This is a genomic window from Bacillus sp. AFS098217 (genome assembly GCF_002551815.1).
Classification (GTDB): domain Bacteria; phylum Bacillota; class Bacilli; order Bacillales; family Bacillaceae_G; genus Bacillus_A.
On record NZ_NVPR01000078.1, the window covers coordinates 1 to 43,523 of the forward strand.

Below are 43,523 nucleotides of genomic sequence, written 5' to 3' on the forward strand. Positions count from 1 at the left end.
TTAATGAGGGAGTTTGATCAAAACATATTTAGAATTCTTTAATCGAAAAGGGCCAAAACGGTGCAACTTTTTTATAAACGATTAGATTTTTTTACAAACAGTCAAACTTGTTTCAAAACGGTTAACATTCAGATCTTCTGAAGGAATCTTTTCTATATCTATGGGACATCGATGCTAAATATATTTACTTTTCACACACTTTGATAGCGGCATGTAACCGAGAGATTCCGTCCTCTATTTGATTGATATCCACTTTTCCATACGATAAACGAATATACCCATCTTTTGCTCCAAAAATGCTGCCAGGCATAAAGGCTATTTGTTGTTTTAAACTTTGCATAATCAGTTGTTTTTCATTAATCGGCTGCTTTAATTTCCCCCATATATAAATACCGCCAGCAGGATTTGAAAAAGAGATTTTATCTTGAAGGTAACAATTTAGGGCGTCGACAATGACATCTCTTTTTTGTGCTAACTGCCTTCGTAATTGTGTGATATGCGTATCAAATGGAACAGTTTCAAAAAATTGCTGCATAAGCCACTGAGGAAATATACTCATTCCCAATTCCATTTGATGCCGTGCATCTGATAATCGTTCTACTACTGATTGCGGCGCAACAAGCCAACCAATCCGAAGACCGGGTGCAATCATTTTTGATAAGGAATGAACATAAATAACGGTTCCATTCTCATCAATGGACTTTAAAGTAGGACAAGGCTGTTTCTTTTCTAATGTTAGTAAGCTAGACGGATCATCCTCAACAATTGGAATTCGTAAGTCTGCACAGAGTGATAAAAGCTTCTTTCTACGGTTCGGATGAAGCATCGTACCCGTTGGATTTTGGAAATTTGGATTTAAAAAAATCATTTTAATTCGGTGTTTTCGATATAACTCATGAACATCTTCTGGATCAATCCCATGCTCATCAACAGGTAATGGGAAAATACGAATACCCGCAGATTGGAATAAGGGCAACGAATAACAATGTGACGGACTTTCAAAAGCAACTGCATCACCTGGATTTAATAAACATTGAACAATAAGATGAAGAGCTTGCTGAGCACCGGAAGTAATCATAATAGATTGCTCTGTTGCATCAATTTTTAGATGATCCCTCATATATTTTGCTACGGCGTGTCTTAACGGAAGGTAGCCTTGTGGATGATCGTAGCTAAGCGATTGCGTTAAAGGCTGTTCTCGTAAAATAGTTTGTAACTGCTCATGAGGAAATAGATTACAACCAAGCTCTCCATTTGCGAAATCAATTATATTTTCATTTTGCTGCACTTGCTCTCTAATATGGCGAAGTAACGGTAAATTAGGTAAAAAAGTACCGCCTTCTACGAACCCTCTCCAATTTGGTGTTAATGTTGGAGAAACGCCCCACATATGTGTGCTTACACGTGTGCCTCTTCCAGTTGAGCTTTCCACAATTCCCATAGCACGTAGTTCATTATAAGCAGTTGTAACCGTACTGCGGTTTACATTGAGTTGTTGAGCTAACTTTCGTTCTGAAGGGAGAAAGCTACCAGGTGGAAGCTCTCCGTACATAATACGTCTTTCAATAAAATCAACAACTTGTTGATAAATCGGAATCTTGCTGTCAGTATCTAACTTCCACTCCATTTATAATGTCTCCTTATTTCTTATCTATTCTCATTATAGCAAATTGGCTGGGTGAAAAAACAGCCAATTGGACGGTGTGATATCCAGCCAATTTTACTATTCTAAATAGTGGAAGGGGAGATTAGAGTGAAACGATGGCAAATGGAATGGCTCCTAGTATCAGTTGCGTTAGTATGGGGAGCGAATTATACAATAGGAAAATATGGAGTGGCGTATATGTCATCCATTCAATTCAATAGTTTACGATTTTTAGTAGCATCTCCGGTATTATTATTGATTACATTTTTTATGGAACGATCGTTACGTATTGAAAGAAAAGACTGGTTAAGACTATTAGTTGTTGGAATCGTTGGAACAACGTTGTATCAAACGTTATTTATGTTATCTGTAAAATATACTTCAGCAACAAATGCTTCGTTATTAATTGCGATGTCACCTATTTTTACAGGTATTTTAGCAGTATTACACAAACAAGAGCGCTTTTCCATGAAAATTCAAATCGGTTCTTTATTATCTTTTAGTGGTGCAGCGCTTGTTTTATTAACAGGACATACGAATCAATCTGAATATGAATATGCATGGCTTGGAAATCTAATTGGATTAGTGGCTTCCATTGCGTGGGGCTGGTATCCAATTCTTGCACAGCCGCTTATTACAAAATACTCAGCAATGCGTGTAACTTCTTGGTCTACATTAATTGGCATTGTGCCGCTTGTAATCTATTGTTTATTTAATGTTAGTGCATTATCATGGCCAACCGATACATTAAGCTGGGGGTCATTAGGTTATTCAATCATCTTTGCAACAGTTTTTGGGCTTGCAATGTGGTACGTTGGTATTAGTAAAATTGGTTCAACAAAAGTAATGGTATATATGTATCTTGTTCCATTGTTTGCGGTCATTTTTGCGGCAGTAACAATTGGAGAAAGAATGAATATGATGCAATTAATTGGTGGACTTATTATATTTATCGGTTTATATGTTGTGAAAAAAGGGGCGGCAAAAAAGCCAGCTTTCAATTTGAAAAAAGTGAGTTAATGATAAAAATGACCTCTTTCTATGGAAAGGGGTCATTTTTGCTTTTGTAATAGAATAGCTTGTGTAATGGCCCACTGTTGATGAGGATGAATGAGCAGTCTTTGTGCTTGTGAGGGGGAGAGCCATTGTAAAATATGGTCTTCTTCAATTCTATTAATGTGTTCATTGACCTTGTTACAAATATAGAAATAACCATCGTTTACATAATATATACCTTCTTTTTCAGCATAAAAATATCGTTCAGCATTGCCGATATATTGTTGGATTTCTATTTTCCATCCTAATTCCTCTAACAGTTCGCGATGTAAGCATAATTCCCGCGTTTCGGTATTTTCCATACCGCCTCCTGGCAAGAAATATTTTGTACCTTTTTGGATAACAGCTACTTTTAAGCAGGATTCATCAAAGATGATCGCATAGCAACTAGGGCGTAAAACATATTGTTTATTCGATTTTTTATAGCCAAAAGATGGTTTTGTATTCATTATTGCGGCTCCTTTTTAATTTAATGTATCAAATATAGTAGTGAATTTGAAAGAGAGAATAGGAATATTAAGGGGAATACTTAGAAATTGAAAAGTATAGAAGAAGTGCAATAAAAGGTATTTGGATCTTGCATAAATAATGAAATGTTTTCGTGGTTTTTGGAACGTTAAATGCTATACAAAAGCGTTAGATTGATATGAAAAAATAGAAAGAGGATTCAATCATAAACATTTCATTTCTTTTTGAGAATTCATTTTGAACGAGGGGGAAAGCGTATCATATGAACTAATTGTCTTTCTTTGAAGACATTGATAAAAGGGGTGTATAAGCTTGGATGAAAGAGCTGAGGAATCGTAAAGCTCTATGTGTATGGATGGAAAATCAAGAAGAACAAATACAAGTAGGATGTTACCTATTTTACATAAGCTTAGCTTGATAGCGATGCAGCGAGGCTCCTAACTTAGTAATTTCCGCAGGTACGTGCCGTAACCAAATCTATTTATCTAACATATTATGTAAAAGTAACTTTAAATCTATGAAAAAGTTGCTAGGGAGGTGAATATAAAATGGCATCATTTGAAATTGGAGCGAGATGTCTTTTCAATTTTCGAAACGAACGCTTTTTCCTATTAGTTGAAGATGAAATTACAGTTCCAGATAAAGGTGTAGAAATTGATCCAGTTAATATCTATGAAATTGACGAGCAAACTTTCGATTTTATCAGAGATGAAGGAGACACACCAGTGTGTGAACCTGTTACTACACTTCCAACTGTACCACCTGGATTTAAATTAGAACGAAAATGTATTTTTACAGTCGATAATTCATACTTTGCAATCTATGATTTAGAAGATGGAACTGATAACAATGTTATATTAAGCATCAGTGCAGCTTTATTTAACTCATTAAGAAATTCTGGTGTTCGTGAATGTTTTCCTCAAAATTTCATTTGAGAAAATAAATTGATTAGATCTCAGATGGAATACTCTTTGAAAAAATCGCCCCCTCGTAGTTTTCTACGGAGGATTAAATTGTTATGTAAAAAGTTTTTTTAATTATTAGTGGTTTTTAGTTGTTCACCTTTGTTTTTGGATGTGAATGCTGGCTAGTCGTATGGAGGCTAATCCCTACGAACTTAACGTAACCGAATATAGAAGAAATCCATCGTTTTGATCAATGTTTATTCAAAACGATGGATTTTTATATGCAATAAAATCAAGATTTGAGAGTGATTTTTAATCAAACATTTATCAAGATCAACAATATTAGCTGTTTTGAAGAGTACCTCTACCGTTACCTTCAGCAGCAACTCCAGTGTGGTCATGACTTTCTAATTTACTAATACCGCCAGTATGTCCTTCTGAATATAGAAAGCTAGATGTTGCTGGACCAGGTAGTCTTCCGTGATCAGCTAGTGATGAATAGGAAGTTGTAGAAATCCCAACGATTAATACTGCGATAAAACTAATAGACCCAAGTAATAATTTTTTCATTTTAATGCGCTCCTTTTTGTAAGTGTTTGTTTAGCGTCGTACGCGATATTGAAGTATACGCTCGCTTTTTGAGGATTATCTTCAGTATAAAAATGTTTCGCAAGATATCCTGCATATTCTTCAATAAAGCCATACATTTGTTGTGCTTCAAAATATTCAATGCCTGCCGTAATAACTGATTCTAGACTAGTCTTATAATTTTCGTCATATAGAGCCTGTATTTAAAATCAAGTAGTGCATAGTAAAGTAATAAGTTTTGATCTTAATATTGTTCTACATTTTCATTTTTAAGATTCGTTATATGTGTATCAATTTCGGCCTTTAAAGCTGTTGCTTTTAGTACCTGGCGAGCTAAAACTGCTTGATAACAATCATTTAATAGCTGTGTAATCTGTTCATTTTCTTGTACTGGAACACTCATAATATCCTCCCCATCCCAATGGTATATTCTGTTATTTATTAATAAAATAGCAGAATATAGATGTGATTAAGGTAATTATGCGGAATTTTTTAATATTATACAGAAAATTCCGATAAATATTGAGAGATATTAAAAAATGAAAACATAGGGGTCATAGCCATCAAGTTAAGGTTATGTTGTAGCTTTATACAAGGTCTGATTATTAATAATAAGGTTTGATTAAAATCCTGTATAAATTTAAAACAGGATTTTTCTTTTTGAATTAAAGAAGTAGAGTAGTGGCGGAATACTTAATAATAGAAATCAAGATAGGTTTTAATATGAAAGAGGTATTTAAGTTGCAGCTATGCTTATGTGAAAAAATATAGCGCCTTTTATTTATCACATATATATTAATTCAGTTGCTAAGAAGGCTTTATTTCTATATGATCCAGATGGTCCACATACACATTTATTTACCAAACGAAAGTTATTTTCTAGATGTAGCTTTTAAATTTATCTATACCTAAAACGTAAAAAGTCATAAAAAATAAAGGGTGATACATATTAGTCATGTATAATATGTATCACCCTTGTAATTCTTGTTCAACAATTGCGCCCTTTTGTTGAAGAAATAATATTTATTTTAATATTCAATATTTTTATATATTGAGTTTTCTACCCCGGGGAGAAGTGTGTATATGCTCTTACCAATTAAAGTTTCTAATTCTTTCTTAATTGTATAGAATCCCTTCCAATGTAAAGAGGTGTGGGAGGTTGTTCCGTGACGTAAACCAACTGAAACCAATCTTTTTTCAAGAGTAGTAAAGCCTTCTGCATCAGCGAGAGCGTCACAAAGGGTAATTACTTTATTATATAAGTCGTAGTCACTATGTTCATTCAATATTTCAACCAACCGACTTTTCATATGATCAGGAACAAGACTCCAATCTGCTGCAATATCTATATGTTCATTTTTGCAAGGAAACGAATGCGTCACACAAATAATGGCGTTTCCTGCATATCCTAAATCATTCATATAAATATAACCATCATAGGAATGAATAACAGATTTGGTAAAACCTTTATATCTTCCTATATCATGCAGGAGGGCAGCATTGTATGCTATGTCAGCATCTAGATCATACCCATTTTTAATAAGTTCTACAATTATGTTTTCAGTTGCATTGGCAACATTAATTGAATGTTCGAACCAAGGACCTGGGTTTTGTTGATATGCCCACTCGAGTAATTCTCTTGCGTAGGTCCTATCTAATATATATTTCATAAAGTCATCCTTTCTCTTTTGAAAAATCATATCTTCTTACAACGATTGCATAATTCGAGTCAGTTTACAGGTAACTTTTCCGTATGTTTTTGATAGATTGAACTAGCCACTACTGTATCTAAAAAGGCAACCCCAACAGATTTAAATAAAGTAATTTCATCAGAGTTTGTCCGTCCTTGTTTATGACCCATAATAATGTCGCCAAGTTCACTGTATATATTTGAAAAATCCCATCCGTTTTTTTCGTTTGCGATCAGAAAATCTCCAGCTTCGTGCTGAACGCCTTCTAATGTATCTACAATGATTTTGTTGGAGCGCTGTAATGTTGTAAAATCGAGCTCTTGCATATGAGGTTGATAAGAGCCGATTCCATTAATATGGGTACCGTTTCTTAATTTTTTTCCATCAAATACAGGAGTAGTTGAAGTTGTACTACAAATTACAATATCAGCCATTGCAACAGCATCATCAGCTGATTCTATAATCTCAATGGTTCCGTTCCAATTTGGATACAAGGAGAGTAAATGATTTTTAAATTCAAAAGCTTTTTGTATGGTACGATTAACGAGAAGAATACGAGTGAGAGAACGAACTTCCATAACAGCTTGTATTTGTCCAAGTGCTTGAGCACCACAGCCGATGACAGCACAAATTTTAGATTCTTGACGAGCGAAATGATTTGTCGCAATACCACTCATTGCTCCTGTGCGAAGCGTCGTTAAATAGGAAGCTTCAATTGTTGCGACATGCTCACCAGTATTTGTTTCTGTTAAGACGATTAAGCTCTGCAGTGCCTTTTTTCCTTTTTGTGTATTTTTAGGGAAGATACTAACGATTTTCGTAGATGCAAATTCGATTGGAGCTACATAAGAGGGCATATAAAGAGAGTTTGCATCTTCTTGCGAGTGCTGTATATTCAGTCTTACAGGTGTCGTAATTTCATTGTTCATATAATATTGAAATGCTCTTTCTACATCTTGTAAACAGTCTTTCATTTTATAAGTGTCTTTTACCATTTCTTCTGTAATATGAATCATTTAGGTAATCCTCCTTTTTAATAGAAAATAGAACTGCCAATTAAACTAGCTATTAAAGCTTTCTTTTGAATTGAACTTTGTTGATTCATCATTTCACCTCTTTTTATTTTAAATATTCTAATTATTGAAATATTTTATAAAAAATGTTTTTATATGTCAAAATTTTAAATTTGGAGGAAGTAATATTATTAGTAGCAAATATTATAAAGTGATGCTTTTCATTAGAATAGAATGGTTTCATGTAATAGGGGGTATTTGCATTCATCTAATGGTTAGAGGTATGAATTAGGAAATAATAGAGTGAGAGGAAGAGTGAAATGAAAGTAAGGAACATTCAAGGGGAAGATTACGTAACGATTCATTCCGTTCTTAACGATTGGTGGGGCGGGAGAAATATGGCGGATATGTTGCCGAAACTTTTCTTCGTTCATTTTCAAGAGACAAGTTTTATTATTGAAGAGGATGGGGAAACACTAGGCTTTTTATGCGGATTTTTCTCACAAACATATACAGATGAAGCATATGTTCATTTTATTGGTGCAAATCCAAAGTATCGAAGAAAAGGAATTGCTTCTACGCTATATTCCCATTTTTTCGATGTAGCTCGTGCAAATAATCGTCATATAGTGAGAGCGATAACTTCGCCAGTAAATAAAAAATCGATTCAATTTCATCAGGATATTGGATTTGAAATTGAAACAGGTGATGGAGAGGTAGATGGAGTATCAGTACATACAAATTATGATGGGAATGGAGGGAGTAGGGTTTTGTTTGTGAAGAGGATTTAGCTAAAAGTGATGTTAGATTTATTTTTTTATTTCATTCCTCAGACGAGCAGTTCTTTTTCGCTTGTTTGAGGAAGTTGTGGGCTATAGCGATCAGCCCTTTTTTACTAGTAGATCTTTTTATCTGGTTCAATAAATACAGATTATTCGGAATTTTATTGATGAATAATGGTAGCTTATATATAATGACGTTATGAATACTTTACAAGTAAAGAAATATATAGATAAATAATAAAGCTATGAAAAAGAGGGCATCTTTATCATATTACTGCGACGCTTATTGAGGATAAAGGGTTAGTATGATTGATTATGATAAAAGGGATATGACAGGGAAGATGAAATATTGTAATAAAGAGAAAAAGGAAAAGCAAATATTAGATAAAGCATCCGGAAAGTTACTTGGTGTAGTTTTAAATGATAGAAAGCAAGATCAAGTACAGTAGGCATATTATTAAGGGATAAAAGAGACTGATAAATGATAACAATTTACCAGTCTCTTTCTTGTAATATCTTATATAGATTACATAATTTGATGGGAATTTTAGAGGAAATAGGGGTATATTGTAGAATTACATTGGTTGTAATAAAAATAGTAAGGGGAAATTATTAATATTAAATATAAGAATTCATGTAATAATTTTCTTATGTAAAAATTTCAAAAGGTTGGAGGGACTTATGGAAGAAACAATTCGTTTAAAAGAGTTATTTCATATGTTAAGAAAAAGCTTAGCAATGATCCTCGTAATCGCATTTGGTGCAGCTATTGTAAGTGCTATCATTAGCTTTTTCTTTATGACACCAATCTATCAATCTTCAACGCAAATTCTTGTGAATCAGAAGAAGCAAGACGGAACAGCAATCCAATTGGGTGAAATTCAATCAAATATTCAATTGACGAATACATATAAAGTTATTATTAAAAGTCCTGTAATTTTAGATAAAGTGAAAGAAAAGCTGGGCTTAAATGTAACAACTCAAGATTTAAATGAGAAAATTGAAGTTGTGAATGAAAAAGATTCACAAGTTGTAACTGTAACAGCACAAGATAAAGACCCGAAACTAGCTCGTGATATTGCCAATACGGTAACTGAGGTTTTTAAAACTGAAGTTGTGAAAATTATGAGCGTTGATAATGTCACTATATTATCTGAAGCAGAAGTTGCTAAAAACCAATCTCCAATTAAGCCACGCCCAATGTTAAATGTTGCGATCGCTTTCGTTGTTGGTTTAATGGCTTCAGTTGGTCTTGTATTCTTACTGGAATACTTAGACAACACAGTGGAAAAAGAAGAAGATGTAGAGAATTTACTTGGTTTACCAGTTCTAGGTAATGTCACGCATATGGATGAAGAGATACAAACAGGCAGATCATCACATGCTCCATCATTAAGAAAAGTGAGGGGACAAACAATTGGTTCTTAAAAGTTTATTTAAAAAGAAAAAAAATCATCGTCAACGTCGTCAACTGATTGCTCATCAGCAACCAAAGTCACCAATTTCTGAACAATATCGTAACATTCGTACAAATATTGAATTTGCGGCTGTCGATACAAACCTTCAATCATTAATCGTAACATCTGCAAACTCAGGTGAAGGGAAAACAATAACAGCGGCCAACATGGCAGTTGTTTTTGCTCAACAAGGAAAGAAAGTATTACTCATTGATGCCGATATGCGAAAACCAGCGCTGCATCAAATGTTCCAGGTCGATAACATCTTCGGATTAACGAACGTGTTAACACAGAGCAAACATCTCGAAACGTGTATACAAAAAACATCCGTTGATAACTTACACTTTTTATCATGTGGTCCAATCCCGCCAAACCCGGCAGAATTGCTAGGTTCGAAGTCGATGCAAGAATTACTTACACAAGCCTATAGTATGTACGATTTAGTGATCATTGATATGCCACCAATTTTAGCTGTAACAGATGCACAAATTATGGCAAATCAATGTGATGCATCTGTTCTTGTCGTTCGTAGTGAATCGACAGAAAAAGGAGCGGCTGTAAAAGCGAAAGGATTGCTAGAGTCTGCAAAAGGTAAACTATTAGGTGTTGTTCTAAACGATTGTGAACGTGAGCAAAGCTTATATTATTACCATGGTGCTAACTAATAAAAAAGACGAGATATGTTAGAAGCATATCTCTTTTCTGAAAGGAGGATGGAAATAGTGATCGATTTACATTGTCATATTCTGCCTAGTATTGATGATGGGGCTCAAACAGTGACGGACAGTTTAGCGATGGCACAAGTAGCAGTAGCGGAAGGAATCCATACAATTGTTGCAACGCCACACCATCAAAATGGAAAATATATAAATGAACGTACTACGATTATTCACCAAGTAAAACAATTAAATCATGAACTGCAACAACACTATATTCCACTAAAAATCTTACCAGGACAAGAAGTTAGATTATACGGAAATTTATTAGAAGATTATGAAACTGGTAAAATCGTCACTTTAAATGAAACGAATAAAAATATATTAATTGAGTTTCCATCTAATCACGTACCAAGATATGCAGAACAATTATTATATGAATTATGTGTAAAGGGAATAATTCCAATTATCGTTCATCCAGAGCGTAATGCGGAGTTAATCGAGCGGCCAGATAAGCTATATAATCTTGTGAATAAAGGTGCATTAACACAAGTAACGGCAGGAAGTCTTATTGGTAACTTTGGGAAAAAAATTAAAAAATTCTCCTTACAACTTGTTGAACATAATTTAACACATATGATCGCATCAGATGCTCATAACACAACATCAAGAGGATTTCACCTGGGAGCAGGATATGACATGATTGAAAAAGAACTTGGGACAAACATCATGAATGAATTAAAAGAAAATCTTTATTTATTGATAAGTGGCAAAACGATTTATAAAGAAGAACCAGAACAAATTCGTCGTAAGAAACTATTTGGTATTTTTTAAACGAAAAACTGTTGATGTCTCCTAACCGTTATCAATGGAGGCACTCGGTCGTGCTGTGGGTAGAAACCTACCTTAGACGCTCGTCGTTAGGAGTATGATGTGAGGGTGGGTTAGATGCCCATAATTTATTTACGATAGAAACTCTATCCATGGAGTTATAACTATGACTCTATCGATAGGTTTTTTATTATTATATCAAAATAAACAAATGGAAGGGGCTGAAATTGAAAAAAGTAAGAAAAGCAATTATTCCAGCAGCTGACGGTATTTGGTACTATTATGTTCGAGATCAAGCAAAATAAGATTTAACAAATAAATTAAGAGCACATCTTGAATTGACGAAGTAATGTTTATAAACCTAACTCCTTTTTGGAAGGAATTAGGTTTGTTTTTGCGTGGGTGTATATGAATATTATATGAGATTAATAGATGAGGTGGATCGATGAATAAGAAAGCAGTACTTGTCCTAGTTATTGTTGTACTGTTTATCGCTTCTATTGTGAGTGGGAAATTGCACTGGAATAAGAAGGTTGCAAATGCGACAAGGCAAACAAGTGAAGTGAAAGATAGTAAGGAAAAGAAAGAAGAAAAAGCAGAGAAGAAACAGGATGCAAAAACAGCTTTTAATGAAGAATATGCAAAAAAATTACCAGATGCAGTGAAAGAGAGGTTAAAGAAGGCTGTAAATCTTGTTATTGTCGGTGATCAAGCTTCCTCATCTGAAAAAGATACTTGGGCGGCTAAGTTAACAGCTAATTTAGATACTTCTTACGGTAAAGGTTTATGGAATGTAACGGTGAAAGAATATAAAGATGAAAGTACAGAGGAATTAATTACGAATAAACGTGATAAAGATATTGCAAAAGCAAATCCAGATGTCATTTTGTTTGAGCCTCCATTCATTACTGATAACAGTAAAAGTGGTAATGGAAACTCTGTAGCAAATACACAGAAGTTTGTTCAAGCGCTTTCTAATAGTGCAGAAGGTGCTACGATTATGATTCAACCACCAAATCCAGTGTATAATGCGGAAAATTATCCAAAGGCCATTGAAGCGTTAAAACAATTTGCGACGCAAAATGGTTATACTTATGTGAATCATTGGGAAGTATGGCCGGATCCAACAACAAAAGAGATTTTGCCATACTTACAAGAAGAATTTGGTTTCCCAAGCGCTAAAGGACATGAGCTTTGGGCACAATATGTAACAAATTATTTTGTAGCGAAATAAGTTTATTTGTTTGTCAATACGATTACCTAGTTTTTATCATCATCGCTTGTAAACAACAACTTGCAAATAAAATAGTTTAGTAGTTCAATCTCAAATTATATGAAGGTGGCACATAATAATGGATCTTACATTCAAATTAGAGAAAACGTGTTTTAACTACCGAGTTGGTGCAATATGCAAACAAGAAAATAAAATCCTCATGATTCAAAATGAAGGAGAAGATTTCTGGTATGTACCAGGCGGCCGAGTACAAATGCTAGAACACAGTGCAGTGGCAGTGAAAAGAGAACTTAAGGAAGAACTAGGAGTAAATGTTGATGTGAAAAGGCTCTTATGGACGGTTGAAAATTTCTTTACATATGATTCGCAGCAGTTCCATGAAATTAGTTTTTATTATGAAGTGAATTTGCTGGAGTTGCCTGCAAAAGGAGAGGATACTTTTATTCTTGAAGAAGATGGCAGAAGGTATGTATTTCAATGGGTTCCATTAGAACGAATAAGTGAATATAACTTGAAACCGGATTTTCTAAAAGATAAAGTGAAGGATTTACCTATTCATATGGAACATATTGTTAGGAGTGAATAAAAAGAGATAGGAAGACGGGAAGGGAACTTGACTTATAATTAATAGGGGGATTATGGAGGTAATACCAAGTAAAGTATGTGATTACAAATGCTGTATTAAAAACGGTATTCCTAAATATGGAATTATAGTATGATAGAAGAGAAGCACAAGAAAATGGGGGGACTGTTATGATTACATTGGAACACAAGCTGGAGCAGTATACATACATATATGCACAGTTGAAGGGAGAACTAAGGTGGAAAACTAGTGATTCTCGGACAGGGATGATGATTGCTGCTATGTATGCAGGCAGCGATAAGCCATTTGATCTTGGGCGGTTTTTAGAAATTAGTAGTTATATTAAGGATCAGGTAGGAATGTTTTCATATTTAAAGTCCTATCATCGCTTTGTGGTTGCAGCAACATTAGATATTCACTTTACACATTACAAAGAAGCATTTCAGCAGTTTCTAGATTTATATGAACGATTGGTTGCTGGTGGCTTTAGCCGGAGTATATTCACTTATCTGGCAGCAGCTGTGCTTTTACCAGAAGACAAGGGACAATATGATACACGCATTCAGCGGTCGCTGCAAGTATATAAACGCATGAAAGAGGATCACTTCTTTCTTACAAGTGCAGATGATTATCCACTCGCTGTTTTACTAGCAGGACAATCAGAGAAAGTAGAGACGCTTATGGATCGAGTGGAACGTCTCTATCAGAAGCTGGCAGCAGCTGGTATGTACAAAGGGAATAATCTTCAATTTTTAAGTCATATTCTTTCTCTAAAGAAGGATGTCAACGAAGATATTTTAGTAGCACGATATAAAAACATATGGAACATGATGCGACAAGAAAAGATAAAAGTGAAACAGATGCATTATCCAGCTATCGGGTTACTAGCGTTGCTTGAGGATGGAGAGAAAGAGGTCGCTTCTGTTCGGGCATTCATTGAAAAATTGCAGGGGGACAAGCAATTCCGCTGGCATACGGATGCAAATATTCTTATTGCTATTCAACTATTCGTAAGTCAGAAAGGTACGGAAAGTCAAACTGCCAACACAGGCTTACAAACAATGATAGAGGTCCTTATACAGGCGCAGCAGGCAGCCATGATAGCAGCAATTACCGCTTCCTCTGCAGCAACTTCTGCTAGCAGTAGTTCATAACGTGCAATTTGCTGTATGAATATAAGCGCACCGCCGCTATATTTAAGATTTTCCAAAAAGGGTTACATACATCATACCTAAATTAAAAGTCGATTGTCTGCCTGACAATCGACTTTTTCAGTCTTCAACTATCTTTTAACAGTTTAATGCTTTTTTGTATAGTCTAAAACGTTTTTTAATATAATTACTGTCCGCCGGTTTTATATTCTACATTAATAAGCACGAAGCACATGCAGTAAATAATCTTTTCGATTAAGTGGATTATAATCTACTCGTTTTCGCGTTGGGAAATTTGATTCGATTTTGCTATATCCGCAAGGTCTAGCGATAAAGACACCTTCACCTTCCGTAAAAGAGTGCAGGCCGCGTTTAAAATTCTCTGTTTTGGCCATCGGTAATGTTCCTGTTAAACAAAAGGAATCATTATGCAATACAGGTTCTGTAAAAACAGCATGTATTGCCGATAATTTATACAGTGCGTTGCTAATTGAATTTGTAGGAACTGTTAATTCAAACTCATTTACTGGTTCATATACGGTCGTTCTAGCTTGCTTTAAAGCATTCATTAAGACAAGAGGTGTTAGTTTTCTAAAATCACCAGCTGTCGTTACCGGACTTGCATAACCGGTATGCGTTAAAGTTACAACGATGTCGGTAACTTCCCATCCATATAAACCTTGTTTTAACGTTTGGAATACAGTATCTTCAATCGCTTTATGGAACGCTAAAGGCAATGAGCCAAGCTCGACCTCTAAGTTATAAGTAATGCCAGATCCAAAGATACCAGGTTCAACTTGAAAACCAATTGTTGCATAGAAAGGGTTATTTTTTTCGCCCATTATTTCTAGTGCATTTCCGGTTCCAATTGGTTTTTCTATACATACAATTTTTGTATCTGAGAAGGAAACATCTAAATTATATTTTTCCTTTAAAGTTGTTTCTATGACTTCTTTTTGAACTTCACCAAAAAGTCGAATGTAGATTTCATGATGAATATCATCTTTTAGTACTTTGATTAGTGGATCTTCTTCAGATAGTTCCATCAGTGCTTGATATAGGTCATGATTTTTTTCTTTTGGTCTCGCTTCAATTGTCGCTTCCATTTGGGGATCGGCAAAGTGAATTTCTTTTATTCTATGTGACATTGTACCAATTACATCACCTATTTTAATGTCACTTAACCCCCATACTTTACAAAACTCTCCTCCGCTAATAGTAGAGCAGTGAACAGCCTTTCCGTTATGAAATATATGAAGTTTTTTTATTTTTTCTTTGTGTGAGACGATTTCAGTACGATTCTTTTTTCGTGTTATTTCGACGTATTTCCTTACATGTAAGCATCCAGAAAATACTCGTACATAAGCAATTTTTTCTCCAGAAGGTTCTCTTTCAATTTTAAAAACAACTCCCGATAAAAGGTCGTCTGAATGATCAGTCGAAATATTTTGTGAAATCATGTTTGAGACACCTTCAAGTAATTCAGGGACTCCCATACCAGTCATAGCTGAACCGAAAAAGATTGGACATACATTTGCATGTTGAATTTGATTCAATAATTCTTCTTTTAGAGTTGTTTCGGTTAATGTTGCACTGTTTACATATGATTCGAGTAAAGATTCATTATAAAGTGCTAAAAGTTCTATGCATTCATCATATATTGTCTCATTTGTCTCGGCACGTAATTCGTTTTGAATTATACATGCATGCTTTGTTCCTTCATCCTTCACTTTATATAAAGGGAGTACTTGATTGGTAAGAGTTTCTCTTATTTGTTGGATAACTTTAGTAGTTTGAGCACCGCTACGATCAATTTTATTTACAAATAATATTGTCGGAATACGCATTTTTTGTAGAGTTCTCATTAAAATTTTGGTCTGTGCTTGAATGCCTTCAACTGCTGATATAACTAAAATGGCTCCGTCTAAAACACGAAAAGATCGCTCTACTTCAGCAATAAAATCTGCATGACCAGGTGTGTCAATTACATTTACTTTAAGATCATTTATAAAAAATGAAACGATAGATGCTCTAATGGTAATCCCGCGTTGTTTTTCTAACTCCATCGAATCTGTCTGCGTACTACCCTTATCTACTTGGCCAATTTCCTGAATTACATTGGTTTCATAAAGAATACGCTCAGTCAAACTCGTCTTTCCAGCGTCTACATGCGCTACAATCCCTATATTTATTGTTTTCATGTATGATAATCCTCATTTCGTTTTTCATAGTGAATTCCTCATTTCTTTTATTAAATTGCCGCATTAGAATCACTCTCCAGTCGTTTATAATACCTTCATTATAGGGTAATTACCATTATTTGTAACGTAATTAAGTGCGGAATTTTAAAAATTTAGTAAGGGGGATGCGAAACATGAAATAGGGAAAAACAAAATAATTGCATTTTAATTTGTTATCCGTTATATTAATTGACATATCAATAATTGATATGTCAATTAATTGTGTGATCCATTTGCAAAGGAGGGGTAAATTGACAAGTTCATGCTCGAAGGAAGCGATTATTTTATATAAATTACACTTTCTTAATAAAGAAGTAAGTTCAAAATTTGAAGGGTGTACAGGTATTAGTCAATCAAGGCTTGAGCTGTTACATCAGTTATATGAAGTAGAAGAAATCAGTCAAAAAGCACTTCAAAAAGAAGTGAATATTGATAATGCTGCGATTACAAGGCACTTAAAGCAGCTTGAAGCAAATGGAATGATTACAAGACGTAAAAATCCTGATGATAACAGAATTACTCTAGTTTCTCTTACGAAAGATGGACGAAATAAAATTCATGCCTTTCAAGAAGAGAAAGAGCGTTTTGCAGCTTCAGCGCTAAAAGGTTTAAGTGAAGAAGAGCGAGATAACCTTTTAAATATGTTAAATCACATTCAAGAAAATATTAAAGAAGTCTAAATATGAGATAAAAAGGAGATTACATCTATGAGTAACGTAACAAAAATAAATGATTTTACAGAAATTCTTATAGGACGTCGTTCAATTCGTAAATATGATCCAGCTGTGAAGATTAGTAAAGAAGAAATGACAGAAATTTTGACAGAGGCAACACTTGCACCATCATCAGTTAATATGCAACCATGGCGTTTTCTTGTTATTGATAGTGAAGAAGGAAAAGCAACACTTGCTCCGCTTGCTAAGTTTAATCAGCAGCAAGTAGAGACATCGTCAGCAATGATTGCTGTATTTGGTGATTTAAAAAACTTTGATAATGCTGAAGAGATTTATAGTACAGCAGTTGAACGTGGCTATATGCCAGCTGAAGTGAAAGAAGATCAGATGAAAAAACTTTCCGCTTATTTCTCTACAGTTGCACCAGAAGTGATGAAAGATACAGTTTTAATTGATGGTGGTCTTGTATCTATGCAACTGATGTTAGCAGCTCGTGCTCATGGGTATGATACGTGTCCAATAGGTGGTTTTGAAAAAGATAAAATCGCAGAAATTTTCGGGTTAGATAAAGAGCGTTATGTACCAGTTATGCTAATCTCAATCGGAAAAGCAGCTGACAGTGGATATAAATCAGTCCGTCTTCCAATTGACAAAATTGCCCAGTGGAAGTAATGTTATATAGTCACAGGAAAATTATGTGATTTTATAAAGACAAGTGTAATATGAGAGGGGAAGCACCATGATTATTATTCACGCAGTATTTCAAGTAGATCCAGCAAAACAACAAGCATTTTTAGAAGAAATTCAACCGTTAATTCATGGTTCAAGAGAAGAAAGTGGAAACGTATCATATGATTTATATAAAGATACTGAAAAAGAAAGTGTTTATACAATGGTAGAGATTTGGCAAGATGCAGAAGCAGTTGCTAGCCATAATGTAAGTGAACATTTTACTTCTTTCGTTAGTAAAGCAAACCAATTTTTAACGGCTCCATTAGATATTAAAGTTTTTGATGGACAACCAGTGCAAAGTAAATAAGAAATTCAACACAATAAGTGACTCCTCGCTAACTCTCTTTTAGAGTAGGCGAGGAGTCACTTTATTTTTGCTTGCATTTTTTGGAATGAAATTATAAAATATCAATACACGATGTATCGCAAGTCGATATATCATATGTCGATGTATCGGAGGTAGTTATAGTGAATAAAAAAGCGCAGAAATATATCCCATTAACAGAGGCGACATATTACATTTTGCTGTCATTAGTAAAACCTATGCATGGTTATGGGATTATGCAAATGGTAGAAGAAATGACGAATGGGGAAGTAAAGCTCGGACCTGGTACGTTATATGGGAATACGACAAAGTTATTGAAAGAAAAGTTGATTGTTGAAGTAGCATCCACAGATAGAAAAAAATGTTACGTATTAACTCCGTTTGGTAGAGAAGTGTTAGAGCTTGAATTTAAACGGTTGCAACGTTCTGTTCAAAATGGAAAAAGTATTTTAAGAGAGGAAGCATAACATGGAAATCAAGAAAACATTTAAGTTATTTACAGCGTGGAACTTAGAAAAAGAAGAAGCGTACTTAAGAAAAATGCATCGAGAGGGCTGGGCATTACAAAACTATAACTTGATGTATACATTTAAGAAAACAGAGCCTAAGGATGTTGTGTATAAGGCAGATTTTAAACTTGATTATCGAAATTCACTAGTAAATCAAAAAGAATACCTTGAAATATATGAGATGTCTGGATGGAAGTATGTAACAAGCTTTACGAAATGGCATTATTTTTGTAAAGAGGTAATTGATGATAACGAACTGCCTGATATTTATTCTGAGAAAGAAACGAAAATTGAAAGATTTAAGGATTTGCTAAAAGTTTTAGTTCTTTTCTTTGCGATTTATCTCCTTGGAATGTATCCAAGTTTCTTAGAACCTTCAGAGGTTACGGTTCCGATTTGGGCTAAAAGTATGATGGGGTTTATTGGGTGTATGTACGTTTATATATTTGTAAGACTGTTTTGGAAGATAAAAAAGTTGAAAAAAGAAATTCTTTAAAAATGTAATAAGGGGATTACTGGAATGATCATTTTGACTATATTATTTCTATATTTGGCCTTAGGTGACGGAATTATTGGTAAGTGTTTGTATACTAGGTTGCAAGAAGATATACAAATAAAACAAAATGCGCGAGTTTTGTTTTATATAAAGACAATGATTTTATTGTGGGGATTAACGATCATTATGCTAATAACATCATATCTGATTGATATTCCATTTGCGGAATATGGGCTGAAACTACCTGATATAAATTTTGTAAGTATCAATTCTTTTGAAGAAAGAACGATTTCAATATTCATAGGAGCATGTATTGGAACGATCATTTCATTCATTGCTATGAAGAAAAGTAAAAAGTTTCAAAGCCATACAGAAAAACAAATGAGCACTTTTTCAGAAATGCTTCCGACGAATTATAAAGAATCCATACTCTGGATTTTAATTTGTATTACAGCAGGTATTACAGAAGAGCTATTATTCCGTTCCTTCATGATGAATTACTTATCGAAATTGTTTCCTGAACTATCGATAATGGGTGTATTAATAATCTCTTCAGTCATTTTTGGTTTGGCACATGTTTATCAAGGCTGGAAAGGTGTAATCGGAACAATGATTATAGGTTTCCTATTGGGAAGATTATATGTGATAACAGAATCAATTTATCCATCTATACTGCTACATATGGCAATCGATTTATTTGCATCCGTTCGATTATTTGTATTGAAGGGAAAAGGAATATTACAGAGGGCTTAAAAATATATGAAGAATAAAACGAAAAAGTTGCTTGAAAAACAAGCAACTTTTTTATGAGAAAGATTGATTCTGTGCAGGTTTAATAAACTGTTCTGGATTTTCAACCAGCCCACATACGGCACATTGCACACGGTATGTAGGTCCATGATAGGCCATATGAAAAGCATTCAATGTTTCGTTTGTGTATTCTTCTTCAATTTGACCAGTTTGTGGATTGAGCTTTACTGGTTTTACTTGTTGCTCAAGAATATTAAAGCGAGTGCGGTTTGTTTTACAATTTGGACAAAGCATTGGTTCCATATGTATACACCTCCATTTGTAGCATTTCTTAAATAGCAGGAATTTATTCAAAAAAATAAGGTGCTATAGGAATTTCGTTTGGTTTATGCAGTTGTTGTTAAAAACTTTCTCAATATGAATAAGGATAGTATTGTACCTTAAGATATTTAAAATTCAGAAAAAATAAAATATAATTAGTGTATGAACTGGTTATGCCCAAACCAATCTCCTGTTTTATGCCAACTTGCTTGAGACCGAGAAATCGGTCTTATTTTTTTGTTATTTATAATTGGATAGAAACAAGGTTTTTTAAACCTTTTGTCGAATTTTTAGAAGGGGATTTGAAAGGGGAATGAGAATGAATTTAAAAATGAAATACGTCATTTTATACGTAGAGAATTATGAAGAATGTCTACAATTTTACAAAGATATTTTACAGTTACCAATAAAAGGTGAACATGGTACATACATTGAATTTGATACCGGTGCCACTATTTTAGCGATGAATAGTAGAGAGGACGTAAGGGAGTTAACAGGATTATCAATCCCAAATGATACATCAGAATCCTCTAACTTTGAAATTGGATTTGTTGTGGAAGATGTTAACGAAACAATTTCGAGATTTAGAGAACAAGGTGTAAAGGTATTAGTGGAACCAATAACGAAACCATGGGGACAAACGATTGCTTATGTTTCTGACCCAGATGGTAACTATATTGAAATTTGTAGTTCATTAGAGTAGAAGGAGAAAGAAAATGAAGTTTCCAAATATAGAAACAGAGCGTTTAGTATTAAGAGAACTAACATTATTGGATGCAGAAGCGATGTTTCGTTATTTTGAAAAGGAATCTGTCATACGTTATTTCGGAATGGACTCTTTTCAAAATATGGAACAGGTGAAAAATATGATTCAGACTTTTAGAAAAAGGTATGAAGAGGGTAATGTTTTACGCTGGGCGATCGAGTTAAAAGGAACAAATCAATTAATCGGTACATGTGGATTTCATTTAATGAATCAAAATCATAAGCGGGCTGAGATTGGTTATGAACTAGATGATACATATTGGGGAAAAGGATATGCATCTGAGGCTTTACAAGCAATTCTTACATATGGATTTGAAACGCTAAAATTAATCCGAATCGCAGCAGTTGTTTATACAGAAAATGAAGCTTCGCATAAATTACTGAAAAAGGCTGGATTTAAAGAAGAAGGATTACTTCGAAAATATATGATTCAAAATGATGTTGCTCATGATACTGTAATCTATTCATTACTGGAAGAAGAGTGGAAGAGATAATGGATGTAAATGCAGTAGTAAAAGTCATTGCTGAAAATACAAGTAATCGGTTTGTTGTAGGTGTAGATGGTCTAAGTCGTTCAGGGAAAACAACACTAGTGAAGAAACTGGAAGATGACTTAAAAAAAGAAGGTATTCCGTTTCATATTTTCCATATTGATGATCATATTGTAGAACGTAATAAACGTTATAATACTGCACATGAAGAATGGTATGAATACTATAAATTACAGTGGGATGTTGAGTGGCTACAGCAAAACTTTTTTAACAAACTAAGGTTGGAAAATCAGTTCAGTCTTCCGTTCTATGATCATAAAACGGACTCATGTAAGATGCGAGAAATAATAGTTCCTGGCTTTTGCATTATCGTAATTGAAGGAGTTTTTCTTCAGCGTAAAGAATGGAGGGAATTCTTTGATTATATGGTGTATTTAGACTGTCCAAGAGAACAAAGGTTTCTTCGTGAAAGCGAGGAGACACAAAAGAATCTTTCAAAGTTTGAAAATAGATATTGGAAAGCAGAGGATTTTTATTTGAAAATGGAATGTCCAAAACAAAGAGCTGATTTGGTTATGAGAGGATAGTGCTTGATATCATATGATCAATGCAGAAAAGACGCATGGATAGTTTTTATCTATGCGTCTTTTTTTATGAAATATTAAAAATTCTAAAATCACAGAAGGTTAAATTCGATATTTATAGAATTTAAGTAATGACAAAATAAGGAGGGGGAAAAATGGAAGTATTGAATTTGACAAGTAGAAAAAGAGAAACATATGACGTTCAAATAAAGTACTCATTACTTTTTGAATGTGCACTTGGAATTGCGGCGATTACGCATAAAAAACTTATTGATACGTTAGAGAAATCTCAAAGTGAGTGGGAAGAGATTAGAGAAACATTATCAATGGAGATGTTAGAGCATTTACATTTTGTAGAGAAACATAATACGTGGAAAGCGTTGTTACAACTACTGTATCAAAAAGATTTTAGCGATTTATCGCAGTTTATTGAGCATATAAACGCGCTATCAGAGGTGGATTTAAAGTATGTATGTCTTCCATTTGTAGGAGATAAATATCAAGAAACAAGAAGGAAGGCAGCAAACAGAGAAGGGCAAGCGGTGCAGGAATTAAAAGAGATAACCCGCAATCATCAATTTTACTCGACTTATATTGAGTTTATATGTAACGCGGACATACAGTTACTTAAAGAACATCTTATTGCTGTTATGACAGGATGGTATGAAGCTGTTATTGAACCTGAAGCAGAAAAACTGTCACTCATACTAAAACAAGACTATGAAATGAAACGTAAAATGAATGAAAAGATGAAATCAGAAGCATTCGTTGAGTGGGCAACAGGTGGTATTACATATTCTCCAGAGCCAAGCGTACATCATGTTCTCCTTATCCCTCAGTTAACCTACAGACCTTGGAATATTGAAGCGGATATTGAAGATACAAAAGTATTTCATTACCCAATCGCAAATGAAAGCATAAATCCAGAAGATCCATATCAGCCAAGTTATTTTTTAGTTCATAAACATAAGGCGCTTGGCGATGAAGCGAGATTGCGTATTGTAAAATTATTGTTTGAAAAAGATCGTACATTGCAAGAGATAACGGAACGATTAAATATTGGAAAATCGACAATTCATCATCATTTGAAAATTTTAAGATCAGCGAAGTTAGTTGATATTCAAGATGCAAAATATGTTTTGAAAAAGAAAGCATTAGAGGCTATTTCGAAAGAATTAGAACTTTATTTGAGTAGGTAATAATGAGTGTTCAAGAATTCATCTAATGAGAAGAAACTATCCTTAGAGCATACACAATAGAAGGAAAGATAAATAGAAAAGTTGGTGTGACTAGTGGGAAATATATTAAGAAATCGATCATTCTTCTTTATGTGGATTGGCAGTGCAATTTCAGAATTAGGTGGTTCTTTTGGAACTTTATGTAACTCTATTCTTGTGTATCAATTAACAGGTTCTAAAACGGCATTAGGAAGCATGTGGCTACTGTATCTGATCCCGTCACTCCTTTTACAACTTATGATTGGACCTTTTATTGATAAGTGGAGTAGAAAGTGGATTATGATTTTATCGCAGTGGGCTCGTGGATTTGCCTTTTTGCTGCCTCTTATAATGCTGATCGTTAACAATATAGAAGTTTGGCACGTTTATGTTGTACAAATGATAGTTGGACTGATTACACCTTTTTATGTGCCAGCAAGTCAAGCGATTACACCAACAATTGTGAATAAGGAGCAGTTACAGACGGCTAATGCGTATATTGATGGGATGGCTCGACTTATGATGTTTTTAGCTCCTGTATTGGGCGGGATTGTTATAGAGTTTATAGGAGTAAAACTAACTTTATTTTTCGTTTGTTTATTTCTATTTATAAGTGGTGCTTTACTGTTGTTTATACAGGAACATAGAGTAGCTCAAACAGTTCGTAAAAGTTGGTTAAAGCAATCTATTGAAGGATTCACCTATTATTTCAGGCACCCCATTATCGTCTGGTTAGGTGTTTTTCTCACATTTGTTCAATTTGGAGTTGGCGTAACTATGGTTATCAATCTCCCGTATATAATAGAGGAGCTTTCGGCAGGTTATGCTGATTACGGATATTTTATGGCAGGTTTTCCCCTTGGGTATGTAATTGGTTCTATACTTGTTGGGAAAGTGCAGTACCATAGTAGACGTCTTCTAATGCTTGGAGCGTTATTGATAGGGGGAATAACATATATTTCACTCGGACTAAATCATAGCATATTTTTAGCGATTATCATTGAAGTTGTAGCGGGGGTATGTATGGCGTTTTTTAATGTTCATAACACGACAGTATGTCAACAAACTGTGCCAAATGATATGATAGGTAAAATATTTTCTGTACGCTTATTTTTAATAAGAGGTGTGATGCCACTAGGTATTCTAGTTGGGGGAACATTGAGTGAAGTATGGGGAGTAAGGGCGCTATATGTATTAATTGGATCTATCATATGTGTAACTTCTTTAGCTGGAATACTACTTCCATACTTTAAATTTCTTGATGAATCTATTCAAGAAAAATCAGCTTGAAATATTATAATTGAAAATGATTATCACAACTAATTATAATGGGAGAATACTAGAATATTTACATACAAAGGGAGTGGGGTATATGTTTATCGAAACGAAAACGATTACAGTGAAAGAAGGTACTTCAGATCTTGTTGTTCAACATTTTACTGGAGAAGGAATCATTGAAAAATTTGAAGGTTTTATCGACTTAAGTGTTCTTGTTAAAAAGGTGAGAAGAGGGGACGAAGAAGCCGTTGTACTGATTCGCTGGGAATCTGAAGATGCATGGAAAAACTGGGAGACAAGTGAAGAACATTTAGCTGGACATAGAGAAAGTCGCGGGAAACCAAAACCAGATCATATTATTAAAGCAGAGCATGCGGTTTATTATGTGAAATCATCGAAGGCTGCTTATCAACAGTCTTAAATTACTACAATTAAACATTAAAAAGAGCATTGAACCCTGGTTCAATGCTCTTTTTGATGAGATAGCTATTATATAGTTTATGGAAACTAAAATTACAGTGTATCAGTCTAACTTGATTACAAATTCAAGGTTGGCTGGCTTGTCCGCAAAAGGCATGTTAGATTCTTTAAATAATAAACTGATGCCTGAAGGATTGTCAGGGAGAGGAGGTGAAACTACGAAATTAAAGCTCATATGTCCATCTGTACCACCGCCACCTTCTGTTCGACAATCATATGTGTTATTTATGGATAATTCGAAAAAACTACTTATATGTCTATTATTAAGAGTTTCATTTGTTGGATCCCAATCTATGTATAAATATATAACGCTAGCATTGGAATACTGTCTAATATAGGTTACTGTATATATACTCTCTTCATGTTCAAAGGATTTAAAAACAGGTAAATGTCTCTTGAATTTAGTTGGCTCAACATGAGGTTTAAAATAGTTTTCATCTCTCATTGATGAGAATAATGAATTTAAATAATCTGTATAAAATCCATATTTTTTTGCCCAATTAGATATAGCTTCATCAGGTGGAAATCCTGGATTTTGATTTGAAAGTTCTTTACGTTGTTTTAATAAGGAACAAATTTGTTCATCAATTTGGAATATGCGTTCATCATAATAATCTGTTGGACGTTCAAAGGGCATTCGTTTCATTGTAATTCCTCCTTTTAAATCTTATTTTAACAAAAAATGACAGACATAAATGTTACTATTTAGTCTGTCATCATTTTATAAAGGAATATTTTTTACTAGTTTCGTTTTAATTCTTCACATCTTCATATAATTCTAATGCTTCTTTTACACTCAATCCATTTTTAACAATACCATATATCGCTTGAATCATCGCAGCTGGATGTTCAGATTGCCAAATGTTCCGGCCCATATCAACTCCAATTGCCCCTTCTTGCAATGCTTGATATGTAATTGTTAAAGCATCTTCAATCGAATCTAATTTTGGGCCACCTGCAATGACGACTGGAGCAGGGCATGTGCTCGTAATTTTTTCAAATCCTTCGCAGTAATACGTTTTAATAATATCAGCACCCATTTCAACACATACGCGTGATGCAAGTGCTAAAAATCGTGCCTCTCGTTTTTGAAGTTCCTTTGCTACGGCTGTAATACCGAGAACGGGTAAGCCGTAATCATGTGCTTCAGAGACGACGTTAGCGAGATTTGTAACAGTTTGAGTTTCATAATCTGATCCAACAAAAACAGAGACCCCAACTCCTACTACATTTTGCCGCAGTGCTTCTTTAATCGGTGTAACAATAGTTTCATTTGCTAAATCTTTACCAACTACAGTTGGACCGCCAGAAACACGTAAAACCATTGGTGTTTTGCAATCTTCAGGAATGCAGGAATTGAGAACGCCACGCGTTAAAAAGAGGGAGTCTGTATAGGGAAGTAAATTTTTCACTGTTTCCAATGGTTGTTCTAATCCGTGAATTGGTCCTAGGAAGTACCCGTGATCAATCGCTAACATAACGGCTTTTCCATCAGGCAATATTGTATGTAATCGATTTTGAAATCCCCAAGTCATTGTAAATCACTCCTTTGTTAAATTTGGATTTTCTGTGTGTACAGTATCTTTTTCTTGTAAATGAGGTGACTTAATAAAGATAGCTTTAAAGATTTGATCTGAGTGGTTAATAAGATAGTGAGATTCATGAGGACGAACTTGTAAGACGTCACCTTGTTTTACAGGGACTCTTTCATTATCAATATAGAAATCAATTTCACCTTCTAGGGCATAAAAAATTTCTTCGCATGTTGTATGATAATGATTTTGAAATTCTTTTCCAGGCTGAATGACTACAATGCCAAGGTCAATGTTAGGCCCTTTCACTAAATATTTGGGACCATGGTTACCAAAGCGATAGGAGAAATCATCTTCATTTACTTTAAGCATATTGTTCACTCCTTTGTGTAATATGTTACAGTGCACCTGGTGCAATCCACATATGTGATGTGAATCCTTCATCTGCTAGGGGGAGTTGTTTTTCATAAACCGCTTTCCATATTTGATAGAATTGTTGATATAGTTTGTGATGTTCAGTATTCGGCTCATAGGTGTTTTCCCATTTTACAAATTTCTGAGAGATTGTTTCCATAGAGTCATATATTCCAGCGCCAACTCCAGCCGCAATTGCTGTTCCTAAAGCGGCCGCTTCTTTTACAACTGGTACTTTGACAGGAATCCCGAGAACATCCGCAACAATTTGTGACCATAGTTTACCTTTTGCAGCACCACCTGCAAATATCACTTCAGAAGGAAACTTTCCTGTTAATGATTCTATTAGCTTTAAATTTCCGAGTGTTACAAATGCAGCATTTTCTTCGAGGGCGCGGAATAATTCTTTCTTTCCACATTTATCAGCGTCTAAGCTTAAGTTGATGAAAGAAGGTGCGGCATGGCGCCAAGAAATATAATTCATTACATTTGAAAAGACAGGAATAATACCGTAAGATCCTGCAGGTACTTGTTTTGCTTGTTCCTCTAGTAATTCGTAAGCATCCACACCAAGTTCATCTGCAAGCTGTTTTTCTTCCTGACAAAAGGCGTCGCGAAACCATCTCATAACGAGACCAGGAAAAAAAGCAATTGTTTCATATTGCCAAAGTGTAGGGATGACGTGGCAATTGACACGAATACGAGCATTTGGATCAGTTTGCGGAATCGTTATATTTATCTCTTGTTGCCAAAAGCTTCCCCCGCAAATAAATGTTTGTTCAGGATTTACGACTCCTGATCCGAGCGAAGCCATTTGAGCATCACCACCGCCAGCAACAACTGGCGTTCCTACTTGTAAGCCTGTGAGCTCTGCACTTTGTTTTGTTACATGACCAATAACTGTCCCTGCTTCATTTACTTTTGGAGCAAATGTTAAAGTTAGGCCGCATTGTTCAGCAATCGAATTATCCCAAGTTCTATTTTGTAAATGAAATATACCAGACGTAGAGCCGTTTGACGGATCTATTTGTAACACTTTACATAACTTATAGAGAATCCAATCGTTTAACATTGTAAAGGAATGAATGTTTTTGTATATATCAGGTTGATGTTTTTGAATCCATAATAGCCTAGGTAAGGCGCCTAGTGCGAAAGTTTGCCCTGATTTGGCATATAAATCTTCTTCAAGATGAGCGCGAATTTGTTTTAATTCATTTACTTCATGAGAAGCACGACCATCAACATTAGCACATGCCCATATCTCATGACCGTCTTTATCGTATAAAACAAAACCTTCCCGCATACTTGTGGCACTAATGGCTTTAATAGAGGAAGGATTCATATTGATTTTTTGAAGTGCATCTTTTGTGCATTCTTGAACGAGTTTCCAGTTCTCTACCACATCAAAATTCATAGAACCAGGATAACGAGAGTCTGGTTCATGAATCCACTCTTTTTGACTTACAGCAAGCTGATTTCCTTCTAAATCAAAAAGGACGGCCCTTATACTGCCAGTTCCAGCGTCATAAGCTAATAGAGAAGACATTATGATTCACCTTCCTTTCTTAATAGAGAGAGGGCTGTTTCTTCATCGGTAATTAATGTATGAAGGAATTCACCTTTTAAAGCTCCGTAAATTGCATCTAATTTTTCTTCACCGCCAGCTACACCGACTACATGTTTCATCGTTCGAAGAATAGAAAGTGGTGTACCAATTAGGCGATCGTGATGCGGAAGTTCTAGTAATTCTCCATGTGTATTGTAAAATTGTCCAAGAATATCTCCGACACCATTTTGACTCCGTATATAGGCCATTTCACGAAGCGTTAATTTATCTTCTTTTATAATCGTTGCATCTTGAGACAGGCCCCCAATACCAACGACTGCTGTATTGGCAAGCGAAGCGACATGTAGCATATCTTTGACTGTTGGTTCTGAAAGAATGCTTTGTGCCATTTCGGTTGAAGATGCTAAAAATGGAGTAGGAATGAGATGAAGTTCTCCTTGCATGTGATTTAAATAATTTTGTTTTCTAGGAAGATAGTGATTTACGCCACCTGTAAGGGTAACAATAGAAAGTTGCATTGATGATTCGAAATGGATGTTTTCTAGCATTTTTGATATTGTTTCTCCCCAACCAATGCCAAGTAAATCTCCGTGCTGTAAATGCGTTTCTACATATTGCGCAGCAGCTTTCCCTAAAGAACTAGGATGATTTTCCATCGGGGTAGGAATAACAAAAGAATCTTGCAAGTGAAATCTTTTAATAAGTTCACGCTCGATACTTAGGCAATGTAAACCGGTACCTTTTACATGAAATGTAACGATGCCTTCAGCGCGTGCTTTATCTAATAACCGAACGACTTTATTTCTTGAGATGTGAAGCAATGAAGCAATTTCCTGCTGCGTTAAATGATCTTTATAGTAATACCAAGCGACTTTTGTTAACAAGTTTTCTTCAAAGTTTAGCTGTGACATCCTCTTCATCCCTTTCAACAATTGACCGATGCTTAAACATATGTGTTGGTTTTTTTGTTTATACCGATAGAGGTAGTAAAAATGTTCAAGAAAAATGTGTTCTAGATATGAAAAAAGGGATATACAATGCTACAAAACAAGTAGAACAAAAAATCATTTTCTCAAAAATTGTTCTGTATAAAGGCAGGTGACAAGATGTGGAGAATGTACCCTTATTAAAAGTGAAACAGGTAAGTAAATCTTTTTCAGATCAACTTGTGTTAAATGGGGTTACTTTGGAATTAGAACGTGGAGATGTATATGCTTTAGTAGGCGGAAATGGTGTTGGAAAATCAACATTGATGAAGATATTAACAGGTTTATACTCTTATGATACTGGGGAAATGTATGTAAAGGGAGTATTACAAAGATTTTCGAATCCAGCAGAAGCGCATTGTAATGGTATTTATTTAATTCCACAAGAACCGTTAATTTTTCCTCATATGACAATCGAAGAAAATATATGTATCGGGATAAAAGCTGGAAAGAAAGAGCTTCGTACAAAGGTAAAAAAGTTAATAAAGAGTTTAGGGTGGAGCATAAGATTGAATGAACTTGGGGATTCATTATCAATTGCGCAGCAACAATTAGTAGAAATATTAAGAGGATTAATAAGAGAAGCTGAGATTCTTATTTTAGATGAGCCAACATCGACATTAACAACTCACGAAATAAAGAGTCTTTTTGTGCTGATGAAAAGCTTGAAGAAAAAGGGAATCGGAATGATTTATATTACGCATCGTTTTCCAGAAATCTTTGAAATTGCGAATAAAATAGCTATTTTACAAGATGGAATGATAGTAAGCCAAGGGCATGTATCAGATTATACATATGACATGTTAATGGAGGGATTACTGCCAAAAAACTATAAACATGAAGAGAAGAAAGAGGTACCTCAAAACACTATGAAATATTTTAAACAAATATTAGAGGTAACAAATTTATCGAGTTATGCATTTCAGGATATATCACTAACGGTAAATGCTGGGGAGGTTGTAGGAATTGCTGGTGTTGTTGGATCAGGTAGAACGGAATTAGCAGAAGTAATCTACGGATTAAGACCAGCAAAGGCTGGAAGTATTTTATTGAAAGGGAGTCCGGTTACAGGCTGGTCTACGAAAAGAAGATTAGATGCAGGAATTGTATATGTTCCTGAAGACCGAGCTGGAAATGGGATTTTTCCAATTGCGTCAGTTAAAGAGAATATAACGTCAGCTTCTTTGCAGCGAATAAGTAACTTTTTCTTAAATCCTAAAAAAGAAAGCGCTTTAACGGAGACGTATATTCAAAAGTTCCGAATAGTTGTTCCTAATATAGATGAAAAAATGACATCTTTATCAGGTGGAAACCAACAAAAAGTTGTATTAGCCAAGTATCTTGCTTGTGAACCTAAATTAATGATTTTTGATGAACCGACACGTGGAATTGATGCGAAAGCAAGACTAGAAGTATATGAGGTAATTCAAAATTTAAAACAGTCAGGGCTTGCAATTTTATTAATTTCTTCAGATGTAGAAGAAATTGTTCAATTAGCAAATCGCGTATATGTGATGAGGAATGGGAAACTTGTGTCCCATTTAGAAGAAGGAGCAGTTTGCATAGATGAAGTTACACGCCTCGCATATGGAGGAAGGGAAGGTGTAACGGAATGAAACGCTTTTCTAACATATTTAAAACGCATGAAACGTCCATTATCATTTTATTACTTATTTATATAGCCCTTGTAGGAATGATTAATCCTAGTTTTGTTCAGTTTAATTCGCTTTCTTTAATTATGAAATCAAGTCTTATTTTAATCATACTAGCTATTGGGCAATCATTTGTATTATTTACTAAAAATATTGATGTTTCAGTCGGTTCTATTATGGGATTAAGCGCAGCGATTTGTGGGATGTTTTTGACAAATGGTAATAGTATTTTAATTTCAATCATTGTTGCAATCTTGTTTGGAGCTGTCATTGGAATGATAAATGGAATTGGGGTTACGAAGTTTCGTGTACCAGCAATTATTATGACGCTAGGAATGTTAGGAATTATTAGAGGAACAATGTTGATATATACAGGAGGAAAATGGATTGAAGATATTCCTAATAATTATAAGCGGATATCTGCTGTTACGATACTAGGGTTTCCAATTACAGTATGGATTGTTTTTGGCATTTTACTATTATTATATATTTTTTTAACGAAAGCACCTTTTGGAAGATATTTTTATGCTGCCGGAGATAATGAAGACGGAGCGCGTCTTATTGGAATATCGGTAGACAAGGTGAAAATATATGCATTTATTATTTCAGGAATAAGTGCAGGGGTTGCAGGATGCCTATTTGTGATGAATATTGGATTTGTTCCAAATCAAACTGGCACAGGAATAGAGCTGCAAGTAATTGCTGCTGCTGTTTTAGGTGGAATACATCTAAAAGGTGGAACAGGTTCTATATTCGGCGCAGCACTAGGAGCAATTTTTTTAGAGGTTATAAGTAGTTCATTAGTCTTTTTAAAAATACCAGCTTTTTGGAATAGCGCCATATCAGGATTTTTACTTTTGCTTATTATCATATTGGATAGCATATTAAAAAAATGGAAGGAAATGCGGCATTTAGAAGGGAGGAGAATGAACCTATGAAGTATGCACGTGGACTTTTAAGATGGGAAGGAGCTCTTATTGTATTACTTATCATAGAGTTTATTCTCTTTGGTTTGTTAAACAGTGATTTCTTTAATATTAGTAATTTACTTTTCAGTATGAATGATTTCATTTTCATTACCATTGCAGCAATTCCGATGACTTTTGTAATCGTAACAGGTGGAATCGATGTATCTGTAGGATCTATTATGGGGCTTACTTCAATTCTAATCGGTGTGCTCTGGATGAACGGTATTTCAATTGTTTTAGCTGTCATCATTGCTCTATTTGTAAGTTGTTTAGCAGGGGGATTGAATGGCGTCATTATTAAAATGACAGGTGTGGAACCTCTTGTTGTTACACTCGGAACGATGTTTTTATACTCGGGGATTGCTCTTGTAGTTTCAGGAGGTTCAAATGCAGCTGGGTATGAAGGGATAAGTGGATTACCAAATCCTTATGTACAACTGGCAAACGGTAGTTTTATAGGAATTCCTAATTTATTATGGCTACTTTTATTTTTAACGGCAGTATTTGCAATATTATTTCATCGAACAATATATGGCCGTCATGCCAAATTAATAGGTGCAAATGAAAACACAGCTAAATATTCAGGTATCCGAACGAAAAGGGTAGTTATTATTGCCTATGTTCTGTCCGGGTTAGGAGGTGGATTAGGGGGAGCTTTTTTAACCGCGTATATCGGTTCAGCGCGTGCCGATATTGGAAGTGAAGCAATTTTACCAGTTATTACGGCAGTTGTATTAGGTGGCACACTTATCACTGGTGGGAAAGGAAGTATTTTCGGAACAGTACTAGCAAGTATATTTATTGGCATGATGCAGTACGGTTTACAAATGACAGGTTTAACGAATGAACAGTCAAATGTAGTTATTGGTATTATACTTATCCTCTCTGTTATTATTAGGCATTTCAAATTACAGCAACTCACTATGTGGAAAAGAAGGAATTTGCATAAGGGGGAAATGTCATGAAAAGAAAACTAGGGATTTTTATTATTATATGCGTTTGTATTATCGGTTTAATTGCATGTTCTAGCCAAACAGCAGATAAGAAAAAAGCAGATGATGTGAAATTCGCATTCATTCCCAAATTAACAGGAGTTGGTTTCTTTACATCAGGGGGTGAAGGTGCAAAAGAAATGGGAGATAAGTTAGGTGTGAAAGTGAAATATGATGGACCGTCAGAGGCGAGTGTATCAGGCCAAGTGAAGTATATAAATAATTTTATTAATCAAAACTATGATGCATTAATGGTCTCATCTACATCGGTTGATGGACTTTCACAATCATTACAGCGAGCGAAGAAAAAAGGGATGACCGTTTTAACGTGGGATTCTGATGTGAATCCGAAAGACCGTTCATTTTATATAAGTCAAGGAACACCAGAACAACTTGCGAATTTATTAATTCAAATGACATCATCACAAATTGGAGATAAGGGGAAGGTAGCATTCTTTTATTCAAGCCCAACTGTAACAGATCAAAACCAATGGGTAACGAAAGCAAAAGAGATTATAAAGGAAAAATATCCGAATTGGGAAATTGTAACGACGCAGTATGGTGAAAATAATGCGCAAAAATCATTATCAGTTGGAGAGAGTATTTTGAAAACGTATCCAGATATTAACGCAGTGATTTGTCCAGATGCGACAGCACTTCCAGCAATGGCACAAGCAGCGGAAAATTTAAAAATGGATAAAAAGATAGTAGTTACAGGATTTTCAACACCAAACGTAATGCGTGATTACGTGAAACGTGGAACTGTTCAACAATTTGGACTATGGGATGTAAAACAACAAGGTGCGCTTGCAACTTATGTTGCAAATGAAATTGTGGTAAAAGGAAAGAAATTAAAAGTTGGTGATAGTTTCGAAGTTCCGAAGATTGGGAAAGTGAAAGTGGAACCGAATTCTATTCAAGGCTATGACTACGAAGCAGATGGAAATGGAATTATCGTATTGCCAGAACGAGTTGTGTTTACGAAGGATAATATTGATAAATATAATTTCTAATGATGAAATGAAAAACGTCCGGTATTTTATCGGACGTTTTTATTATGCTATTCTATTAAAACTTTTTTATTCAACTTAGTACCCCTTTTCACAAAATGAGCAAAAATATCCTAATTATTGTATTTATGATAATATAATTCTGAATATTAAATTTATAAAAGGTGGGATATATTTGCTTACACAAGAACAAATCTCAAACTTATTCAGAAATTTTTCCGTAAAAGAATGCAAAGGATCAAGCGATTTATACGAGTATTTATCATTGAAAATTTCAGAAGATGAGGAAATCCTTGCATTAGCGTCACACGCACAACTTGGTCAGCCAACTCCTAACTTATTATTTGGTGCTGTTCACTATTTATTATTAAAAGGGAATGATCATGTTTTAAAAAAATATTATGGAAGTCTTGTTGTAAACCCTGAAAAGAATTTGGAGCAAGCTTTCCAGCAGTTTAAAGACTTTTGTCAGCTTCATAGAGAAGAAATTATCTCTATCTTAAAAAACAAATTAGTACAAACAAATGAAGTAAGGCGATGCGCTTATTTATATCCGAGTTTTTGTTATATCTTTAATAAAGTTCAGAAACCTTTGGCTTTAATTGAGATTGGGACGAGTGCGGGATTACAACTGTTTTGGGATCAATATAGCTATTCGTATGGAACAGGAGAGGTATATGGAAATATACATTCAAACGTTCATTTGAAATCAGAAATCAAAGGAGAGAATCAGCCATTTTTCTCACAACAGAGTCCACCTGTCGTAGAAAGGATTGGACTGGATTTACATATAAATGATTTAAAGAATGAGGAAGATTATGTATGGTTACGTTCGCTTATTTGGCCTGAGCACAAAGAAAGACTTGAAATGTTTGACAATGCAGCAGCTTGTTTAAAAGAACAATCTGTGAGGTTAATAGAAGGGGATGGAGTGTCTCTTCTTTCAGAAATTGCAGAGCAACTTCCAGAGGATGCGGTAATTTGTGTTTTCCATACACATGTAGCAAATCAAATACCAGAGAATGTAAAGCATAAACTAGTGGATCAGATTAAAGAAATTGGTGCAAGACGAGATGTATTTCATCTATATAACAATATGTGGGATAGGGACCTTCATCTTGATTATTTTATTAGCGGAAAAGAATATCGTGAAACTGTTGGTGAAACAGATGGACATGCACGGTGGTTTAGCTGGAGGTTGGAAGATAAATTGTTTTGCTAGATTTTATCTGTATAGAAAAATAAATAAAAATCATTTTTATTTATAATTACATATGTTGAATTAGCACACAGAAGACTTGTCTTCGTGTGCCTTTTTATTGTAAAGATAAAATGCGTTCATGGAGCATCTAAAAAATTATTATATTCGTCTTTTGACCAGTTATTGTGTGAAAACGACCGATTATCGAAATTTTATTTACAGTAACTTAAATAGCTTTTATATTTAGAGCGAGTGAAAGGGATGTGGTGAAGTGAAATTTGAAGTGTCGATTGATCCATCTTATAAAGAACCGAAAATTATTATTCTAACGGATAAAATGACAGATGAGATATCAGATATTATGAAGCGACTTTCGGAAACACATATGGATTCATTAGCTGTATTTTCAGAAAGAGGTGTTGAAATTGTTGAATGTAAAGATATCGTCAGGATTTATACAGAGAAACAGAAGGTATTTCTCCAAACTGCTGCTGGTATCTATACCGTTCGCTCCAGGTTATATGAACTGGAAGAGAAACTAAATAGTCAATTTTTCGTTCGTATTTCCAATTCAGAGATTGTTAACATCAAAATGATTACGAATATGGATATTAGTATGACAGGAACAATTGGCGTGTCATTAACAGGGAATATCAAAACATATGCTTCTCGACGCTATGTTTCAAAAATTAAGAAACTGTTTGGGATATGAGGTGAAAGCAGCGTGAAAAATTTATTTAGTCGAGTTGTTGGTGGTTTTGTCATCGGCGTGATTATTGGACAAATTGTACAAATCCTTATTTCGCTTAAATTAGGCCAAGGAGAATATATGCCAGTTGTAGATCATTTTCGCTCTTTCTTTGTTAGCGAGGTGACCGCTGTCACCGTGCAAATAATGTTAACAGGGATTATTGGCGTTACATTTGCTACAAGTGCTCTTATTTTTGACATAGTGAAGTGGAGTCTACTGAAACAGTACATCGTTCATTTTTGCATAACAGCACTAGTATGGGGGCCAATTGTGATGATACTTTGGATGCCAAAAACGTTCATAAGCACACTGATTTTTTTTATTAGTTTTTTAGGTACATATGTTGTCACATGGGCTATTCAATACATGATTTCAAAGAATGATATTAAACAAATTAATGCTGCGATTCAATCAAAAAAATTAGAAGGAAGAGGTGATGAATAAATGAACATTGCTATAAAAAATCTAACGAAAAAATTTAAAGGGCACACAGGTGTCGACAATCTTTCAATGACAATTGAAAGAGGAGAATTTTTTGCACTTTTAGGGCAAAATGCTGCTGGGAAAACAACAACGATTAAAATGCTTAGTTGTTTGCTTGTACCTACAAGTGGCGATGCAATAATGTTAGGAGATAGTATTGTCAAAAAACCTACGGCAGTAAAACAAAAAATAAACATTTCACCACAAGAAACTGCGGTAGCCCCGAATCTTTCTGTGCAGGAAAATTTAGAATTCATTGCGAGTATCTACGGCAGCAATAAACAAGAGACTGAACAAAAAGCAACGGAAATGATGACAAGGTTTGGACTTTCGGAGAGAGCAAAAAATAAAGCAAAAACATTATTAGGCGGGTTGCAGCGTCGACTAAGTATTGCAATGGCACTCATTTCAAACCCAAAAATCATTTTTTTAGATGAGCCAACACTAGGACTTGATGTTCGTGCTAGGCGTGATCTATGGAAGGTTTTACTTGAATTAAAGGGTAAAATCACGATTATTTTAACGACGCATTATCTAGAAGAAGTAGAAGCACTTGCTGATCGCGTCGGCATTATGCACGGGGGTAAATTGCATGCACTTGGAACAATTGATGAATTAAAAGAAAAGACGGGACAATCTTCTTTAGAAGATATTTTCCTTATGCTAACTGAAGAGGGGGTCTGATTATGAGATATTTAGCATTTGCTTCACGTAATCGTAAGGAGGTTTTACGTGATCCTCTGACGCTTCTTTTTGGGATTGTGCTTCCGATTATTATCATGTGTCTTTTTTCAATCATGCAGAAAAATATGCCGTTTGACCTTTATAGTATAGAAAGCTTAACGCCAGGCGTGATCGTTTTCAGTTTTTCTTTCATTACGTTATTTTCAGGAACGCTGATTGGTAAGGATAAAAGCAGTTCGTTTTTAATGCGGATTTTCGCTTCACCTATGTCTGCGTCTGATTATATGATTGGATATGCTCTTCCACTATTACCGGTTGCAATTCTTCAAATTGTTATTTGCTTTATTTCAGCATTTTTCTTAGGTTTATCTTTTAATGCGAATGTACTAGGTGTCGTAATTCTGCTCATTATCATTGCGATGCTTTATATTGGATTTGGTCTACTGCTTGGCACGTACTTTACAGACAAGCAAGTTGGCGGGATTTTTGCAATCTTTGTCAACCTTACAGCATGGTTAAGTGGCACTTGGTTTAAGTTAGATATGATTGGTGGTGCGTTTAAAACAATCGCTTATGCATTACCATTTGCCCATGCGGTTGATGCTACACGATTTGCTTTATCTGGTGAATACGGTGATCTTGTTGTACCTTTATTATGGGTAGTGGGTTATACGATTATTATCTTCGTAATTGCTGTTTTGGGCTTTAAGAGGAAAATGAAAAGCTAACTAGATTGTATTCATACCAAAAAATCATCCTATATTTTCTATTCCATTAAATATAGTAAACCCAATAGAATCAAAGAACAGCTAAACTTTGCGATCCAAAATAAGGAAATTTAGTCCAAGCAGCAACCTGCAATCTAATAAGACTACCATCATCTTGGATATGAAATACTGAGACTGTACCTTGATTCCCGTTCAATGTGTAAAAATAGCGGCCATCTTTACTCACACCAGCATCTATCGGCAGACCTGTAGATGTACCTGCTGGTGTACTGGTAATATGCCCGGCAACCGATAGTGCTCCACTTGAATCTATACGATATGTGGTGATTGTGCCACTTAAGGTGTTGGTGGTATAAGCAAATCTTTCATTCCTCGTTGTTACAACCCAGCAAGTGGTCTTCTGGCCGTTCAGTACAGAGCCAATGATAACATTAAGAATCCCGTTGTCGCTCATTGAATATGATGACAGCGTACTAGAAAAGGATTCAAAAGTAGTCCTGAGGATAGAAAACAAGAGCCGAACGGTCCCTTACCACTTGAATCGTTAATAATTGGACCTGTAACCGTACCATTTTTATTCACATGAAATACACTGAGATGGTTTGAAGTAAGCTCGGATACAACGATTTTACTACCATCTGGAGTGAAGAGAACCTGCGCCGGCTGAGCATTGAAAGTACTGAGAGAATGGGTTGATCCGGGAATAGGAGTAAGGCGTCCGTTATCATCTATGCGAAAACCAGTGATATTGGATGCAAAATTGTTAGCGGCATTGCCTACATTGGAAACATAGAGTAGATTACCAAATACATCTACGCTATTGGGCTGGGCACCTCCTGATGGCTTCATATCCACGAGAACAGGTGCTCCGCTGTCGGTTATCATGAAACTACTGACACTATTGCTGCCTGCGTTAACTGCAAGTAGGAAACGGCCATCACGGGACAAAGTTAAGGAACCTTGTGACGCAAGGGGATCGATGCCATCGTTTGCAGTTGCAGTTGAGACTTCTCTTGTACCAGTACCTCTGCCATAAGTTGGATAGGAACCTACAAAGGTGAGTAGTCCATTCATGTCCTTGTAAAAGGCAATGATTTGATTCGTTACTTCATTATTGGTCATAATATAAACCATACTCGCACGAGAATATTCGTTCATCTTTTGACCAGTTATTGTTTGAAAACGACTGATTAGTTGAGACGATACAAAAAATGATTTTGTGTTATTGTAATAAATAAATTTTAGTATAAAATGAACCTTTTGTGAGAAACGAGCGAATATAGTGTGAAAGATTGTTTAGAACATGAGAGGGGAAGAAAAATTGGAGGAAATAGAATTAAAGGAATGGCTTCAGAGAATGACTTCTGGAGATGAACAAGCCTTCCAAGTTATTTATAAATTCACATGTAAAGATGTTTATAGGACGGTTGTTTTTTTAGTAGGAGATAAGCATGATGTAGAGGATATTGTGAATGAGGTATATATCCAAATGTGGAAATCGGTAGCAAACTATGATATGAATCGGTCTTTTCGTTTTTGGCTACATGGATTAATTGTTCGACAAGTACAAGATTGGCGGCGTAAATCATGGCGACGCTTTCGTATTTTTGAAAAAAAGAAAATGTACGAACAAGATCAGTCTTACATAGTGGATGAAGATATTTTACATAAAGAAACGCGTAGTGAGTTAGTAGAGCTCGTACAAAAGTTATCATATAAGCATAGGGAAGTCGTTATTATGCGCTATTTCCATGAATACAGTTTGGATGAAATTGCAGCGCTTCTTCGTATACCTATTGGTACAGTAAAGTCTCGATTACATACAGCATTGAAGCGTTTACGGTCAGAAATGGAGAATGTTCCAGCTATACAGGGGGGCGAAGCGAATGGATTTTGAAAAGCGGTTAAAAGATGAATTGCAAATGAAAGCGGAAGCGATGGAACCACCTAGTAATCTTCAAAAAATGGTGAAAACCTCTTTTAATACATATCACCAAGAAAAGAAAAAGCGGAGACGATCGATGAAGAAAAAGCTGTTAGTCGGATTAATAGCCGCTGCAATTCTTATACCGACAGGGACTTTTGCAGGACCTACCTTGGTTAGTAAAGTTATTGGCACTCCAGAAGAGGCAAAGGAACAATTTGGTGCAGTTGAAGAAGAATACAAAGAATTCAACGAAATATTTGAAATAGCAAATCAGCTGTTCACAAAAGAAGAGTTTGAAAAATTTTCTAAGCTGTGGAAAGAATCACAAGCATTAAATAAAAAGGCAATTGTAGTTGATGGAGAAAGAAAAAGTCGAAGTACAGCTCGGCTTAGTAAAGAAGAATTGAAAAGATATGATGAAGTAAATGAAGAGTTACGACCTTACGAAGAAAAAATATATGGGAAATTCAAATATACGATAAAAGAAGCACAGGAGCTAGTTAATTTCCCTATAAAACATCCGGACTACTTACCTGAAAATTATAGATTATATGAAGAAGAGGCAAGAGCGGAAATTACGACTGGGAAACCACAGCCACTCATTACGCTGACTTATGTGAAAGGCGAATTGAGTTCAAAAAGTGGTAGTTTTGAAGATGTATTGCAAATCAAACAGTCTGAAATCTTTGAAATAAAAAAGGTACCGTATGAACAAAATTTAGATGATTTTGACGAACGACCTTTTAATCGATTATCAAACTATACGATCGATGGGTGTAGGGTAACATTAGGAGAAAATAAACTTGGAGATATAATTGGTATGAGAATAATTGTGCCAGCAAAAAATGGTAGAAATGAGTATCGAATCTTTGTCACTGATAGCAAGTTACCAAAAAAAGAGTTAGAAAAAGTATTATTTTCAATGGTGAAATAAATAGCGCAAAGTAGCTATTCAAAAGTGAATGAAAAGTTCAATATTTATTAATATAGCAGGATATATCAAACAAAAATGAAAGTAATTAGTTACTTTCATTTTTGTTTATGATAATATGTTAGTAATCACTTACTTACATATCGGATGGAGGAATTAGAATGGGAAAGCCAACAGCGAGAGAAAAAGTTATGGAGGCAGCGACTTTATTATTTGGTGAAAAGGGGTATACGGCAACGACAATTCGTGAAGTTGCGGAAAAAGCGGGGGTAAGCGAGTTAACTATTTTTCGTAATTTCAAAAATAAGGAAAATTTATTTCGAGAAAGTATTATTTTGCGAACGACACCAGTTGCATTGTTAGAGGAAATTGAAGATCAGTTTACAGGCGATTTAAATAAGGACCTTACAAAAATTGCAGAAACATATATCCAGGTAAACTTACCGAAGTTAAATTATATTTGGGCAGCATTATTAGAATCTCGACAAAATAGTGAAATGAGACGATTACTTCATGAATTAAATTCACATTTAGTTGACCATTTAGAAACATATTTACAGCAACTTGGAGAGAAGGGGCACATTATTCCATGTAACTATCGTTTAATCGCGAATATGTTTTATGGACAATTATTCTTATATATTATGAATGTCAGTATAACGGAAGAGGATATTCAATTAGAAGAGTATATAGAAGTGTGTGTAAATCTATTTATGAATGGGATTTCATTTAGCAAAAATTAAAAGAGAGGAGATGGAAAATATGGGGAAGATATTTGCGTTAATTGCATTAGTTACAGGGTTTTTCATGGCAATTTTAGACTCAAATATTGTAAATATTGCATTACCAGAAATGACAAAGACATTTCATACTTCAATTGATACGATTTCTTGGATTGCAAATGGATATAATGTTGCTTTTGTGACCTGTTTATTAATAGCAGCTCGTCTTGCGGATCAATTTGGCCGCAAGAAGCTGTATGTTATTGGTTTAATAGGATTTTCTATTAGCTCATTCATGTGCGGAATAGCATCATCTTTTTATATGTTAGTAATCTTTCGTGTGTTGCAAGGAATTTCAGCAGCCATAATTGTACCTGTTGCGATGCCGCTTGGACTTGAACTTGTACCGAAAGAAAAACAGGGTATGATAGGTGGAGTTATGGGTGCTTTTGGCGGGTTAGCTGCAGCGATTGGTCCATCACTTGGAGGGGTTTTAACAGATAAATTAAGTTGGAACTGGGTATTTTTCATCAATGTACCAGTTGGTAGTCTTTCCTTAATCTTCGTCTTTCTTTTTATTAAAGAATCTTATGATCATACCGCAAGCCCTAAAGTAGATTGGGCAGGTATGGTTACTTCATCATGTGCATTATTTTTACTTGTATACGCTTTGATACAAGTAAATAAAGCGACTTTAAGTCCGCTAAGCATAAGTCTTCTCTTTAGTATTTCTATTATAAGTTTTATATTGTTTATCTTTATTGAAAAGAAAAGTAAAAATCCAGTGTTACCCCTATATTTATTTTCATATAAGGAGTTTTCGTTTTCAAACCTTGCGTTATTTTTTGTGGGCATGGGGTTGATGAACTTTTTATTTATTTTTGCATTTTATTTAGTTCAAGTAGAAGGAATGAGTGAACTTAAGGCGGGAATGATTATTAGTACACTAGCGATTGTATCAATGATAGTTACGGCAATTATGACACCAATCGCTGCAAAACGTGGAAGTAGTGTCATTGGCAGTGTAGGTATTATTGCATTTTTAATTGCTTCGTATTTATTCGGGCATATGGAGTTAAACTTTTCGACTTGGGATTATGTTTGGCGGCTTATGATTGTAGGTTTCGGTGCAGGATGTACGCTTGCTCCTTTTACAACAACTGCAGTATTAAGTGTGCCAATTGAAAAATCAGGTATTGCATCAAGCGTATCCAATATTTCAAGAACAGTAGGCAGCATTGTAGGCGTAGCGATATTAGTCGTTATTTTAAATCATCAATTATCGAATGAAAAAGAAAAAATAAATCAACAAGTCATAACAATGGTTCAAAAAAGTAATCAAACAGATTTAGAAAAAGAGAAACTATTGCAAGCAATTCAAACAATTGATAAGCAGGAACGGGTAATAATAGAATCAAAAGAGGGAAATGAATTTTATGAACAAGTGAAGTGGAAATATAAGCATGCGGTTATCCGTAGTTTCAATCAAACATTTTTAATAGGGTCATTTATTTTTCTTTTGGCACTTATTTGTAATGTAGTAGAAATATATATGAATAGAAAGAGGGAGAATAGATTAAGATCCTCATGTTAAGTAATTAATACGAAACAATCAACAAGTTTTGTTTACATAATATTATTATGAGTAGAATTCTTAAGGTGGCTATCATTACATGTTTGAACCTACATAAATAGGGGATCATAGAAGTAAAATTGTTGCATTCAAAATGAAAGTATGCAATAATCAGCATATTTTTATTTGGTCTCGCCATTGGGAGCGGATTAATCGTTCATTCATGCTTGTATCATCAATAATCCATTTTTTAAGTATAATATATGTTCTCTAAATTGGATTGGCTATCTATATAAATCCATTTTAATTTTTCGACATCTACATCCCTGCTATGCAGAATAAAAAGTAATCTACACTCGTCTGCTCTTTCTGTTTTTACTTCGCATGTGGCAGGAAAAGGCCCTGACCGCTTCTTTGCATGGCCGGATGCCCTCGCCCACCTAAAAGAAAGGGGCTTTTATGTAGGTTTTTCAATTTGCA

Annotated in this window: 47 protein-coding genes and 2 pseudogenes; 35 read left to right on the forward strand and 14 right to left on the reverse strand. The window is 34.8% G+C overall.

Features of this window, described 5'->3' with window-relative positions:
• Positions 1–184: 184 nt before the first annotated feature.
• Positions 185–1,627 (reverse strand): MocR-like pyridoxine biosynthesis transcription factor PdxR, encoded by a 1,443-nt coding sequence (pdxR, locus tag COO03_RS19830; protein WP_097898811.1) that lies wholly within the window; start codon positions 1,625–1,627, stop codon positions 185–187.
• A gap of 126 nt (positions 1,628–1,753) precedes the next feature.
• On the opposite strand from pdxR, the gene COO03_RS19835 reads away from it, so the two are divergent.
• Positions 1,754–2,665 carry a DMT family transporter gene (locus COO03_RS19835; protein WP_097898812.1) on the forward strand — a complete coding sequence of 304 codons (912 nt, stop codon included), beginning with the start codon at positions 1,754–1,756 and terminating at the stop codon, positions 2,663–2,665.
• A 32-nt stretch (positions 2,666–2,697) separates the two neighbouring features.
• On the opposite strand, the gene COO03_RS19840 is transcribed toward COO03_RS19835, so the two are convergent.
• Positions 2,698–3,150, reverse strand: a complete 453-nt coding sequence (locus COO03_RS19840; protein ID WP_097898813.1) for an NUDIX hydrolase — start codon at positions 3,148–3,150, stop codon at positions 2,698–2,700.
• 567 nt (positions 3,151–3,717) lie between these two features.
• On the opposite strand from COO03_RS19840, the gene COO03_RS19845 reads away from it, so the two are divergent.
• Positions 3,718–4,104, forward strand: a complete 387-nt coding sequence (locus COO03_RS19845) for a spore coat protein (protein ID WP_097898814.1) — start codon at positions 3,718–3,720, stop codon at positions 4,102–4,104.
• 312 nt (positions 4,105–4,416) lie between these two features.
• Here COO03_RS19845 and COO03_RS19850 read toward each other — a convergent pair whose 3' ends face one another.
• From COO03_RS19850 to COO03_RS19860, 4 genes are all read right to left on the reverse strand, one after another.
• Entirely contained in the window at positions 4,417–4,644 is a 228-nt protein-coding gene (locus COO03_RS19850) for a hypothetical protein (RefSeq protein ID WP_097898815.1), read from the reverse strand.
• 262 nt (positions 4,645–4,906) lie between these two features.
• Positions 4,907–5,065 carry a response regulator aspartate phosphatase gene (locus tag COO03_RS27170; protein WP_154724607.1) on the reverse strand — a complete coding sequence of 53 codons (159 nt, stop codon included), beginning with the start codon at positions 5,063–5,065 and terminating at the stop codon, positions 4,907–4,909.
• A gap of 625 nt (positions 5,066–5,690) precedes the next feature.
• Complete coding sequence (locus COO03_RS19855) at positions 5,691–6,332, reverse strand: HD domain-containing protein (RefSeq protein ID WP_097898816.1); 642 nt, start codon at positions 6,330–6,332, stop codon at positions 5,691–5,693.
• Positions 6,333–6,391: 59 nt separating this feature from the next.
• The gene (locus tag COO03_RS19860; RefSeq protein ID WP_097898817.1) at positions 6,392–7,369 is read right to left on the reverse strand and encodes an ornithine cyclodeaminase family protein; all 978 of its coding nucleotides are present in this window, start codon (positions 7,367–7,369) and stop codon (positions 6,392–6,394) included.
• A 317-nt stretch (positions 7,370–7,686) separates the two neighbouring features.
• Here COO03_RS19860 and COO03_RS19870 point away from each other — a divergent pair, with 317 nt between their 5' ends.
• The 8 genes and pseudogenes from COO03_RS19870 (at position 7,687) to COO03_RS19900 (ending at position 14,063) form a co-directional block, all read left to right on the forward strand.
• Positions 7,687–8,157, forward strand: coding sequence for a GNAT family N-acetyltransferase (locus COO03_RS19870; protein ID WP_097898818.1), 471 nt, complete (start codon positions 7,687–7,689; stop codon positions 8,155–8,157).
• 344 nt (positions 8,158–8,501) lie between these two features.
• Positions 8,502–8,597, forward strand: a pseudogene (locus tag COO03_RS27175) (tyrosine protein kinase); the annotation flags it as partial.
• Between the two features lie 232 nt (positions 8,598–8,829).
• On the forward strand, positions 8,830–9,576 hold the full coding sequence (locus tag COO03_RS19875) for a YveK family protein (RefSeq protein WP_097898819.1): 747 nt from the start codon (positions 8,830–8,832) through the stop codon (positions 9,574–9,576).
• Entirely contained in the window at positions 9,566–10,270 is a 705-nt protein-coding gene (locus tag COO03_RS19880; RefSeq protein ID WP_097898820.1) for a CpsD/CapB family tyrosine-protein kinase, read from the forward strand. Before COO03_RS19875 ends, COO03_RS19880 begins: the two co-directional genes overlap by 11 nt.
• 57 nt (positions 10,271–10,327) lie before the next feature.
• On the forward strand, positions 10,328–11,095 hold the full coding sequence (locus COO03_RS19885) for a tyrosine-protein phosphatase (RefSeq protein WP_141523193.1): 768 nt from the start codon (positions 10,328–10,330) through the stop codon (positions 11,093–11,095).
• Between the two features lie 442 nt (positions 11,096–11,537).
• The gene (locus COO03_RS19890; RefSeq protein WP_097898822.1) at positions 11,538–12,326 is read left to right on the forward strand and encodes an SGNH/GDSL hydrolase family protein; all 789 of its coding nucleotides are present in this window, start codon (positions 11,538–11,540) and stop codon (positions 12,324–12,326) included.
• Positions 12,327–12,444: 118 nt separating this feature from the next.
• Complete coding sequence (locus tag COO03_RS19895; RefSeq protein ID WP_097898823.1) at positions 12,445–12,912, forward strand: NUDIX hydrolase; 468 nt, start codon at positions 12,445–12,447, stop codon at positions 12,910–12,912.
• A 167-nt stretch (positions 12,913–13,079) separates the two neighbouring features.
• Entirely contained in the window at positions 13,080–14,063 is a 984-nt protein-coding gene (locus tag COO03_RS19900; RefSeq protein WP_097898824.1) for a DUF4003 domain-containing protein, read from the forward strand.
• A 212-nt stretch (positions 14,064–14,275) separates the two neighbouring features.
• Here COO03_RS19900 and tet read toward each other — a convergent pair whose 3' ends face one another.
• Complete coding sequence (gene tet / locus COO03_RS19905; RefSeq protein WP_097898825.1) at positions 14,276–16,261, reverse strand: tetracycline resistance ribosomal protection protein; 1,986 nt, start codon at positions 16,259–16,261, stop codon at positions 14,276–14,278.
• A gap of 290 nt (positions 16,262–16,551) precedes the next feature.
• On the opposite strand from tet, the gene COO03_RS19915 reads away from it, so the two are divergent.
• The 6 genes from COO03_RS19915 to COO03_RS19940 all read left to right on the forward strand — a co-directional run bounded on the left by COO03_RS19915 (position 16,552) and on the right by COO03_RS19940 (position 19,789).
• Positions 16,552–16,980 (forward strand): MarR family winged helix-turn-helix transcriptional regulator, encoded by a 429-nt coding sequence (locus COO03_RS19915; RefSeq protein ID WP_097898827.1) that lies wholly within the window; start codon positions 16,552–16,554, stop codon positions 16,978–16,980.
• A 27-nt stretch (positions 16,981–17,007) separates the two neighbouring features.
• Positions 17,008–17,646 (forward strand): nitroreductase family protein, encoded by a 639-nt coding sequence (locus COO03_RS19920; RefSeq protein ID WP_097898828.1) that lies wholly within the window; start codon positions 17,008–17,010, stop codon positions 17,644–17,646.
• Positions 17,647–17,713: 67 nt separating this feature from the next.
• On the forward strand, positions 17,714–18,013 hold the full coding sequence (locus COO03_RS19925; RefSeq protein ID WP_097898829.1) for a putative quinol monooxygenase: 300 nt from the start codon (positions 17,714–17,716) through the stop codon (positions 18,011–18,013).
• Between the two features lie 161 nt (positions 18,014–18,174).
• On the forward strand, positions 18,175–18,498 hold the full coding sequence (locus tag COO03_RS19930) for a PadR family transcriptional regulator (RefSeq protein WP_097898830.1): 324 nt from the start codon (positions 18,175–18,177) through the stop codon (positions 18,496–18,498).
• Between the two features lies 1 nt (position 18,499).
• Entirely contained in the window at positions 18,500–19,036 is a 537-nt protein-coding gene (locus COO03_RS19935) for a DUF2812 domain-containing protein (RefSeq protein ID WP_097898831.1), read from the forward strand.
• A gap of 24 nt (positions 19,037–19,060) precedes the next feature.
• Positions 19,061–19,789 carry a CPBP family intramembrane glutamic endopeptidase gene (locus tag COO03_RS19940; protein WP_097898832.1) on the forward strand — a complete coding sequence of 243 codons (729 nt, stop codon included), beginning with the start codon at positions 19,061–19,063 and terminating at the stop codon, positions 19,787–19,789.
• A 51-nt stretch (positions 19,790–19,840) separates the two neighbouring features.
• On the opposite strand, the gene COO03_RS19945 is transcribed toward COO03_RS19940, so the two are convergent.
• Positions 19,841–20,089, reverse strand: a complete 249-nt coding sequence (locus COO03_RS19945; protein WP_097898833.1) for a DNA alkylation repair protein — start codon at positions 20,087–20,089, stop codon at positions 19,841–19,843.
• A gap of 337 nt (positions 20,090–20,426) precedes the next feature.
• Between COO03_RS19945 and COO03_RS19950 the strand changes: the two genes are divergently transcribed.
• The 6 genes from COO03_RS19950 (at position 20,427) to COO03_RS19975 (ending at position 24,863) form a co-directional block, all read left to right on the forward strand.
• On the forward strand, positions 20,427–20,810 hold the full coding sequence (locus tag COO03_RS19950; RefSeq protein ID WP_097898834.1) for a VOC family protein: 384 nt from the start codon (positions 20,427–20,429) through the stop codon (positions 20,808–20,810).
• 13 nt (positions 20,811–20,823) lie between these two features.
• Positions 20,824–21,366 carry a GNAT family N-acetyltransferase gene (locus tag COO03_RS19955; RefSeq protein ID WP_097898835.1) on the forward strand — a complete coding sequence of 181 codons (543 nt, stop codon included), beginning with the start codon at positions 20,824–20,826 and terminating at the stop codon, positions 21,364–21,366.
• Complete coding sequence (locus COO03_RS19960) at positions 21,366–21,950, forward strand: kinase (RefSeq protein ID WP_097898836.1); 585 nt, start codon at positions 21,366–21,368, stop codon at positions 21,948–21,950. The genes COO03_RS19955 and COO03_RS19960 overlap by 1 nt, the downstream gene beginning before the upstream one ends.
• A 152-nt stretch (positions 21,951–22,102) precedes the next feature.
• Positions 22,103–23,146: an ArsR/SmtB family transcription factor gene (locus COO03_RS19965; protein ID WP_097898837.1), complete on the forward strand. Its 1,044-nt coding sequence runs from the start codon at positions 22,103–22,105 to the stop codon at positions 23,144–23,146.
• Between the two features lie 93 nt (positions 23,147–23,239).
• Positions 23,240–24,454: an MFS transporter gene (locus COO03_RS19970; protein WP_097898838.1), complete on the forward strand. Its 1,215-nt coding sequence runs from the start codon at positions 23,240–23,242 to the stop codon at positions 24,452–24,454.
• Positions 24,455–24,536: 82 nt separating this feature from the next.
• A complete protein-coding gene (locus COO03_RS19975) occupies positions 24,537–24,863 on the forward strand; it encodes an antibiotic biosynthesis monooxygenase family protein (protein ID WP_097898839.1) in 327 nt (108 codons plus the stop codon).
• A gap of 102 nt (positions 24,864–24,965) precedes the next feature.
• On the opposite strand, the gene COO03_RS19980 is transcribed toward COO03_RS19975, so the two are convergent.
• The 5 genes from COO03_RS19980 to COO03_RS20000 form a co-directional block, all read right to left on the reverse strand.
• Positions 24,966–25,568: a hypothetical protein gene (locus tag COO03_RS19980; RefSeq protein ID WP_097898840.1), complete on the reverse strand. Its 603-nt coding sequence runs from the start codon at positions 25,566–25,568 to the stop codon at positions 24,966–24,968.
• Positions 25,569–25,674: 106 nt separating this feature from the next.
• On the reverse strand, positions 25,675–26,457 hold the full coding sequence (lsrF, locus tag COO03_RS19985) for a 3-hydroxy-5-phosphonooxypentane-2,4-dione thiolase (RefSeq protein WP_097898841.1): 783 nt from the start codon (positions 26,455–26,457) through the stop codon (positions 25,675–25,677).
• 6 nt (positions 26,458–26,463) lie between these two features.
• The gene (locus COO03_RS19990) at positions 26,464–26,826 is read right to left on the reverse strand and encodes a cupin domain-containing protein (protein WP_097898842.1); all 363 of its coding nucleotides are present in this window, start codon (positions 26,824–26,826) and stop codon (positions 26,464–26,466) included.
• Between the two features lie 25 nt (positions 26,827–26,851).
• Positions 26,852–28,414, reverse strand: a complete 1,563-nt coding sequence (lsrK, locus tag COO03_RS19995; protein ID WP_141523191.1) for an autoinducer-2 kinase — start codon at positions 28,412–28,414, stop codon at positions 26,852–26,854.
• Positions 28,414–29,364 (reverse strand): sugar-binding transcriptional regulator, encoded by a 951-nt coding sequence (locus tag COO03_RS20000; RefSeq protein WP_170958157.1) that lies wholly within the window; start codon positions 29,362–29,364, stop codon positions 28,414–28,416. The genes lsrK and COO03_RS20000 overlap by 1 nt, the downstream gene beginning before the upstream one ends.
• Before the next feature lie 179 nt (positions 29,365–29,543).
• On the opposite strand from COO03_RS20000, the gene COO03_RS20005 reads away from it, so the two are divergent.
• The 9 genes from COO03_RS20005 to COO03_RS20045 all read left to right on the forward strand — a co-directional run bounded on the left by COO03_RS20005 (position 29,544) and on the right by COO03_RS20045 (position 37,890).
• On the forward strand, positions 29,544–31,037 hold the full coding sequence (locus tag COO03_RS20005; protein WP_097898845.1) for a sugar ABC transporter ATP-binding protein: 1,494 nt from the start codon (positions 29,544–29,546) through the stop codon (positions 31,035–31,037).
• The gene (locus COO03_RS20010) at positions 31,034–32,011 is read left to right on the forward strand and encodes an ABC transporter permease subunit (RefSeq protein WP_097898846.1); all 978 of its coding nucleotides are present in this window, start codon (positions 31,034–31,036) and stop codon (positions 32,009–32,011) included. The genes COO03_RS20005 and COO03_RS20010 overlap by 4 nt, the downstream gene beginning before the upstream one ends.
• Positions 32,008–33,006 (forward strand): ABC transporter permease, encoded by a 999-nt coding sequence (locus tag COO03_RS20015; protein WP_141523192.1) that lies wholly within the window; start codon positions 32,008–32,010, stop codon positions 33,004–33,006. The genes COO03_RS20010 and COO03_RS20015 overlap by 4 nt, the downstream gene beginning before the upstream one ends.
• On the forward strand, positions 33,003–34,046 hold the full coding sequence (gene lsrB, locus COO03_RS20020) for an autoinducer 2 ABC transporter substrate-binding protein LsrB (RefSeq protein WP_097898848.1): 1,044 nt from the start codon (positions 33,003–33,005) through the stop codon (positions 34,044–34,046). The genes COO03_RS20015 and lsrB overlap by 4 nt, the downstream gene beginning before the upstream one ends.
• A gap of 172 nt (positions 34,047–34,218) precedes the next feature.
• Positions 34,219–35,265 carry a DUF2332 domain-containing protein gene (locus tag COO03_RS20025; RefSeq protein WP_097898849.1) on the forward strand — a complete coding sequence of 349 codons (1,047 nt, stop codon included), beginning with the start codon at positions 34,219–34,221 and terminating at the stop codon, positions 35,263–35,265.
• Positions 35,266–35,515: 250 nt separating this feature from the next.
• A complete protein-coding gene (locus COO03_RS20030) occupies positions 35,516–35,956 on the forward strand; it encodes a LytTR family DNA-binding domain-containing protein (protein WP_003198186.1) in 441 nt (146 codons plus the stop codon).
• Between the two features lie 12 nt (positions 35,957–35,968).
• Positions 35,969–36,439 carry a DUF3021 domain-containing protein gene (locus COO03_RS20035; RefSeq protein WP_097898850.1) on the forward strand — a complete coding sequence of 157 codons (471 nt, stop codon included), beginning with the start codon at positions 35,969–35,971 and terminating at the stop codon, positions 36,437–36,439.
• Positions 36,440–37,162, forward strand: a complete 723-nt coding sequence (locus COO03_RS20040; protein WP_097898851.1) for an ABC transporter ATP-binding protein — start codon at positions 36,440–36,442, stop codon at positions 37,160–37,162.
• Positions 37,163–37,164: 2 nt separating this feature from the next.
• The gene (locus COO03_RS20045) at positions 37,165–37,890 is read left to right on the forward strand and encodes an ABC transporter permease (protein ID WP_097898852.1); all 726 of its coding nucleotides are present in this window, start codon (positions 37,165–37,167) and stop codon (positions 37,888–37,890) included.
• 70 nt (positions 37,891–37,960) lie between these two features.
• Here the strand turns inward: COO03_RS20045 and COO03_RS20050 are convergent.
• Positions 37,961–39,048: pseudogene (locus COO03_RS20050) on the reverse strand (lactonase family protein).
• Positions 39,049–39,211: 163 nt separating this feature from the next.
• On the opposite strand from COO03_RS20050, the gene COO03_RS20055 reads away from it, so the two are divergent.
• The 4 genes from COO03_RS20055 (at position 39,212) to COO03_RS20070 (ending at position 43,064) form a co-directional block, all read left to right on the forward strand.
• On the forward strand, positions 39,212–39,787 hold the full coding sequence (locus tag COO03_RS20055) for a sigma-70 family RNA polymerase sigma factor (protein ID WP_097898853.1): 576 nt from the start codon (positions 39,212–39,214) through the stop codon (positions 39,785–39,787).
• The gene (locus COO03_RS20060; RefSeq protein ID WP_097898854.1) at positions 39,777–40,751 is read left to right on the forward strand and encodes a hypothetical protein; all 975 of its coding nucleotides are present in this window, start codon (positions 39,777–39,779) and stop codon (positions 40,749–40,751) included. Before COO03_RS20055 ends, COO03_RS20060 begins: the two co-directional genes overlap by 11 nt.
• 158 nt (positions 40,752–40,909) lie before the next feature.
• Positions 40,910–41,491 (forward strand): TetR/AcrR family transcriptional regulator, encoded by a 582-nt coding sequence (locus COO03_RS20065; protein ID WP_097898855.1) that lies wholly within the window; start codon positions 40,910–40,912, stop codon positions 41,489–41,491.
• A gap of 19 nt (positions 41,492–41,510) precedes the next feature.
• The gene (locus COO03_RS20070; protein ID WP_097898856.1) at positions 41,511–43,064 is read left to right on the forward strand and encodes an MFS transporter; all 1,554 of its coding nucleotides are present in this window, start codon (positions 41,511–41,513) and stop codon (positions 43,062–43,064) included.
• Positions 43,065–43,523 lie beyond the last annotated feature (459 nt).

Coding starts and splice junctions, on each gene's coding strand:
- pdxR (WP_097898811.1), bottom strand. CDS start 1,627: ATGGAGTGGAAGTTAGATACTGACAGCAAGATTCCGATTTATCAACAA.
- COO03_RS19840 (WP_097898813.1), bottom strand. CDS start 3,150: ATGAATACAAAACCATCTTTTGGCTATAAAAAATCGAATAAACAATAT.
- COO03_RS19845 (WP_097898814.1), top strand. CDS start 3,718: ATGGCATCATTTGAAATTGGAGCGAGATGTCTTTTCAATTTTCGAAAC.
- COO03_RS19850 (WP_097898815.1), bottom strand. CDS start 4,644: ATGAAAAAATTATTACTTGGGTCTATTAGTTTTATCGCAGTATTAATC.
- COO03_RS27170 (WP_154724607.1), bottom strand. CDS start 5,065: ATGAGTGTTCCAGTACAAGAAAATGAACAGATTACACAGCTATTAAAT.
- COO03_RS19855 (WP_097898816.1), bottom strand. CDS start 6,332: ATGAAATATATATTAGATAGGACCTACGCAAGAGAATTACTCGAGTGG.
- COO03_RS19860 (WP_097898817.1), bottom strand. CDS start 7,369: ATGATTCATATTACAGAAGAAATGGTAAAAGACACTTATAAAATGAAA.
- COO03_RS19870 (WP_097898818.1), top strand. CDS start 7,687: ATGAAAGTAAGGAACATTCAAGGGGAAGATTACGTAACGATTCATTCC.
- COO03_RS19875 (WP_097898819.1), top strand. CDS start 8,830: ATGGAAGAAACAATTCGTTTAAAAGAGTTATTTCATATGTTAAGAAAA.
- COO03_RS19890 (WP_097898822.1), top strand. CDS start 11,538: ATGAATAAGAAAGCAGTACTTGTCCTAGTTATTGTTGTACTGTTTATC.
- COO03_RS19895 (WP_097898823.1), top strand. CDS start 12,445: ATGGATCTTACATTCAAATTAGAGAAAACGTGTTTTAACTACCGAGTT.
- COO03_RS19900 (WP_097898824.1), top strand. CDS start 13,080: ATGATTACATTGGAACACAAGCTGGAGCAGTATACATACATATATGCA.
- tet (WP_097898825.1), bottom strand. CDS start 16,261: ATGAAAACAATAAATATAGGGATTGTAGCGCATGTAGACGCTGGAAAG.
- COO03_RS19920 (WP_097898828.1), top strand. CDS start 17,008: ATGAGTAACGTAACAAAAATAAATGATTTTACAGAAATTCTTATAGGA.
- COO03_RS19925 (WP_097898829.1), top strand. CDS start 17,714: ATGATTATTATTCACGCAGTATTTCAAGTAGATCCAGCAAAACAACAA.
- COO03_RS19935 (WP_097898831.1), top strand. CDS start 18,500: ATGGAAATCAAGAAAACATTTAAGTTATTTACAGCGTGGAACTTAGAA.
- COO03_RS19940 (WP_097898832.1), top strand. CDS start 19,061: ATGATCATTTTGACTATATTATTTCTATATTTGGCCTTAGGTGACGGA.
- COO03_RS19945 (WP_097898833.1), bottom strand. CDS start 20,089: ATGGAACCAATGCTTTGTCCAAATTGTAAAACAAACCGCACTCGCTTT.
- COO03_RS19950 (WP_097898834.1), top strand. CDS start 20,427: ATGAATTTAAAAATGAAATACGTCATTTTATACGTAGAGAATTATGAA.
- COO03_RS19955 (WP_097898835.1), top strand. CDS start 20,824: ATGAAGTTTCCAAATATAGAAACAGAGCGTTTAGTATTAAGAGAACTA.
- COO03_RS19960 (WP_097898836.1), top strand. CDS start 21,366: ATGGATGTAAATGCAGTAGTAAAAGTCATTGCTGAAAATACAAGTAAT.
- COO03_RS19965 (WP_097898837.1), top strand. CDS start 22,103: ATGGAAGTATTGAATTTGACAAGTAGAAAAAGAGAAACATATGACGTT.
- COO03_RS19975 (WP_097898839.1), top strand. CDS start 24,537: ATGTTTATCGAAACGAAAACGATTACAGTGAAAGAAGGTACTTCAGAT.
- COO03_RS19980 (WP_097898840.1), bottom strand. CDS start 25,568: ATGAAACGAATGCCCTTTGAACGTCCAACAGATTATTATGATGAACGC.
- lsrF (WP_097898841.1), bottom strand. CDS start 26,457: ATGACTTGGGGATTTCAAAATCGATTACATACAATATTGCCTGATGGA.
- COO03_RS19990 (WP_097898842.1), bottom strand. CDS start 26,826: ATGCTTAAAGTAAATGAAGATGATTTCTCCTATCGCTTTGGTAACCAT.
- lsrK (WP_141523191.1), bottom strand. CDS start 28,414: ATGTCTTCTCTATTAGCTTATGACGCTGGAACTGGCAGTATAAGGGCC.
- COO03_RS20010 (WP_097898846.1), top strand. CDS start 31,034: ATGAAACGCTTTTCTAACATATTTAAAACGCATGAAACGTCCATTATC.
- COO03_RS20015 (WP_141523192.1), top strand. CDS start 32,008: ATGAAGTATGCACGTGGACTTTTAAGATGGGAAGGAGCTCTTATTGTA.
- lsrB (WP_097898848.1), top strand. CDS start 33,003: ATGAAAAGAAAACTAGGGATTTTTATTATTATATGCGTTTGTATTATC.
- COO03_RS20040 (WP_097898851.1), top strand. CDS start 36,440: ATGAACATTGCTATAAAAAATCTAACGAAAAAATTTAAAGGGCACACA.
- COO03_RS20045 (WP_097898852.1), top strand. CDS start 37,165: ATGAGATATTTAGCATTTGCTTCACGTAATCGTAAGGAGGTTTTACGT.
- COO03_RS20060 (WP_097898854.1), top strand. CDS start 39,777: ATGGATTTTGAAAAGCGGTTAAAAGATGAATTGCAAATGAAAGCGGAA.
- COO03_RS20065 (WP_097898855.1), top strand. CDS start 40,910: ATGGGAAAGCCAACAGCGAGAGAAAAAGTTATGGAGGCAGCGACTTTA.
- COO03_RS20070 (WP_097898856.1), top strand. CDS start 41,511: ATGGGGAAGATATTTGCGTTAATTGCATTAGTTACAGGGTTTTTCATG.